The organism is Pararhizobium qamdonense (genome assembly GCF_029277445.1).
GTDB classification, from domain to species: Bacteria; Pseudomonadota; Alphaproteobacteria; order Rhizobiales; family Rhizobiaceae; genus Pararhizobium; species Pararhizobium qamdonense.
Genome location: NZ_CP119566.1, coordinates 166,120 through 221,833, shown reverse-complemented (window position 1 = coordinate 221,833; position 55,714 = coordinate 166,120). Strand labels below are relative to the sequence as shown.

Genomic DNA, 55,714 nt, shown 5'->3' with positions numbered 1-55,714 from the left:
ACGCTGGCATATCCTTGTCTTCCTGTTGCCGGCCTTCATCGTCTATTCGGCCGTGATGATCCTGCCGCTGATCGAAACGCTGCGCCTGTCGCTGTTCAATACCGTCGATGGGCAATCGACCTTCGTCGGACTTGCCAATTTCCAGGTCCTGTTCGGCGAAGAGCGCTGGGCGGCTGATTTCTGGCGGGCGCTGAAGAACAATTTCATCTTCTTTGCCATCCACATGCTGGTGCAGAACCCGCTCGGCATCGCGCTGGCCGCCATGCTGTCGATCCCCAAGCTCAGGCTTGCAACGTTCTACCGGACGGCGATTTTCATGCCGACCATCCTGTCCTTCGTCATTGTCGGTTTTATCTGGAAGCTCATCCTGTCGCCGATCTGGGGCATTACCCCTTTCTTCATGGATCTCGTGGGGCTGAAGGCTTTCTTCGGCCCCTGGCTTGGCAAGCCGGGTTCGGCACTGATCACGGTCTCGCTGATCTCCGTCTGGCAGAATGTCGGTATTCCGATGATGCTGATCTATGCGGCACTTCTCAATATTCCCGATGAAGTGATCGAAGCTGCCGAATGCGATGGCATTACCGGCTGGAGCCAGTTCTGGAAGATCAAGCTGCCGTTGATCCTGCCTGCGATCGGCATGGTGTCGATCCTGACCTTCGTCGGCAATTTCAACGCGTTCGACCTGATCTACACCGTGCAGGGCGCGCTTGCCGGACCGGATGGAGCGACCGACATCCTCGGAACGCTGCTCTACCGCACCTTCTTCGGTTTCCAGCTGCAGCTCGGCGACCGCTCGATGGGCGCGACCATTGCCACCGTGATGTTCCTGATCATCCTCGCCGGCGTTTCGCTCTATCTCTTCGGCATTCAGCGGCGTGTTCGCCGCTACCAGTTCTAAGGGGACGGATCCATGTCAAAAGCACGCATCTCGCCGCTGCGCTCCGGCTTCGTTCACCTGGCACTGGCCGGCTACACCGTCATCGCGCTGTTTCCGGTCGTCCTGACGATCCTCAATTCCCTGAAGGACAAGAACGCGATCTTCCGCACGCCCCTGGCATTGCCGACGCCGGAAACGTTCAGCCTGATCGGCTATACGACGGTGCTGAAACAGGGCGATTTTATCGGTTATTTCCAAAACAGCCTGATCGTCACGGTCGTCTCGATCTTCTTTGCGCTGCTGTTCGGCGCCATGGCTGCCTTCGCGCTGTCGGAATACCGCTTTCGCGGCAATACGCTGCTCGGTCTTTATCTTGCCATCGGCATCATGATCCCGATCCGCCTCGGCACAGTCGCCATCCTGCAGGGTATGGTCGCCGCTGGCCTCGTCAATACGCTGACGGCGCTGATTCTGGTCTACACCGCTCAGGGCCTGCCGCTTGCCATCTTCATCCTGTCGGAATTCATGCGTACGGTTTCCGATGACCTGAAGAATGCCGGCCGGATCGATGGCCTGTCGGAATATGCGATCTTCTTCCGCCTTGTCCTGCCGCTGGTGCGGCCCGCCATGGCAACGGTGGCGGTGTTCACGATGATCCCGATCTGGAACGACCTCTGGTTCCCGCTGATTCTGGCACCCGGCGAAGCCACCAAGACCGTCACGCTCGGCTCCCAGGTGTTCATCGGCCAGTTCGTTACCAATTGGAACGCGGTTCTTGCCGCCCTGTCGCTGGCAATCTTCCCGGTCCTTATCCTCTATGTCATCTTCTCGCGGCAGCTGATCCGCGGCATTACCGCAGGAGCAGTCAAGTAATGAGCAAACCCGTTCGCGTCCTCGTCGCCGGTCTCGGCAATATGGGCCGCAGCCATGCGCTGGCCTATCACAACAATCCCGGCTTCGAGATCGCCGGCCTCGTCAACCGCTCCAAGCCCGTGCTGTCGCCGGAGCTTGCCGGCTATACGATCCACCCGGATTTTGCCACGGCCCTGAACGAGTTGAAGCCCGATCTCTGCTCGATCTGCACCTATTCCGACAGCCATGCCGACTATGCCGTCATGGCGTTCGAGGCGGGCTGCGATGTCTTCATCGAAAAGCCGCTGGCAACGACCGTGGCCGATGCCGAGCGTGTCGTGGCAGCCGCCAGAAAGGCCGGCAAGAAGCTGGTGGTCGGCTATATCCTGCGCCATCACCCCTCCTGGATCCGGTTGATCGCCGAGGCCCGCAAGCTCGGCGGCCCCTATGTTTTCCGTATGAACCTCAATCAGCAGTCCAGCGGCCCGACCTGGATGACGCATAAGTCGTTGATGGAAACCACGCCGCCGATCGTCGATTGCGGCGTGCATTATGTCGATGTCATGTGCCAGATCACCGATGCCAAGGCCGTGGAAGTGCGCGGCATGGGCCTTCGCCTGTCGAATGAAATAGCGCCGTCTATGTATAACTATGGCCATCTGCAGGTTCTCTACGAGGATGGTTCGCTCGGCTGGTACGAAGCCGCCTGGGGACCGATGATCTCCGAGACCGCCTTCTTCGTGAAGGACGTGATGTCGCCCAACGGTTCGGTTTCGATTGTCATGGATCCGAATGCCAAGTCCGACGACATCGACACGCACACGAAGACGGCCGTTATTCGCGTTCACAAGGCCGAAACCGGCGCAGACGGCAAATTCGTCCACAAGGACGAAGACCTGAAGATGGACGGCGAGCCGGGACACCAGGAACTCTGCGATCTCGAGCAGGCCTATGTGCTGAAAGCCATCAGTGAAAATATCGATCTTGAACGGCATATGGACGATGCCGTCCAGTCGCTGCGCATCTGCCTTGCGGCCGATGAGAGCGTACGGACCGGCCAGCCGGTCAAACTCTAACACAGCCTGTCCCGTGCCGCTGCCGGTCAGCGGGACGAAAGGCATATGCGACAACAAAAAGGGCGCCTCACGTGGGATCACTTCAACTGAAATCCATCCGCAAGGCCTTCGGCAATCACGAAGTCTTGAAGGGCATCGACCTCGACGTTAAGGATGGCGAATTCGTCATCTTTGTCGGCCCGTCCGGCTGCGGCAAATCCACCCTTCTGCGCGTCATTGCCGGTCTTGAGGATGCGACGTCCGGCAGCGTCCAGATCGATGGCCAGGAAGTGATCAACACGCCGCCGGCCAAGCGCGGCATCGCCATGGTGTTCCAGTCCTACGCGCTCTACCCGCATCTGACGGTGAAAGATAATATGGGTCTTGGCCTCAAGCAGATGGGCGCGCCAAAAGCGGAAGTGGACGCCAAGGTTGCCAAGGCATCCGGCATGCTGTCGCTGGAACCTTACCTTGCCCGCCGCCCGGCCGAACTGTCCGGCGGCCAGCGCCAGCGCGTCGCCATCGGCCGCGCTATCGTGCGCGAACCCAAGCTCTTCCTGTTCGATGAGCCATTGTCCAATCTCGATGCGGCCCTGCGCGTCAACACCCGTCTTGAGATCGCGAGGCTGCATCGCAGCCTGAAGGCGACGATGATCTATGTGACGCATGACCAGGTCGAGGCGATGACGCTGGCCGACAAGATTGTCGTGCTCAATGCCGGCCAGATCGAGCAGATCGGCTCGCCGATGGAACTCTACAACAAGCCGGCCAACACGTTTGTGGCCGGTTTCATCGGTTCGCCGCAGATGAACTTCATCGAGGCGGGCAGGCTTGGTGATGAGCAAGCAAAGACCGTCGGCATCCGTCCGGAGCATATCACGCTCGCGCGCGACAGCGGCGACTGGAAGGCCAAGGTCATCCATGTCGAGCATCTGGGCGCCGATACCATCCTTTATCTGGAAACCGAAGTGACCGGTCTTTTGACGGTCCGCCTGTTCGGCGAGCATCAATATGATGTCGATGACATCGTCTATGCGACGCCGGACAAGACGGCGATGCACCGTTTCGGTGCCGACGACCGGGTTCTGCGCGGATAGACGAGCGCAATTGTATCCGAATGTTGATGAGACCAGTCATTCGGTATCGTTTTATTGTGCGGCGCATCAATGGCTTGCGCTGCCTTTGATTTTAACATACGTATCTGTTTGTATAATTGATGCGTGGGTAGATCTATCCCGGATATTCTCCGTATCACATTGATTTTCATGAAACTCCAGCTGCAGCTGACGTCTTTTAAGAAAGACCGCCGGCCGTGCGGCTGGTCTTTGCGTATGGAACCAAAGATGCGGATGAACCGACCGATATTGGCTGCAACAGTGGCTGGCCTGATGATGATTGCGGGCTGCCAGAAAGACGACGGCGAGAAGCAGGCGGCTCCGTCCTATCCGCCGCCGCAGGTCTCGGTGATCACGACGAAGACCGAATCGCTGCCGATCACCAACGATCTGCCGGGGCGCATCGCCGCCACCCGCATTTCGGAAGTCCGTCCGCGCGCCACCGGCATCGTCATCGAGCGCGTGTTCGAGCAGGGTTCGCATGTGAATGCAGGCGATGTGCTCTACCGGATCGATCCGGCCTCGTTCAAGGTGCAGGTCGAAAGTGCCGAAGGCACGTTGCGCCGCGCCAAGGCTGTGCAGCTGCAGGCCAAGCAGGCCGCCGATCGCCAGGAGCAGCTGAAAAAATCCGGCGTCGCCACGGGCCAGAATTATGACGATGCGATTGCGCAGCTGGCGCAGGCCGACGCCGATGTGGCAATTGCCGAGGCAGGCCTCGCGACCGCCCAGCTCAATCTGCAATATACCAATGTGACGGCCCCGATCAGCGGCCGCATTGGCCGTGCGCTGATTACCGAAGGTGCGCTTGTCAGCGCCAACGGCTCGGAAAATCTCGCAACGATCCAGCAGCTCGATCCGGTCTATGCGGACTTCACCCAGTCCGCGACCGATCTCATCCGCCTGCGCAAGGCGCTGCAGGACGGTGCGCTGGCCGGCGACAAGAATGAAGCCAAGGTCAATCTCCTGATGGATGACGGCAGTGCCTATCCGCATGCCGGAAAGCTATTGTTTTCGGAAGCAGCCGTCGATGAGACGACCGGCCAGGTGACCCTGCGTGGCGAATTCCCCAATCCGGATGGCGACCTTCTGCCCGGAATGTATGTCCGCGTCATCGTCGAGCAGGGCATCGAAAGAAATGCCATCGCCGTACCCAGCCAGGCCGTGCAGCGCGATACCTCCGGTAATGCCCAGGTCTACATCGTCAAGGAAGACAAGACGGCTGAACTGCGCACGGTATCTGCCGGCCAGGTTCTCGGCGACCAGTGGATCATCCGCGATGGCCTGAAGCCTGGCGAAAAGGTGATCGTTGAAGGCTTCCAGAAGGTTCGCCCCGGCGCGCCTGTCGAACCGGCGGACTGGAAGCCGGCCGATGCCAAGCCCGCAGCCGGGGCTCAGCCTGCCGCTGAAAAACCGGCGGACGCGCAGCCTGCCGCAGAAAAGACGGGCACGGATGGTGCCGCCGAAAAGCCGGCTGAAGACGCCAAGCCCGCCGAACAGGCGAAGTAAGGATCTGATCGATGCCTAGTTTCTTTATCGACCGGCCTATCTTTGCGTGGGTCGTCGCACTTTTCATCATGATCGCGGGTATCATCGCGCTGCCGCTGCTGCCGATTTCGCAGTATCCGAACGTGGCACCGCCGCAAATCTCCATCAATACCAGCTATCCCGGTGCCTCCTCGGAAGAGACCTACCAGAGCGTGACGCGGCTCATCGAAAATGAGCTGAACGGCATCGAAGGCATGCAGTATTTCTCGTCGACGTCCAGCGCCGCCGGCAGCGTATCGATCAATGTGACCTTCACGCCGGGCACCGATTCCGGCGATGCGTCGATCGACGTGCAGAACCGTGTCCGCCGCGTCGAGGCGCGCCTGCCCGATGCCGTGCGCCAGCAGGGCATCGAGGTTGAAGAGGCCGGTTCCGGCTTCCTGATGATCCTTGCGCTCACATCCACGGACGGGTCCATGGATGCGGTCTCGCTTGGCGATTATCTCAGCCGCAACGTGCTCAACGAAATCCAGCGCGTCGAAGGCGTCGGCCGGGCACAGATGTTTGCCACCGAGCGCGCCATGCGCATCTGGCTCGATCCGGACAAGATGCGCGGCCTCAACCTGACGGCGGGCGATATCAATGCCGCCATCACCGCGCAGAATGCTCAAGTAGCCTCCGGCAGCATCGGCGCCCAGCCAAACCCGATCACGCAGCAGATCAGTGCGCCCGTCCTCATCAAGGGCCAGCTCACCTCGGCTGAAGAGTTCGGGGCGATCATCCTGCGAGCCAATCTCAACGGCTCTGCCGTGCGCCTGCGCGATGTCGCCCGTATCGAGATCGGTGGTCAGGACTACAGCTTCTCGACGCGCCTCAACGGCAAGCCGTCCGCCGCTATCGGCGTCCAGCTAACGCCAACCGGCAACGCGCTCGCCACCTCCACGGCGATCAAGGCACGGATGGACGAACTGGCGACCTTCTTCCCGCAAGGTGTCGAATATTCCGTTCCCTACGATACGTCGCCCTTCGTGGCGATCTCGATCGAAAAGGTTCTGCATACGCTGCTGGAAGCCGTGGCGCTGGTGTTCCTGGTGATGTTCCTGTTCCTGCAGAACATCCGCTACACCATCATCCCGACGCTTGTCGTTCCCGTCGCCTTGCTGGGCACCTGTGCTGCCATGCTCGCCATGGGCTTCTCGATCAACGTTCTGACGATGTTCGGCATGGTGCTTGCCATCGGTATTCTCGTCGATGATGCGATCATCGTCGTCGAAAATGTTGAACGCATCATGTCCGAGGAAGGCCTGACGCCAAAGGAAGCAACCCGCAAGGCGATGAAGCAGATTACCGGCGCCGTGATCGGCATCACGCTGGTTCTGTCGGCCGTGTTCATTCCCATGGCCTTCTTCCCCGGCGCCGTCGGCGTCATCTATCAGCAGTTCTCGCTGACCATGGTGGTCTCCATCCTGTTCTCGGCCCTGCTCGCCCTGACATTGACGCCGGCGCTCTGCGCCAGCTTCCTCAAGCAGGTTCCTAAGGGCCATCACCACACCAAACGTGGCTTCTTCGGCCTGTTCAACCGCGGCTTCGACAAGGCCTCGCACGGCTATAGCGGCTGGGTTGCAAGTATGGTGACGCGCACATGGCGCTTCATGCTGATCTATGTCGTGCTGCTCGGCGGTCTCGCCTATCTGTTCATGCAGCTGCCGTCCTCCTTCCTTCCGGATGAGGACCAGGGCTTCGTCATCGTCAGCATGCAGCTGCCGTCGGAAGCGACCGGCAACCGCACGACCGAAGTTATCGAGCAGACCGAAGCGATCTTCAGCAAGGAACCGGCCGTCGAACGGATCATCGCCATCAGCGGCTTCTCGTTCTCCGGTACCGGCCAGAATGCCGGCCTCGCCTTCGTGACGCTGAAGGACTGGTCGGAGCGCGGACCCAACGATGTCGCCTCGGTCATCGCCGGCCGGGCATCCGGCGCCATGTCCCAGATCAAGGATGCGATCAGCTTTGCGCTGTCGCCGCCGCCGATCCAGGGTCTTGGCACCTCCAACGGCTTCGAGTTCCGCCTGCAGGATCGCGGCGGACAGGGCTCTGCGGCATTGGCCGCCGCGCGTGACCAGCTTCTCGGTCTTGCGGCACAAAGCCAGGTCATTTCGGGCGTTCGCGTCGATGGCCTGCCGGATGCGGCCCAGGTCAATCTTCTGATCGACCGTGAAAAGGCCAATACGTTCGGCGTTGCCTTTGCTGACATCAACTCGACGATCTCGACCAATCTCGGTTCGTCCTATGTCAATGACTTCCCGAATGCCGGACGTCTGCAGCGTGTGACGGTGCAGGCCGACGAGAACAGGCGCATGCAGACCGCCGACCTCCTGAAGCTCAATGTCCGCAATTCGAATGGCGGCATGGTTCCGTTGTCGGCTTTTGCCAGCATCGAATGGACAAGCGGCCCGACCCAGACGGTCGGCTATAACGGCTACCCGTCGGTTCCGATCAGCGGCCAGGCCAATGCCGGTTATTCCTCCGGCGAGGCGATTGCCGAGATGGAACGTCTGTTTGCACAGCTGCCACCGGGCTTCGGCTACGAATGGACGGGGCAGTCGCGTGAGGAAATCGCATCAGGCACCCAGGCGCCGCTTCTCGTGGCCCTGTCCTGCCTGCTGATCTTCCTGTGCCTTGCCGCCCTCTATGAAAGCTGGAGCATTCCGGTTGCGGTGATGATGGTGGTGCCGCTTGGCGTTATCGGCGCGGTTCTCGCCGTCACCCTGCGCGACATGCCCAACGATGTGTACTTCAAGGTCGGCCTGATCGCGATCATCGGCCTCTCGGCGAAAAACGCGATCCTGATCATCGAGTTCGCCAAGGAGCAGATGGAGGCTGGCAAACCCTTGCTGGATGCCACCATCGAGGCAGCGCATCTGCGCTTCCGCCCGATCCTGATGACCTCGCTGGCCTTTACCCTCGGCGTGTTGCCGCTGGCGATTGCCACCGGCGCAAGCTCGGGCAGCCAGCGCGCCATCGGTACCGGCGTCATGGGCGGCATGATCTCGGCCACGGTGCTGGCGATCTTCTTCGTGCCCGTCTTCTTCGTGTTCGTCATGAAGCTGTTCCGCAGAACGACGTTGAAGCCGATCGGTTCTGACACGACGGTCACACCGGCAGAATAAGGGAAGTGGCCCGCCGGGAAAGGCGGGCCTTTCCAAGGCGAGGAGGCGTCATGCGCAGAACCAAGGCCGAAGCGGAAGAAACCCGCCTCAGCATTCTGAGCGCAGCAGAGCGGGTTTTCTTCGAAAAGGGCGTATCCACCGCCTCGCTCGACGATGTCGCCAAGGCGGCCGGCGTCACGCGCGGCGCCATCTACTGGCATTTTGCCAACAAGACCGATCTTTTCCTCGAACTCTACAATACCGTAAACCTGCCGATCGAAGACATGATTGCCCGCGATGTCGAACAGCCGGCCGCCGAGGTGCTCTGCTATATCGAGAAGTCGGCAGGCGACTGGTTGACCGAACTGGCAGCGGACGAGCATCGCCAGCGCATCTTCACCATCCTGCTTCGCTGCCCCTATGGCGACGACCTGCTGCCGGTTCTGGAAAAGCAGCAGGAGGTCGATGACCGCCACACCGTCATGCTCGACAGCGCGTTTGACCGTGCCCGCAGCGCGGGTTTTCTCAACGGAAACTGGACGCCTCAGTCCGCCACCAAGGCGCTACGTTGGATGATGGAAGGCCTGTGCAGCGAATGGCTGCTGTTCGGCCGCCGCTTCGATCTGGCGACGGAAGGCAAGGAAGGGCTGAAACGCCTGTTCGACAGCTTCCGCCAGGTGCCGGTAACGGCCGAGGCGCTTGTCGTATCCTGAACATTCTTAGCGCAATCAACCGTAGCACAAGCCCTTACGGGCTGCTTCTTGCCGTCAGTGTGCCTCATCCCAGTTATGCGCAGCCCGCGCATCGACCTTCAATGGAACCCTCATGTCGAGCGCCGGCATTGCCGCATTTTCCATGACTGAAACGACCAGCGGGATGGTCCGCTCGACATCGGCATCCTCGACTTCGAAGATCAATTCGTCATGCACCTGCAGCAGCATGCGGGCGCGCTGCGAAAGGCCGGCTTGTTCCAGTGCCGGCTCCATCTTCACCATCGCGCGCCGGATGATATCGGCGGCGGAGCCCTGGATCGGCGCGTTGATCGCGGCGCGTTCGTTGAAGGCGCGGTGCGAGGGGTTAGACGAGCGGATGTCCGGATAATGTGCGCGGCGGCCGAAGATGGTTTCGACATAGCCGTTTTCGCGGGCAAATGCCTTGGTGCTTTCCATATAGTCGCGAATGCCGGGGAAGCGCTCGAAATATTTCTTGATATATTCGCCGGCTTCCGAGCGTTCGATCGACAGCTGGTTGGCAAGGCCGAAAGCGGAAATGCCGTAGATGATGCCGAAATTGATCGCCTTGGCGCGGCGGCGGATTTCGCTTGGCATGCCTTCGACCGGGACGCCGAACATTTCCGATGCCGTCATCGCATGAATGTCGATACCGTCGGAAAAGGCCTGCTTCAGCTGCGGGATTTCGGCGACATGGGCAAGCACGCGTAGCTCGATCTGGCTATAGTCGGCCGAGACCAGCTTGTGTCCCGGCGTCGAGATGAAGGCGGTGCGGATCTTGCGCCCTTCGGCGGTGCGCACCGGGATATTCTGCAGGTTCGGCTCGGAGGAGGAGAGGCGTCCCGTCGTTGTGGCCGCCAGCGCATAGGATGTGTGAACGCGTTTCGTTTCCGGGTGCACAAAGCCTGGAAGGGCGTCGGTATAGGTGGATTTGAGCTTGGTCAGCTGGCGCCAGTCGACGATCTTGCGCGGCAGTTCATGGCCTTCCAGCGCAAGCTCTTCAAGCACCTGCGCGGAGGTCGACCATTGTCCCGTCTTTGTCTTGGCGCCGCCCGGCAGGCCGAGACGGCCAAACAGGATATCGCCAAGCTGTTTCGGCGAGCCGATATTGAAGCTTTCGCCGACAAGCCCGTAGATTTCATGCTCGAGGCCAGCAGCGCCCTGCGCCAGTTCGCCCGACAGCCGCGACAGGATCTGACGGTCGATGGTGATGCCGCGTTCTTCCATGCGGGCAAGCACCGGCACCAGCGGACGCTCCAGCCGTTCATAGACGGCATTGAGGTTCTTGGCGGCCAGGCGCGGTTTCAAAACCTGCCAAAGCCTCAGCGTCACATCGGCATCCTCGGCTGCATAAGCGGTCGCCTTGTCGATATCGACATAATCGAAGCTGACGGAAGATTTGCCGGTGCCGGCCACATCCTTGTAGGGAATGGGCTGATGGCCAAGCCATTTCTCGGATAGCGAATCCATGCCATGCGTGCCAGCGCCGGCATCGGCCACATAGGACATCAGCATCGTATCGTCGAAACTGACGATGCTGACGCCATGGCGCTTCATCACCAGGTAGTCATATTTCAGATTCTGCGCGATCTTGAGAACCGACGGGTCTTCCAGAAGATCCTTCAGACGCTCCAGCGCGGCCGCGGCCGGAATCTGGTCTGGTGCCAGCTTGACGCCATCGCTGAAGAGATCGTTGCCGCCGGTCTTGTGGATGAGCGGCACATAGGCGGCGCGGATATCGGTGCCCGAGGGGTTTTTGCTGTTGTCGGCGATGGCGAGCGAAAAGCCGACAAGTTCCGCCTGCATCGCATCGAGCGAGGTGGTTTCGGTATCGAAGGCCACGATGCCGGTTTCGCGTGCGCTGGCGATCCAGGCATCGAGCGTTGCGAGATCGCGGATCGCCACATAGGCGCTGCGGTCGATCTTGGCTGTTGCAAAAAGTTCTGCGCGTGTCTGCGCCAAAGCCTGCGGTGTCGCAGCCAGCGGGCCGCTGTCCGTCACGCTGGCCAGGGACGCTGCCGCATCCGCAGCACTTCCAGCTGCCGGTGATTTCGACGTGGACAGGGCGGACGGCGAAGACGGGGAGGCAAGATCGCCCTTGTCGAGATCAGGTCCATGCGCCTGCGCGCCCCATTCGACCGGGACTTTGGCCGGCTCGACGGCATCCGCATCCGTCTCGGTTGCCGCCGCAACGCGGCGGGTCAGCGTGGTGAATTCCATGGTCTTCAGGAAAGCGACGAGCTTGGGTCCGTCCTGCGCATGCAGCTCGAAATCCTCAAGCGGCACGTCGATCGGTGTGTCGGTCTTCAGCGTCACCAGTTGCCGCGAGAGGCGGGCCAGCTCAGTGTTGGCGATGATGTTTTCGCGGCGCTTCTGCTGCTTGATTTCACCGGCGCGGGCAAGCAATGTTTCCAGGTCGCCGAATTCCTCGAGCAGCTGCGCTGCCGTCTTCGGGCCGATGCCGGGAATGCCGGGCACGTTGTCGGTGCTGTCCCCGGTCATCGCCTGCAGGTCGATCATCTTTTCCGGCGGAACACCCCATTTCTCGATCACTTCCGGGATCGAGATCTGCTTGTCCTTCATGCTGTCATACATCGACACATTGGCCGTCACCAGCTGCATCAGATCCTTGTCGGACGATACGATGGTGACGTCGGCGCCGGTTGCTTCCGCCATCCGCGCATAGGTAGCGATCAGGTCGTCGGCCTCGTAGCCTTCCTTTTCGATGCAGGGCAGGTTGAAGGCGCGCGTCGCATGGCGGATCAGCCCGAATTGCGGGATCAGGTCCTCCGGCGGTGCGGTGCGGTTCGCCTTGTACTGATCGTAGAGCTCGTTGCGGAAGGTCTTCGAGGAATAGTCGAAGATGACGGCGAAATGGGTTGGTGTCACCCCGACGGATGTATCGCGCGCATCGGTCAAAAGCTTCCACAGCATGTTGCAGAAGCCCGAGACTGCGTTGACCGGCAAACCATCGGATTTGCGGTTCAGCGGCGGGATGGCGTGGAACGCCCGGAAAATGAAACCGGAGCCGTCGATGAGGAAGAGATGATCACCTTTTTTCATGGCGACAAGGGATAGCGCGGGCCGCGATGGCCGTCCATATTTCATTCCGGCAAGCCGCTATTTTTGTCTGCAGCCAAAAACGGAGGGCCCTCACAGGAACGTTACCAATTTGTAATGCGCAGAGGGCTGGGTGCTCCCTTGAAAAGCCACATTTGGCACCACAAATGATAGTCAACGGCACCTGAACACGCCGTCATCTGGTCAAAGGCCTGTCCCCCGCCGAAGCCAGATGTAAGGACAAAGGCCTATCCCCCCTCTCCGGGCCTTTGTCCAATTTACAACAAAGACCGCCGTGGCCCCGCCTCCGCCATGGCGGTTTTTGTTTGTGATCAAATCAGCGTGAAACGTTCCTGCGTGCCGGTCCATCGCCCGCAATGTAACTTGTGTTCCAGCTTGGGGAGAGGTACCCATAGACATGGCCTTCGACCGTATGGATTCAGCAACATACCTGTCCAGCCTTTTGGCGAAAAGTTTCTCCCGTGCCCTGCAGGAGAGAGGCCAGAAACTCGGCTTTGCCCCCGGCCAATTTCCGGTTCTGTTGGAACTGTGGAGCGAAGAGGGCCTGACCCAGAAACAATTGCTCGACCGTCTCGACATCGAGCAGGCGACGATGGCCAATACGCTCGCCCGGATGGAGCGGGACGGACTGGTCCTGCGCAAGAAACACCCGACCGACAAACGTGCCCAGCAGATTTTCCTGACCGTCAAGGCCAGGGAAATGGAGGAAGAGGCAAAAGAGGCCGCGCTTGCCGCCGATCAATCCCTGTTGTCGGGCTTTCGGACGTTTGAACGGGAACTGATGCTGGAATATATGCGCATGGCGATCGCCAAGGGCGCGCAGAACTGACCCTCCAGCTTTTGGGACACTGATCATTCATCCATCGAAACAGTGTGCTGAAGCGGCACTCATCTTTGTCTGCTGCGCTGCGCGTGATGCGTGAGGCGCAAGGGCCGCTGCAGCACTTTGACCTCCTTCATCATTGCTGAATTCGATTCCGGTTCGAGGAATTATGCAGTAGGTTCCGGCCCGACAACGAAGGATTCGGACATGACAGACACGGCCAGCATTCTCACCCGGGCAGACGATAATCTTCCACAGAGCCTTGAGCGGCTTTTCGATCTGGTGCGCATCCAGTCGATCTCCACCGATCCGGCCTTCAAGGCGGAATGCCGCAAGGCAGCGGAATGGCTGGTGAGCGAGTTGACGACACTGGGGTTTGAAGCCTCCGTACGTGACACGCCCGGCCATCCGATGGTCGTGGCGCATCACGCAGCCGGCAAACCCGGCGCGCCGCATGTGCTCTTCTATGGTCATTACGACGTTCAGCCGGTCGATCCGCTCAATCTGTGGGACACGGCGCCGTTCGAGCCCTCGATCAAGGAGCTGGACGGTGGCCGCAAGGTCATCACCGGGCGGGGAACGGCTGACGACAAGGGCCAGCTTCTGACCTTCGTCGAGGCCTGCCGCGCCTTCAAGGAGGTCAACGGCGCGCTGCCCTGCGAAGTCACCATCCTGTTCGAAGGCGAGGAAGAATCGGGATCGCCGTCGCTCAAGCCGTTCCTGGAAGCGAACGCTGCCGAGCTGAAGGCTGACTATGCCCTGGTCTGCGACACCAATATGTGGGACCGCGATACGCCTGCGATCTCCGCTGGCCTGCGGGGCCTCGTCGGCGAAGAAATCGTCATCACCGCCGCCGACCGCGATCTGCATTCCGGCTATTTCGGAGGTGCCGCTGCCAATCCCATCCATGTCCTGTCACAGATCCTGGCCGGCCTGCATGACGAGACCGGCCGCGTCACGCTGGAGGGTTTCTACGACGGCGTCGAGGAGACCCCGACGCAGATCAAGGCCGCCTGGGAAACGCTGGGGATGACCACGGAGAAATTCCTCGGCGAAATCGGCCTGTCGATCCCGTCGGGCGAAAAGGGCCGTTCGGTGATGGAACTGACATGGGCGCGGCCGACCGCTGAGGTGAACGGCATCTGGGGCGGCTATACCGGCGAAGGCTTCAAGACCGTGATTGCCGCGCAGGCATCCGCCAAGGTTTCCTTCCGCCTTGTTGGCGCGCAGAACCCTGAAAAGGTCCGGGATGCGTTCCGCGTCTATGTCACCTCGAAAATCCCCGCCGATTGCTCGGTCGAATTCCACAAGCATGGTGGCTCGCCGGCAATCCAGCTTCCCTATGATTCGGCCCTGCTGAACACGGCAAAATCGGCGCTCTCGGACGAATGGCCGAAACCCGCCGTGTTGATCGGCATGGGCGGCTCGATCCCCATCGTCGGCGATTTCCAGAAAATGCTCGGCATGGAATCGCTTCTGGTGGGCTTTGGCCTGTCGGATGACCGGATTCATTCACCAAACGAGAAGTACGAGCTGCAATCCTATCACAAGGGCATCCGCTCCTGGATCCGGATTCTCCACGCGCTTGCGGCTTAAGCAGCGCGGCTGTTAACGGTTAGCACCCTTGACCCGGCCGGTCGGGGGTGGTCTTTTCGTTCAGATGACATTTTGCCAGCTACAGATTTCAAGAATACTTGCCTCATGAAAACGGTACGCAAACTTGCCTGGCCGGTGATTGGGCTCGCCGCGATCGTGTTTTCGCTTTATGGCCTCTATCATGAGCTCCATGGCCTTTCGGCCGCCGATTTCATGGATAGCCTGAAAGCCGTATCGCTGAAGAGCTGGTTCTTGGCCGCCGCCGCCACGCTTGCCGCCTACGCGGCGCTTGCGGCCTATGATCATCTGGCGCTCGAGCATCTCGGCCACAGGATCTCGCTCTGGTTCATTACCGTATGCTCCTTCACCGCCTATGCGCTGTCGCATACGGTGGGGGCCTCGGTCTTTTCCGGTGCTGTCGTGCGCTACCGCGCCTATGGCTCGAAGGGCCTGACGGCGGGCGAGACCGGAATTCTGGTTGCGTTCTGCTCGTTCACGTTCGCGCTCGGTACGCTGATGCTGGCGGCCATCGTCCTTTTGATCGAACCGGAAATCACCGCCCGTTTCGCAACGTTCCTGCCGATCGGGGCATCGATCTCGACTGGATTGATCATTCTGGCGCTGATCGCGCTGTATGTGATCGGCAGTCTGGTCGGGTTCCGGCCGTTGCACACCCGCTGGTTCCGGCTGGAATATCCCAAACCCTCGCTGGCGCTGCGCCAGCTGGTGATTGCACCGGTCGAGCTGATTGCCGCTGCCGCCATCATCTATTTCGCCCTGCCGGAGGCCGGAAATCCCGGTTATATGGTCATCCTCGGCGTGTTTCTCGCCTCGTTTTCGGCAGCGCTTCTCTCGCATGCGCCGGGCGGGCTGGGCGTTCTGGAGCTGGTGTTTATCGCAGCCCTTCCGGAAATGGATCCGGCCGGCGTCCTGGCGGGGCTTGCCATTTTCCGTCTCTTCTACCTGATCATCCCGTTCCTGATCGCACTCACCGTCGTCGTGATTTTCGAGCGCGGTCAATTCGTCGCCGGCCGCAAGGCCGAGGCGGGTAAGGAAAACGGCACCTAAACCGACGCCCGTTCTATGAGGGCGAATGGCAGACTTTCGGCAAAGCCTTTTCGAACGGCCCTTCGACCTTCTCAAGCTCCGCACTTTCAATATGCAGCGGCGAGAAGGGCGGCTCCTGAATGCCGGGATTGACAATACGGGTGACGTAGCAGCCTGCAAAAATCTTTTCCTTACCGCCTTTTTCCGTCGATTTGATCGCAACCGGTACCGGCGCATAGATACTGCCGGCCGCTCCCTCCTGTGTCGCCGGACCGATCAGTACTTGAACATCCACGGTCTTTGCATAGCCCTCTACAAACGCTTCGTAGCTATCGGCGGGCTGGGCGAAATAGCTGTAGGCGCGCGCATATTCATGGCGATTGATGGCGTTGTAGAGCGAGCGGATAAGCGCCGGGCCATCCGAGCGGTCGTCCACATAGGCCGTTTGGTCCTGGGCGCCTGCAGAAACAAGGGAAGTTGCCAGAACCGCAGCTGCCGAAAGAGAAATGAGAAAGGCCTTCATGTACACTGCTCCTGTTGTTCGCAGTGAGTGTCAACGCGGATGAGGCGATTTGAAGGTACAGCCGGAAAAATCGGAAGGCCGGGAGCGGAAGCTTGAAAAGCATGATCCCTGAAAAAACAAAAAGGCCGGGAAAACCCGACCTTTCACAACACGCTTCGACACTCCTGCCAGTACATCCGTGGTCAACCGCGGAAGCGCATTTCTCCGGCGCGGATAATCGCGCCAGATTTGGTATTAGGCCGCCTGCAGGTTGTCTGCAGACATCTTGCCGGACTTGCGGTCCTTGACGAGCTCGAAGCTGATCTTCTGGCCGTCGTTGAGGCCACGCATACCAGCGCGCTCAACAGCCGAGATGTGGACGAAAACGTCCTGGCTGCCGTCGTCCGGCTGAATGAAGCCGAAGCCCTTTGTGGAATTAAACCATTTTACTGTGCCAGTGGCCATAACGATCCCTTTCTCTAGCAAATTATGTTGAACCATCCCGTAAACGTTACGGAAAAGCTTTTGTTCGAATCTGAAGGAAAGTTCGTCCGATTGCGCACAATGTCGCAAAAACCAAAGTCATCTAACAAATATCGACCAAAGCTCAGATAGGTTGCCGGGGTCAGCTAGTCAAGTTTTATTATTCTGCTTTTCTCGGAGCCATTGATTTCGCTCGGTTTTATAAGGGCGATCGCCGCCGTTTCACCGTTTTATTCTCGCGCCAAAACCAGCGGTTTTGGCGCCATGAACCGGAGCAGTCCGGGTAGACAAGATTTTGCGGCTGAGCGGAATTGATTTTTCCATTGCCTGCGTCATGTTTCCTTCATGAGCAAATATGGTTGCTCAATGGGAGACTTACGATGACGAAATTGGTGGTTGTTGCAATCTGCGCGTCCCTGCTTGCGCTGTCTGGATGCGGAAATACCGCAAGGGGTTTGAAGAGGGACGGCGTTCAGTCCAGCAATGCTTTGGACAACGCCACACATCGTATAGCCCGCGCGAACGCGAACTGACGCTGGCGGACGCCATCCCGGCGCATGAGTTATGGCGTAGCTGATTTTTTAACGGCTATGGCTGTTCGCGTGTGCCGGGGGCGCTCTCGCGCTGGTCTGCGTCCTCAAGATCGGACTTTACCAAAAATGTGTCGGCATGCTCGCGGACTGCCTCGCGCATCACGTCCGGTTTGATGTCCTCAGCGCTGTCTTCCATGTCCAGGCTGTCAATTTCCCGTTCGGCCTGCGACCAGTGATCGTCCTGCTTGCCCTCTGGTGAGCCTTCGTCAAGCCAAAGTTCATAGGCGCGATGGCGGATTTTCGTCTCTCTGTCAGTGTCCATGATGACCCTCACGCATTTTAGCGAATGTTCTCAATTGGGCTGGCTGCGAAAGGCAGCGGGTGTAAAGAGGCCGGCAATTGCCTTGAACACCTATGGGCGGCGCGGTGTTTCCTGCGCCTCATGCGTAATTTTAGGCATGGATTGCCGGCGAGCGGAAAGATCGAACGCTCTCTCAGCTTCCGACAGGAGCTCGTCATGCTCTACGTTGAAATGATAGACCTGGCCCATGAAAATCCCCTGTTCTGATCGTCAGCATCGTTCTTCGCATAACCGGTTTTCAGGCGGAAAGTTCCATGTCCTGTCATGAAAAAGGCCCCCGAAAGGAGGCCTTCATTCATCGCTGTCTGTGCTCTGGTTTTTACCAGTAACGGCGGCGTACCGGCTCCGGCTCGCGGGAAGCGGCGCCTAGAAGAAAGCCGATCGCACCGCCCAGCAGAATGGCTAGGGTCAGGGCGCTTCCGGCAGCGGCCGGATGTTCACGGGCGGTCTGCGCGATGGCATTGCCTTCCGAGCGGGCGACACTGGCGGCCTTTTTGGCGAGCGGTGCGGCTGCGTCCATGACATTGGACGCCCGGTCGCGAACGTCGCTATAGGCCTGGGCGCTCTGGGCGCTGACGATTTTGGAAAGGCGCGCCACTTCAGCGCGCAAGGATTCAAGATCAGTATTGGTTGTTTCGGCCATGATGGGTTCTCCTGTTGCCGCCTGCCAAACGAATCGGCCGGCGGAATGGTTCCCAACAATCGAACGCCGCGTTGGCGGCACGGCACTGCAATGTGCCGCACCCGTCGTCTGGCGTTAAACGCTCACGCGCCGTGCATGCTTGTCGGCAGCCTTTTTATCGCCAGCTGCCTCATCGAGGATAGTCCGGGCATCTTCCACCGATATCCGGTGCTTCTTTGCAAACGAGATCGGTTCATAGGGCTTGTCTGATATGGCTGGCATGGGTGGTCTCCTGACATGTTGGGTAAAGCGGCCGGAACCGTGTCAAAACTGGCCTTCCCGCAGGTGAGGCGGTTGAGCTGGTCGCAACGGGCTGGATCAGAGAGTGAGGGACGCGCTTGTCGCTTGTTCCAAAAATCTGGCGAGCGGATGTGCATTGGCCGCGCTGAAGCGATGTCATTGCTTCATGCACCGCAAGTGGTGCTGGATCATTACATGGCCATTATTGCCGCGTTGCGCAAGTGCACCTGAGCAACGCAGTAACTGACAGTCCTCAACCACTTGAATTTAACGCCCCCTTAAATCGCCGCATTTACACTTCATCGCACGATACGAAATCGTGCGTTGCGGCCCTTGTGGCACCGGCGCTCCCCCAATGCCCAGCTGGAGCAGACCCACCCCGACATGGCAGGAAATCGGACATCAGGGCACAGGATAGAGCCTTCCTTTGAGGGCGGACGCGGCCGTGATGACGGCGAGCTGCGCATGAATGCCGGCGAGCGCGTCAGCGGCGGCGGCGGAAAATCCGGCGGCTCGAAACCTTCTCCTAAAAAGTCCAGCGCGCGACATCCCCGCAGGCGTGGCGGCTCGTCCGGAGGGCGGGGCTTTACCGGTCTGATCCGGTCGCTGGTCTATTGGTGCGTTGTGCTGGGCATCTGGGGCGCCATCGGCGTCGGCGGTCTCGTGCTCTATTACGGGTCGCGCATGCCGAGCGCCACGACCTGGGTCATTCCGGACCGGCCGCCGAACGTCAAGATCCTGGCCGTCAACGGTGATATCATCGCCAATCGCGGCACGACCGGCGGCGAGGCGCTGTCGCTCGAAAACATGTCGCCCTATATTCCCCAAGCCGTCATTGCCATCGAGGATCGCCGCTTCTATTCGCATTTCGGGGTCGATCCGCTCGGGCTGGCGCGGGCAATGCTCACCAATGTCACCACCGGACGCATGGTGCAGGGCGGCTCGACGATTACCCAGCAGCTCGCCAAGAACCTGTTTCTCTCGCCGGAGCGCACGCTGGAGCGCAAGGTGCAGGAAGTGCTGCTCTCCGTATGGCTGGAGCAGAAATACACCAAGGACCAGATTCTGGCGATGTATCTGAACCGGGTGTTCTTCGGTTCCAACGCCTATGGCGTCGAAGCGGCCTCGCGGCGCTATTTCAACAAATCCGCAAGGGATGTGAACCTCGGCGAGGCGGCGCTGCTTGCCGGTCTCTTGAAGGCGCCGTCGCGCCTGTCGCCGGCGCGCGATCCGAAGGCGGCCGAAGAGCGCGCCCAGGTCGTGCTCGGCGCCATGCGCGAAGAGGGCTTCATCACCGATAGCGAGATCAAGACCGCGATGTCGCAAACGCCGACCAAGGCCAAGAGCTTTTGGTCCGGTGCGCAATATTACGTCGCCGACATGGTCATGGACCAGCTGCCGGGCATGGTCGGCGAGATCAGCCAGGACCTGATCGTCGATACGACGCTCGATCTCAATCTGGAAAAGAAGGCCGAGGAAACGCTGGCCGAAAGCCTCGACGCATCCAGCCAGAAGCTGGATGTCTCTCAAGCCGCGCTGGTCTCGATCGACGGCACCGGTGCCATCCGCGCGCTTGTCGGCGGCCGCGATTACGCCGATAGCCAGTTCGACCGCGCCGTCAAGGCAAGGCGCCAGCCGGGCTCGGCGTTCAAGCCGTTCGTCTACGCCGCCGCAATGGAAATCGGCCGCACGCCGATGTCGATCCGCAACGATGCGCCCGTCCGGATCGGCAACTGGACACCGGAAAACTACGACCAGAAATATCGCGGCGAGGTGACGCTTGCCAATGCGCTAGCCAATTCGCTGAATACCATTGCAGCCCAGTTAGTGATGGAAGTGGGACCGCAAAATGTCATCAAGCTGGCGCGCCGGCTCGGCATCGAATCCGAAATGCAGTCCAATGCCTCAATTGCGCTGGGAACATCGGAAGTCAGTCTGGTCGAGCTGACATCGGCCTATGCTCCGTTCATGAACGGCGGCTTCAAGGCGACGCCGCATGTGATCCGGCGGATTTCGACGGCAGATGGCACGGTTCTCTACGAAAACACTTATGACAACCCACCCCGCGTGCTAGATCCCGCCATCGTCAGCCAGATGAACCAGATGATGGTGGGCGTGATCGAACGCGGGACCGGCAAGGCCGCCCGGCTGAAAGGCTGGCAGGCCGCCGGCAAATCGGGAACGACGCAGTCTTTCCGCGATGCTCTGTTCGTCGGCTTCACCAGCAATCTGACCACCGGCGTCTGGTTCGGCAATGATGACGGCAAGTCGATGAAGAAGGTCACCGGCGGCGGTCTGCCGGCCAAGGCCTGGCATGATTTCATGACGGCGGCCCATGAAGGCCTGTCGCCCGCGCCGGTCTTCGGCACGACGGGTGTCCAGCCGACATTCGATACCGATCAGACAGCACCCGAGAGTATCGGCGATGTCCTCTCGCAAGGTCCCATCGACGCGTTTCCGCAGGCCCCGGTCTCCAGCGGCCGGATGACGGCAGACCAAAACACGCAGCAGCCGGCGGACGCCGCCAATTCCGGCCTTGTGCCGCCTGCCGATGTCGGCGAGACGACAGGTGCGACCCGCCGCACCACCCTGTTCGACATCCTGACCGGCGGTTGACCTGTAGCCGCCGTTTGGTGCTCCTGACGATGGGTTCGTTTTCAATTCTATGACCGAACCGGTTTGAACAGCCGCTATCCCCAGGCGATAACAACATTTTCCGGCTCGATCGGGTAATCGATCCAGACGCGAATCCGCGTTTTCGTGGATGGTACTTTTGCACTGGCGAATTCGGGCTCAATAGCATCAAACAAAATAAGTTCATTATTGGGGGTGTTCAAAATTCCGTTGAAATCGGGGTCTCTCATTTCTGTAATTTCTAAAATTGGCCCGAATGTCACTGAGGTGTCTCCGTCGTTCCAATAGAGCGCAGGGACTTTGATGCAGTCAGGCGAGGAAAATATTCCCGGCCTGTCCATATGAAGAGGAATCGTAACGTTGCGACGACCTGCAACATAGAAGCTAAGGTATTCGGGCGTAATTGTAATTTTCTTGACTGACATCAAGTATTACCTTCCTTGATATATCAGCCAGCCTTGTGACTAACTGTACGGCCGATAGTGCGTTATCGAATAGCACCCATTCGACGCGCGTCTCTGTTTACCCCCAGGCTATCACGACGGTTGAAGGCTCGATGGGATGATCCATCCAGACCCGAATTCGAGTTTTCGCGGATGGCACGCGTGAAATAGCGAATTGAGGGTTATTGGCATCAAATAAAATAATCTCGTTGTTGGGGGTGTTCAGAATGCCGTCGAAATCTGGATTTCTTGTCTCCGTAATCTCGGAGGCTGGTCCGAACGTAACGTCCGTGTCTCCGTCGCTCCAATAATGGGCTGGAATGAGAATGCAATCATTTGAAGAGAGCACTCCCCTTCGATCCATATGCGTTGGAATCCTGACATTCCGACGGCCCGCAACATAAAAGCTTACATATTCCGGGGCGATGGACATCCGCTGTACGGTCATAGTGTCAAAACCTCCTATTCGATAAAAGTCCGCCTTGCGATTGACTGAAGGTACAACGTGAATGTCCAGAAAGCTGAATCTCGCTGTCCCTAACCCCAAGCGATAACAACATTTTCCGGCTCTATCGGGTGATCGATCCAGACACGAATCCGCGTTTTCGTGGATGGTACTTTTGCACTGGCGAATTCGGGCTCAATAGCATCAAACAAAATAAGTTCGTTATTGGGGGTGTTCAAAATTCCGTCGAAATCAGGGTCTCTTGACTCTGTAATTTCTAAAATTGGCCCGAAGGTCACATTGGTATCGCCGTCGCTCCAATAATAAGCTGGAACGTTGATACAATCAGGAGAGGAAAATATTCCGACCTTGTCCATATGAAGAGGAATCTTGACGTTGCGACGACCTGCAACATAGATGCTGAGATATTCGGGCGTGATTGTAATTTTCTTGACTGACATCAAGTAATCCCTTCCTGAAGACGTCAGATCGCTCCCGGGGTTTGCCGCGCTCAACTTCGACTATTCACCCCAAGCGATAGTCACCTGATCGGGACTCGTGGGATGGTTCATCCAAATCCGGATGCGTGTTTTAACGGAAGGCACCTGTGCAATAGCAAATTGAGGATAAAGTGCGTCAAAAAGGATAATCTCTTTGTTGACGGTATTCAAAATACCATCGAAATCGGGCTGACCTGCCTCAATTATCTCGGAGGCTGGTCCAAATGTAACGTGCGTATCTCCATCGTTCCAATATAGCGCTGGAATGTTGATACAGTCGGGAGAAGAAAATATTCCTTGTCTGTCCATATGCAGAGGAATGACAACCTTTCTATGGCCTGCAACGTATATACTTAGATATTCAGGTGTGATTGTGAGTTTTTCAACAGGCACAGATTTAATACCTTCCGTTAGAGATTAATCCACCTTGAGATTTACTGCACCACAAACAATGCGGATAAATTCTGCTTGGTCTGCCAAGCGACTTTGGCACTTGATGGTCCCCGACAAAATGTCCCGTTGGCGTTCCCGGTGTCTTTATACCACACCAATGGCAACCATAGGTACGTCCGATGCGATCAATTTGCGCCTGTTCCCTCCGGTTCAGCCGCCTGTTGGTTGCTGGCGCCGCAATCCACTCCTGTGCATAGGGTCCAATGCCGGTCCGCAGCAGCGTTAACTGCAGTGCGCGGAGTGTCGCCTCACGTGTGACAAATTCATTGGCGCGGATCATCCCCTCGACCGTCTCGTAGGCTTGCGGGGTCGGCCGCCAGTTCGGGTCACGTCTTTGAACTGCGCGCAGCGCCTCCCGCATCCGGCCGATACTGATCGCCAGCCGCACTTCCTGCATGGGCGTCACCGGCTGCCGTCGTCCAAGGATAAGGACCTGTCCCCCGTCGCGCGGCGCGCGGCGGTTGACGAGGATTGGCTGGTTTTCTGAGCCGTCTCCAACCCACTGCCCGCCGTCGGGATTGCCCGCCGGGACACGTGGCTGCTTGGGGCGAAAACCGGCCTTCCATTCCAACCATAAGGTCAGCGTCCGAATTTCGACGGCCATCGCCGCCTGCCGGTAGTTTAGTTGTGGCAGGCTCAGGGCTGCCGGGTCTGTCGAAATCATTGGCCACGCCATCCGCTTTCAATTCAGTCGGACAATTGTGCGTGGTGCTGAGGCGGCGGGGATAAATTCAGGCTGGAAAAAAACCGGCGAGACACCTATCTTCCGGTCAACCCAATGAACATGCGGTGCTTTTTCTACGGCAGACGATCACGCCGGCACCGCCCTGTCTGCTGGACGTCCCCGCTGTTCCGGAGCGAGGACCGTAATCGCCTGGATAAGTAGGGTTGCTGATTTCGGTAACGACGCGTGATGCTCGTCATAATAGTCGTTGATTTCCTCGGCTTCGTGGCGTTCAGATGCCTTGCAGTCCGAAACACTGCTCCTTATATACGCCCCATCACCGTGGCTATTCGCCGCGATATTCCACAGACCATCCCGTTAGGGGCTGTCGCATGAATGCCTGACCGGGTTCTGACAGTCCGCTGCAAGGAGAGAACGACATGGCTAAAGTAATCGGTATCGACTTGGGAACGACCAACTCCTGCGTCTCCGTCATGGACGGCAAGGACGCGAAGGTCATTGAGAATGCGGAAGGTGCACGCACCACGCCGTCGATCATCGCATTCAACGATGACGGCGAGCGTCTGGCGGGCCAGCCGGCCAAGCGTCAGGCCGTCACCAATCCGGAAAACACGCTGTTTGCCGTCAAGCGCCTGATCGGCCGCCGGTACGACGACAAGCTCGTTGAAAAGGACAAGGCCCTCGTCCCTTACAAGATCGTCAAGGGCGACAATGGCGACGCATGGGTCGAAGCGCAGGGCAAGGGTTATTCCCCCTCGCAGATCTCCGCCATGATCCTTCAGAAGATGAAGGAAACCGCAGAATCCTATCTCGGTGAAAAGGTCACGCAGGCCGTCATCACCGTTCCCGCTTACTTCAATGACGCGCAACGCCAGGCAACCAAGGATGCCGGCCGCATTGCCGGTCTCGAAGTTCTGCGCATCATCAACGAGCCGACCGCAGCAGCGCTCGCCTATGGCCTCGACAAGAAGGACGGCAAGACCATCGCCGTTTACGACTTGGGTGGTGGTACGTTCGATATTTCGGTTCTGGAAATCGGCGACGGCGTCTTCGAAGTGAAGTCGACCAACGGCGACACCTTCCTCGGCGGTGAAGACTTCGACATGCGTCTCGTCGAATATCTCGCAGCCGAGTTCAAGAAGGACCAGGGCATCGACCTGAAGAACGACAAGCTTGCTCTGCAGCGCCTCAAGGAAGCTGCCGAAAAGGCGAAGATCGAACTGTCGTCCTCGCAGCAGACCGAAATCAACCTGCCGTTCATCACAGCGGATGCGACCGGTCCGAAGCACCTGACCATGAAGCTGTCGCGCGCCAAGTTCGAAAGCCTGGTGGACGAGCTTGTTCAGCGCACCGTTGCTCCGTGCAAGGCAGCCTTGAAGGATGCGGGCGTTACCGCAGCCGAGATCGACGAAGTCGTTCTGGTCGGCGGCATGAGCCGCATGCCGAAGGTCCAGGAAGTCGTCAAGCAGCTGTTCGGCAAGGAGCCGCACAAGGGCGTCAACCCGGATGAAGTGGTTGCCATGGGCGCCGCCATCCAGGCCGGCGTGCTGCAGGGCGACGTCAAGGACGTTCTCCTCCTCGACGTGACGCCGCTGTCGCTGGGCATCGAAACGCTGGGTGGCGTGTTCACCCGTCTGATCGAGCGTAACACGACGATCCCGACAAAGAAGTCGCAGACCTTCTCGACGGCCGAAGACAGCCAGAATGCCGTGACCATCCGCGTTTCGCAGGGCGAACGTGAAATGGCCCAGGACAACAAGCTGCTGGGCCAGTTCGACCTGGTCGGCATCCCGCCGGCACCGCGTGGCGTTCCGCAGATCGAAGTCACCTTCGATATCGACGCGAACGGCATCGTTCAGGTTTCGGCCAAGGACAAGGGCACTGGCAAGGAACATCAGATCCGGATCCAGGCATCGGGCGGTCTGTCCGACGCGGATATCGAGAAGATGGTCAAGGATGCCGAGGCCAATGCCGAAAACGACAAGAAGCGCCGTGAAGGTGTCGAAGCGAAGAACCAGGCCGAAAGCCTGATCCATTCGTCGGAAAAGTCGCTGAAGGAATTCGGTGACAAGGTCACGGAAGCCGAGCGCACCGCGATCTCCGACGCAATCGCTTCGCTGAAGACCGCTGTCGAAGCGTCCGAGCCGGATGCTGAAGACATCAAGACCAAGACCCAGACGCTTCTCGAAGCCTCGATGAAGCTTGGCCAGGCGATGTACGAATCGCAGCAGACCGAAGCGGCCAATGCCGACGCGCAGGCCGATGCCGCCCGCGACAGCGATAGCGACATCGTCGATGCCGATTATGAAGAAGTCAAAGACGAGGACGACCGCAAGAAGTCCGCATAAGTCTTCTTCGAAGTGCCCATCATCAACCCGGAGCCGCAAGGTTCCGGGTTTTTTGTTGCCAGCGTCTATCGGCCGCAACAGTGACGGCAGACCATGCGATCGGAAGCTTCATGCCGTGATCGGCCTTATGCGGTGTTGCTGCGCGGCAAAAGCCCAAGGTAAAGCACCCTGATTCTGTGCTTTTCCGACAAAAAACGGCCGGGATGGTGTATTGCCTATGGTATCGCGCTTGAAGGTTTACTAAATCCTGTTGCAAGGAAATTTGGCGACCGCCGGGCAGCCGGTTTTGACGCGCCTATTCAACAGGACAATCTGCAAGTATGAAACGTGATCTCTACGAAACGCTCGGCGTTGCGAAAACAGCAGACGAGAAAGAGCTCAAGAGCGCTTTCCGCAAACTCGCAATGAAGTATCACCCGGACAAGAACCCTGGTGATGCGGAAGCTGAAAAGACGTTCAAGGAGATCAGCCTCGCCTATGAAGTGCTGAAAGACCCACAGAAGCGTGCAGCCTATGACCGGTATGGCCATGCGGCATTCGAGCAGGGCGGCATGGGCGGCGGCGGCGGTATGGGCGGTGGTGCCGGCGGCTTCTCCGATATTTTCGAAGATATCTTTGGCGAGATGATGGGCGGCGGCCGCCAGCGGCGTTCGTCCGGTGGCCGAGAGCGCGGTGCCGATCTGCGCTACAATATGGAAATCTCGCTGGAAGAGGCCTATGCCGGAAAGACGGCACAGATCCGCGTACCGACCTCCATTACCTGTGACGTCTGCACCGGCTCCGGCGCCAAACCCGGCACCAAGCCGACCACCTGCGCCACCTGCCAGGGCTCCGGCCGCGTCCGCGCCGCTCAAGGGTTTTTCTCGATCGAGCGCACCTGCCCCACCTGTCAGGGCCGCGGCCAGACCATCGCCGATCCCTGCGGCAAGTGCCACGGCCAGGGCCGCATCACCGAAGAGCGTTCGCTCTCGGTCAATATCCCGGCCGGCATTGAAGACGGCACGCGCATCCGCCTGTCCGGCGAGGGCGAAGCCGGTCTGCGCGGCGGGCCAGCAGGCGATCTCTATATTTTCCTGTCGGTCAAGCCGCATGAATTCTATCAGCGCGATGGCGCCGATCTCTATTGCAGCGTGCCGATCTCGATGACGACGGCAGCACTCGGCGGCAAGTTCGATGTGGCGACGCTCGACAGCACCAAGTCGCGCGTCTCGGTGCCGGAAGGTACGCAAGCCGGCAAGCAGTTCCGCTTGAAGGGCAAGGGCATGCCGGTGCTGCGCTCGAGCCAGATCGGCGATCTCTACATCCAGATCCAGATCGAGACACCGCAGAACCTGACCAAGCGCCAGCGCGAGCTTCTGCGCGAGTTCGATGAGCTGTCCTCGAAGGAAAACAATCCGGAATCGGCGGGCTTCTTCTCCCGCATGAAGGATTTCTTCGATATCGAGTAATCGTCGAACCGGCAGCTGGCCGAACGGACGATCTGCAATATATCCAAGCCGGAGGCAGCGATGCGTCCGGCCTTTTCCGTTGGCCTGAAGCATAAAACAGCAATTCGCTTTCAGGAGGAACGCCAATGACCTACGAGCTCTATTACTGGGACGGCATCCCCGGCCGGGGTGAATTCGTCCGTCTGGCGCTGGAACAGGCTGGTGCCGATTATGTCGATGTCGCCCGCACTGACGGCGGCATGGCGCGCATGATGGCGATGATGAAGACCAAGACGGCGGGCTTCACGCCGTTTGCCCCGCCTTTTTTGAAAGATGGCGGCCTCGTCATCTCGCACGCCGCCAATATCCTGCTGTATCTGGGAAGCCGGCTCGGCCTTGCGCCGGACGATGAAGCGGGGCGGATAACCGCCAACGGGCTACAGCTTGGCATCACCGATTTTGTCGCCGAAGTCCACGACGTCCATCATCCGATCGGCGTGTCGCTCTACTATGAGGACCAGAAGGACGAAGCGCTGCGGCGCGCGGAGGATTTTCGCGGCGAACGGCTGCCGAAATTTCTAAGCTATTTCGAAAAACAGCTGGCGAAGAACAGGGAGGGACAGGTCCACGCTCTGGGTCATGCGCTTAGCTATGTCGATCTGTCGCTGTTTCATCTCGTCGAGGGGCTGCGTTACGCCTTCCCAAACACGATGGCTGCGGCAGAGCCGGAATATCCGTTTCTCGTTGCGCTCAATGCTCAGGTTCGCGACCTGCCACGGATCAAGGCCTATCTCGCCTCGGAACGCCGCCTTGCGTTCAACGAGCAGGGGATTTTCCGCTACTATCCTGAACTTGACGCATCGTAAGCCCGGACTATTCCATGACGGCGCTATGGTCGATTGCCGGCGGAGCCTTTGGCTTGCGCAGCAAGAGGACCAGCGGCATCACCGCCAAAGACATGATCATCAGCAGCTTGAAGTCATCCATATAGGCGATGATCGTCGCCTGCAGCGTGATGATGCTGTCGAGCGAGGCACGCCCCACCGCCGTCATCGGATCGAGCCCTGCGGCAGCCGGTGCCTGGAAGGCATGGTTGAACGGTGTCACATAAGCTGCGATCGAGGCATGGTTGATTTGGGTGTTTTCGATCAGCAAGGCCGAGACGACGGCGATGCCGACGCTGGAGCCAATATTGCGCGAGAGATTGTAAAGCCCGGTGCCGTCGCCGCGCATTTCGGCAGGCAGCGTCGCAAAGGCAATCGTCGTCAGCGGCACGAACAGAAAGCCAAGACCGGCGCCCTGGATGAAGCCGACGGAGATGATCGTCCACTGCGACACATCCGGCGTCCAGCCGATCATGTCATACATCGCCCAGGCGGTGATCGCGAGCCCGATGAACAAGAGGATGCGGGTATCGACCTTGCCGATCAGGCGGCCAACCACGAACATGCAGACCATCGTGCCCAGACCGCGCGGCCCCATGACGATTCCGGCGGTTACGACGGGATAGCCCATCAACGACTGCAGATAAGGCGTCATCAGCGCCAGCGAGGCCAGATAGGTGACGCCGACGACGAAGATGAACAACATGCTCACGGCAAAATTCTGATCGAGGAACAGGCGCGGATTGATGAAGGATTTTTTCGTCGTCAGCGTGTGGATGACCAGAAGATAGAAGGCGCTGGCGCAGACGATGGCCTCGATCAGGATTTCGCCGGAGGAAAACCAGTCGAGCTGGCCGCCACGGTCGAGGAACAGCTGCAGCGAGGCAATACCCAGGCTGAGCATGCCGAAGCCGAACCAGTCGAGCTTTGCCTGCGTGTCCAGCTTCGTTTCCTTGACGAAGACGCTGATGCCGGCAAAAGCGAGCGCGCCGATCGGTACGTTGATGTAGAACACCCAGCGCCAGCTGATATTTTCCGTCAGCCAGCCGCCGATGACGGGGCCCAGCACCGGCCCGACCATCACCGAAACCCCGAACAGGGCCATGGCCGATCCGCGCTCTTCGGTCGAATAGATGTCGAGCAGGATGCCCTGTGACAGGGGAACGAGCGCTGCGCCAAACAGGCCCTGCAGCAGCCGGAAGCCGACGATCTGCGGCAGCGATTGCGCAAGACCGCATAAAACCGAGGCTGCTACGAAGCCGACGATCGCCACCAAAAGAACGCGCTTGCGGCCGAACTTCGCCGCCAGAAACCCTGATGGCGGCGTCATGATCGCGGCGGCGACGATATAGGAGGTCAACACCCAGTTGATCTGGTCGGCGCTTGCCGCAACACTCCCTTGAATATAGGGCAGCGCCACATTGGCAATGGTCGTGTCGAGCGCCTGCATGATCACCGCAAGGATGATGCAGGCGGTGATGGCGCCACGATTGGCAACGGGCGTCGTGGCGGCAGAGGCGATGCTGCTCATGGCCGTTACTCTTGGGCGTGCGCGGTCGAATGGCCGAGAAGTTTCTGGATCATGTCTGGCAGGCCGCGTGCGTGGCCGGTATCGACGGCAACCAGCGTGCTCATTCCGACGCGTAGCGGCGGCTTGCCTGCGGTCTCGTCGATCGTGACGCGCATTGGAATACGCTGCACCACTTTCACCCAGTTGCCCGACGTGTTCTGTGCCGGAAGCAGCGCGAAGCTGGCGCCGGAGGCCGGGCTGACGCTTGCCACCTTGCCCTTCCATTCGACACCCGGATAGGTATCGACGGTAATGGTCACCGGCTGCCCCGGCTTCACATAGGTAAGCTCGGTTTCCTTCGGATTGGCCGCGATCCACATGTTCTGGGTGGAGACCAGCGAGAAGGCCTGCTGCGCCGCCTCCAGATAGCTGCCGGGCTGCAGGGCGTTGACATTGGTGACGACACCATCGAAAGGCGCGCGCACCGTCGTATCCTCCAGCTGGCGCTGCGCGTCATCGACGGCGGATTTGGCCTCCAGATAAAGCGGGTTCTGCTCGATCGGCTGGCTGGTATCGCCACCCAGCTGCGCCAGCGTCGTTTCGGCCTGGGCCTTGGCGACCGCGACCTTCTGCTTGGCGGCGTCCAGATCGTGCTTGGCCTGGTCATAGGTCGCGTGCGAGGCGGCGGCATTGGTGATCAGGGTCTGCTGCCGGTCGAACGCAGTCTGGTAATAGGGAATATCGGCTTGGACCTGGGCAATCTGCGCCAATGTCTGGGCATAACTCGCCTTGAGGTTCAACAGTTCGTTGCGGGACGCGGCAAGCTTCGCCTGCGCCCCTTCCAACGCGATGCGGAACGAATCCGGCTTCAGCTGGAACAGCACCTGTCCGGCCTTGACCTCCTCATTCTCGTGCACATTGACGGTGGCAACCGTGCCTGCGACGTCGGTGGAGACGCCGGCCATATCCGCCTGCAGATAGGCGTTGTCGGTTTCCATAATCTGGCCGCCGGTCACGTAGAAATAACCGCCGGCAACAAGGGCGACCGGCAGCAGCGCAAACAGGATCGGCCGCTTCAGGCTGCGGCGGCGGCGAGCGGTGCCTTCAGCGGGCAGGGGCTCGGCCAGCGCCGGAGGAGCGGTGTCGATCTTTGCTTCGGCCGTCGCGGGGCCGGAGGGTTCAAGGGCGGTGACATTGGCATTGGCGGGTATGCGGAGGGAGTCAGCCATGGTGCGTTTCTTTGTCGGCCGGCGCGCGGCAGGCCTGCAGGAGGTTGGATTTCATCAGGTCGAGAATGGCGACGAGTTTTTCACGATCCTCGTCGGGAATGCCTTCAAGCGCTTCAAAGCGCGTCGCGTCGCCGATAGCGCGCATATCGGACAACAGCCCGCGCGCCCGTTCGGTCGTGTAGAGAAGCTGGATGCGCCGGTCCGTCTCGTGGCGCCGGCGCTCGATAAAGCCGCGCTCGGCAAGCTTGTCGAGCACGCGCATCAGGGTGATCGGCTCGATTTCCAAGAGTTCGGCAAGGCCGCTTTGATGGATGCCTTCGTTGCGCGCCAGGTAGGCGATCGTCTGCCATTGCGAGCGCGTCAGGCCCATATGTTTCGCACGCTGCTCGAAGCGCTTGCGCAGCAGCCGGGCAACATCGTGAAGCAGAAAGCCGAGGGTCGGGGTGAGGTTCATTTCGTGAATGCCATATCATTAGCATACATAAGATAAGCTATCTTATGTGAGGTTTCGCATCTGCGCAATAAGACATATGTGCGCCGCGGCATTTCTCCTGTCACATCTCGGTGATCTGCGGGCGCGTGGCCGCGTGCGTGACGTTTACCGATGTTCCACCTTGCCATCGGCGCCTTCCCGGCTTAGCTCTCACCCCAAAGCAACCGGATTCTCCATGCCGCACAAGGTTTCACTGTCCCGCCTGAAGCTGAGCGATTTCCGCAACTATGCGGGACTGTCGCTCGATCTCGACACACGCCATGTGGTGCTGACCGGCGAGAATGGTGCGGGCAAGACCAACTTGATGGAGGCTGTGTCCTTCCTCTCGCCGGGGCGTGGCCTGCGCCGTGCTGCCTATGCCGATGTAGCGCGGGTCGGTGCTGAAACCGGCTTTTCGGTCTTTGCCGAACTGGAGGGCATGGATGGCGACGTCGAGATCGGCACGGGCACGGCCGGCACCGACGAAGGCCAGACGCGCCGCCTGCGGCTGAACGGTACACCGGCAAAGACGGTGGATGAACTGCTCGATCATCTGCGCGTACTCTGGCTGACCCCGGCCATGGACGGGCTGTTTACCGGCGGTTCAGGCGATCGCCGCCGCTTTCTCGACCGGCTCGTCCTGTCGCTCGACCCCGAACACGGCCGCCGTGCCACCGACTATGAACGCGCCATGCGCAGCCGCAACAAGCTCTTGTCGGAGGGGCGGCCCGATCCGGTCTGGCTGACCGGGCTGGAACGGCAAATGGCCGAGCTGGGCATTGCGATGGCGCTCGCCCGGCAGGAAATGCTTGGGCTTTTGGCCGGGCTGGTGGACCGCAACCACGAAGGCGGCGTTTTTCCTGCGGCCGATCTGGCACTCTCAGGCTTCCTCGACGGCGAATGGCATCGCCCGGCCTTCGATCTGGAAGAGCAATATCTGGAGATGATGAAGGCAGGCCGCTACCGCGACGCCGCCGCCGGCCGCACGCTGGATGGCCCGCATCGCAGCGATCTTTTGATCCGTCACCGCGCCAAGAACATGGAGGCCGCGCGCTGCTCGACCGGCGAGCAGAAGGCGCTTCTCGTCGGCCTGATCCTGGCCCATGCCCGCCTGGTCGGCAATATGACCGGTCATGCGCCGGTGCTGCTGCTGGATGAGATCGCCGCGCATCTTGATGAGGGCAGGCGCGCGGCGCTGTTCGATCTGGTCGATGACCTCGGCGGCCAGGCTTTCATGACCGGCACGGACCAGTCAATGTTTTCAGCCCTTGGCGACCGGGCGCGTTATCTCACCGTTGCCAATGGCACCGTTTCCGGGTGAGAATTCGATATCATGAGCAAACAGCCTTTGAATTCCGAAGAAATCCAGCGCTATGCCCGCCATATCATCCTGCCGGAGATCGGCGGGGCCGGGCAGCAGGCGCTAAAGGCGGCACGCGTGCTGGTCATCGGCGCCGGCGGTCTTGGCGCGCCGGTGCTGCACTATCTCGCTGCCGCCGGCGTTGGCACGCTGGGGATCGTCGATGACGATACGGTGTCGCTGTCGAACCTGCAGCGCCAGGTCATCCACGGCACGCCGGATATCGGCCGGGCCAAAGCCGATAGCGCCATGGACGCGCTGCAGCGGATCAATCCCCATGTTGACGTGGTCCGGCATGTGGAGCGCCTTGAGGCGGCCAATGCGGAGGCGCTGTTGTCCGGCTATGACATCGCCGTCGATGGCTCCGACAATTTTACCACCCGCTATCTCGCCGCCGATACGGCGGAGCGCCTGCAGATCACCCTGGTGACAGCAGCCGTCGGCCGCTTCGATGGGTCGCTGACGGTCTTGCAGCCTTGGAAGACAGCGGCCGATGGCCGGCAAAATCCCGGCTATCGCGATCTCTTTCCAGAGCCGCCGCCGCCGGGCGTGGTGCCCTCCTGCGCAGAGGCTGGCATCGTCGGCGCGCTGACCGGCGTTCTCGGTACATTGCAGGCTATGGAAGTCATCAAGATCATCACCGGCGCCGGAGAGCCGCTGGTCGGCCGCCTCCTGATGTATGACAGCCTGGCAGCCCGGTTCGAGACGATCAAATACAGCCGGAAAGCGCGGTGAAGATCGCGCCGATCGATGACGCATTCGGTGACTGGGAGGCTCTCCTGGCGCTCATCCTTGACTCTTTTGCCTATATGCAACCCCGCATCGATCCGCCGTCTTCCGCCCTGCTTCTGACGCTTGCAGGGCTGAAGCAGAAGGCAAGGGTGGAAAAGGCCTATGCTGCCGTCGAGAACGGCATAGTGCTGGGCTGTATCTTCTGCAAGCCGGAACCGCCCGATTGCCTTTACATCGGCAAGCTGGCTGTTGCCCCGGATGCGCAAGGCCGGGGTGCCGGTCAGATGTTGTTGCAGGCGGCCGAGGCCTATGCTGCCGAATGCAAGCAAACTTGCCTGCGGCTGGAAACGCGGATCGAGCTTGTCGAAAACCACCGGATTTTTGCCAAATGGGGCTTTGTCCGCACGGCGGAAGGCTGCCATCCCGGGTTCACCCGTCCGACCTTTATCGAAATGCGCAAAACGCTCTGAGCCCTAGCCCCGGCCGGGCAGGACGCGATCCGGCGGGCGGTGTCCGTCGAAGAAGGTGCGGATGTTGATCACCACCTTGTCGCCCATGTCGATACGGCCTTCAAGCGTCGCCGAGCTCATATGCGGCAAAAGCACCACCTTGCCTTCGCTGGCAAGCTTGATCAGCTTGGGATTGATCGCCGGTTCGTTTTCGAACACGTCAAGACCGGCGCCGGCGATCTTGCCTTCCCGCAGGCATTTGATCAGCGCAACCTCATCGACGATGCCGCCGCGCGCCGTGTTGACGATATAGCTCGTTGGCTGCATCAGCGCCAGGCGCCGCGCGGAGAGCAGGTGGTAGGTCGCAGGTGTCGATGGACAATTGACCGAGACGATATCGACGCGGGCAAGCATCTGGTCGAGGCTGTCCCAATAGGTCGCCTCCAGCTTTTCCTCGGTCTCGGTGCTGACGCGGTGGCGGTTGTGATAGTGGATCGACAGGCCAAAGGCTTTCGCGCGGCGGGCAACGGCGGTGCCGATCCGGCCCATGCCGACAATGCCGATGCGCTTGCCGGAGATCCGGCGTCCAAGCATCCAGGTCGGCGACCATCCCGCCCATTCCTCTTTCCGGTCGGTGAGGATCCGCGAGCCTTCGGTGAGGCGGCGCGGCACGGCGAGAATGAGCGCCAGCGTCATATCGGCCGTATCTTCGGTCAGGACGTTTGGCGTGTTGGTCACGGTAATGCCCTGGCGGGCGGCGGCATCGACATCGATATGATCGACGCCATTGGAAAAGCTGGCGATCAGCTTCAGCTGTGGTCCCGCCTGCTCGATCAGTGCCGCATCGATCCGGTCGGTCAGCGTCGGAACCAGCACGTCCGCCCGCTTCACCGCCGCCACGAGTTCGGGCTGCGTGCGCGGCGTGTCGTCGATGTTGAGTTCGGCGTCAAACAGTTCGCGCATGCGTGTCTCGACGACATCGGGCAGTTTGCGGGTGATGTAGACCTTGGGTTTTTTCTTCGCGGTCATTGCTGCCTGCTTCGCCTTGTTGACGGGTTTTTAACCAAGATGAGTGATCGTTCTCCCTGCAGTTCCATTTTCTACCAGACCCGGTGGGGAAGACAAACAAAACTCGAGATGTTCCCAGACGATTTGCGTGTCTTCGGCGGGGTTGGTCAGAGATTTAACTGCAAGCTTCTGAATCTTTTTGGAAAATGGATTTTGTCATGCGTCAGTTCCTTTCCAGGCTCGCTTTCGCCACCGCAGTCACCCTGTCCCTCGTTGCCATCGAGGCAGCACCGGCCTTTGCCCAGGCGGCCAAGGGTGCGAGCGGCCTGCCGCTGCCGCGCTTCGTCAGCCTGAAATCCAAGAGCGTCAATCTGCGTGTCGGCCCCAGCGTCGATTATGCCGTCGCCTGGCGCTACTTGAGATCAGGCGTGCCGGTCGAAGTGACCCAGGAATACGACAATTGGCGCAAGATCCGCGATGCCGATGGCACCGAAGGCTGGGTCAACCAGGCGCTGCTCTCGGGCGACCGGACGGCCGTTGCTGCCCCGTGGATGCGCGGCAAGGGCGAGGGTGTCTTCGTCAACATGCGGCGTGATCCGCAGTCGGGCGGCGCCATCGTCGCGCGGATCGAACCGGGCGTCGTCGTGCATGTCGGCGAATGCAACGGCGAATGGTGCCGCGCCGAAGCGCAGGGCGCGGAAGGCTGGATTTCACAGGGTGAAATCTGGGGCGCCTATCCGGGCGAAGCGTTCAAATAAGGTTTAGCGTGAGAGAGCCGGTCAGAGCAGACCGGCATCCTTCGCCGCTGCAGACAGCGAGATCATCGGTCGAGGGCCGATCTGCTCGATGACGATACCGGCCGCAAGGCTGCCGAGCTTGCCGCAATCGGCCAATGTCCGTCCCGTCGTGTAGCCATGCAGGAACCCTGCGGCATAAAGGTCGCCGGCACCTGTTGTGTCAACAACGCTTTGAACCGTCGTTGCCTCGACCTTGACCCGCTCGTCGCCCCTGACGACGATTGAACCTTCCTCGCTCAGCGTCACTGCGGCCAGCTTGCAATCCTGCGAAATCATCGACAGCGCCTGCTCGAAATCCTCTGTTTCATAGAGGGCCAGCGCCTCGGCTCGGTTGGCAAAGACGATATCGACGGTGCCCGATCGCATCAGGTCGAGGAATTCCGCGCGGTAGCGATGGACGCAGAAGCTGTCGGACAAGGTCATGGCCACTTCGCGGCCGTTCTCATGGGCAATGCGGGCGCATTCGCGAATGGCATCCTTGGCCAATGGCGGATCCCACAGATAGCCCTCGAAATAGGTTACAGCGGCTTCGGCAACGACGGATGGCTCGACGTCTTCCGGGCCAAGCTCGACGCAGGCACCCAGATAGGTGTTCATCGAGCGCTCGCCATCCTCGGTGACGAAGATCATCGAGCGCGCGGTCGGAGGAAGATCTTCCAGTGGCTTCGTCTCGAAATGCACGCCCTGGGCGCGGATGTCATGGGTAAAGATTTCGCCCAACTGGTCATTGGCAACCTTGCCGAAATAGGCCGCCCGGCCGCCCAGGCTGGCAATGCCGGCCGCCGTATTCCCCGCACTGCCGCCGGAGGCTTCGAGCGCCGGTCCCATGCGCGAATAGAGCAGTTCAGCCCGATCCGCATCAATCAGGTTCATCGCGCTCTTGATGATGCCGTTATGGACAAGGAATGCGTCGTCGCAGCGCGCAATAATATCCACAATCGCATTGCCGATCGTGAGCACGTCGAATTTTGTCATCCGGAAACCGCCTGGAATGTGTGTCAGTCGGTGTCCGGTAATAGCGGATTTGTGGAAGTTTGGAAGCGGAAAGCGAAAAAGAGCCGTCAAACGTAGATTTTACTTGATATAGGAAATAATCATTTCCTATATAGCGCTCATGGAAACCACAACCGAAACACCTGAAGTCCGGCGCCAGCGCGGCCGTCCGAGGGCGTTCGATACCGACGCAGCGCTGGAGCGCGCCATCGATATCTTCTCGACGCGCGGCTATCACGGCACCTCGATCAGCGATCTCACCGATGCCATGCAATTGACACCGGGCAGCATCTACAAGGCGTTCAAGGACAAGCGTGGCATTCTGCTGGCGGCTTTCGACCGGTATCGTGTTTTGCGCAGCACGAAACTTGCGGCGGCGATTGCGCCCTTTCCGCTTGGGCGCGACAAGATCAGGGCCTCCTTGCAATTCTACGCCGATGCCGCCCATGGCGAACTTGGCCAGCGCGGCTGCCTCGTCATTGCGACCGCTGCGGAACTGGCCGCCTCCGATCCGGTTGCCGCAGAGCGCGTCGATGTCGCGCACGCAACCAATGAAGCCGTCATGAAGGACTGCATTCTGCTCGGCCAGTCGGATGGATCGGTGGCTTCGAGCATCGATGCGGCCGATACCGCCCGCGCACTGCTCTGCCTTTTGCAGGGCATGCGCATCGTCGGGAAAACCGGCCGTAGCCGCGCTGACATGATGGCGGTCACGGATGTGGCGATGAAACTGCTTGGCTGAACATTTTGATGTCTTGAGACGTCGATCTTGGGACCTGGATTTGGAGACGACTGTGACCAGCATTGCAAGCCGGGCTGATACTGCCCCGCAATCCCCTATCGAACCCAATGCCATCGCGCCCGAGGCCATCGAACCAACGGCCATTGAACCGAAAGCCATGTCATCGTCGATGATGTTCCTTCTGGCTGCCGCTTGCGGCCTGATCGCCGCCAATCTCTATTACGCACAGCCGCTGATCGGCCCGATCAGCGCGTCACTCGGCCTGTCGCCGGGCGCTGCCGGATTGATCGTGACGCTGACGCAGATCGGCTATGGCATCGGTCTTCTATTGATCGTGCCGCTGGGTGATCTCTTTGAAAATCGCAAGCTCATCCTTTCGGTGATGGCGCTGGGAACCGTGGCCGTGGTCGGAGCGGGGCTTGCCTCGACGCCACTGCCGTTTCTGGCCTCGGCATTCTTCATTGGTCTGGGCTCGGTCGCCATCCAGATCATCGTGCCCTATGCGGCGCATATGACGCCCGAGGCGCATCGTGGACAGGCCGTCGGCAATGTCATGAGCGGCCTGATGGTTGGCATCATGCTGGCGCGGCCGGCCTCCAGCTTCATCGCCGAGTTCCTGCCTTGGCATATGGTCTTCTTCATTTCGGCTGCCGTTCTGGTGGTGCTGGCTTTGGTCCTTGCCCGCGCCCTGCCGCCGCGCGTTCCGCAGACGGGATTGAGCTATGGCGCGCTCTTGGCGTCGATGGGCCGGCTGGTCGCCACAACCCCGATCCTGCGCCGCCGGTCGCTCTATCACGCTTTCATGTTCGCCGCCTTCAGCCTGTTCTGGACGACGACGCCGCTGCTTCTGTCGGGGCCGGAATTCGGCCTGTCGCAGGGGCAGATCGCCCTGTTCGCCTTGGCCGGTGCCGCCGGCGCCATCGCCGCGCCGATCAGCGGGCGGCTTGCCGACAAGGGCTGGAGCTATCTTGCCACGCGCCTGTCGATGCTGTCGGTGGCCGTAGCCTTCCTCATCACCCATATCGCGCCGTCCGGCTCGGTACTGGGGCTGGGTCTTCTCACCTTCGCCGCCATCCTGCTGGATTTTGGCGTCACCACCAATCTGGTGCTCGGCCAGCGCGCCATCTTCGTGCTTGGCTCCGAATATCGCAGCCGCCTGAACGGGCTCTATATGGCGACCTTCTTTGCCGGTGGCGCCATCGGCTCGGCGCTCGGCGGCTGGCTTTATGCGCAGGGCGGCTGGTGGGCGGCCTCGATGATGGGTCTTGCCCTGCCGGTGCTGGCGCTTCTTTATTCGCTTGGCGAACGCAAGCCCGGCTGATCAGGCCGGAAGCACTGAAGTCTCGTATTGTCCCGCAAATTCCGCCGTCGGCGGGATGGGTTTGATCACGTCGATCAAAACGCCGTTCGGATCGGCGGTGATGAAATGCCGCTGGCCGAAATCCTCGTCGCAAATCGCCTTCAGGATCGGCAGGCCGGAGGCCTGGAACTGCGCATAGAGCGCATCCGGATCCTCGACCTCGAAATTCAAAAGCAGCCCGCCAACGGCTCCGCGCCCGCTCTCAGGGATCGTCGCGTGTGTGCCGTCGAGAATGGCCAGTGTCACATGCGCATTCTCTATCGATTGCAGATGCATGTACCAATCCGCAGTGAACAGCGCCTCGAAGCCGAAATTCCGGATATAAAAATCGGCCGTCCCCTGAACATCACGCGTCATGATGACGGGATAATAACTGGTGATTTTCATCTCTTTTCCTCCGCGTGAAATTATCATACAGTCTGTATGTTTTTGTAATTAACATACATACAGATTGTATGTAAAGGTGGAAAATGCGCCGCACCAACAAGGAACGAACCGAAAGCATGCGGCTGATGCTGATGGCGGCGGCGCGGGCGCTGTTCGTCGCGAAAGGCTATGCCGAGACCGCAACCCCTGAGATCGCCAGCGCTGCCGGCGTCACGCGCGGCGCGCTCTATCATCACTTCGAGGATAAGAAGGCGCTGTTTGCAGCCGTCGTCGCAGAGGAGGCGCGGCAGGTCGGTGCGGGGATCGAGGCCGGATCACAAAACGCGTCCAACGCGCGAGACGCTTTGCTTGACGGCGCGCGCGGCTATTTCGATGCCATGGCAGTGCCCGGCCGTACGCGGCTTCTCCTGCTCGATGGCCCCGCCATCCTTGGACTTCGCAGCCTGCAGGATATCGATCAGGAACATGCTGAGGGGAGTTTGAAGGCGGGCCTGTCAGATCTTTTTGCTGCAAGCGGAAAAGACATGGCGTTGCTGGATGTCTTCGCCCAGCTCCTGTCCGCCGCCTTCGACCGTGCCGCTCTGGCCATCGAAGCGGGTGCGCAGCGCAAGGACTACGAAAGCGCTATCGCTGCCCTCATTGACGGGATCGCGGTCAAATGATCTGGGCCGGCAGTTCGACCAGCGGTGCCGGTATCTCGCTGGTCTTTTCGGCCGCCTTGCAGATGTCGGCAATCACGCAACGCTGGCATTCCGGTCTGCGGGCCTTGCAGCAATAGCGCCCGTGCAGGATCAGCCAATGATGCGCGTGATAGAGATAATGATCGGGAATGATCTGCATCAGCTTGTGTTCGACTTCGTCCGGGGTCTTGCCCGGTGCCAGACAGAGCCGGTTGGCGATGCGGAAAATATGCGTATCGACCGCCATGGTCGACTGCCCGAAGGCCATCGATAGCACCACATTGGCGGTCTTGCGGCCAACGCCGGGCAGGGTAGTCAGTTCGTCTCGAGTGCGCGGGACTTCGCCGCCGTATTCGGCGATCAGCTTTTCGCTGAGCGCAATGACATTCTTCGCCTTGTTGCGGTAAAGCCCGATCGTCCGGATATAGTCGCGAACCTGGTCTTCTCCGAGCGCCACCATTTTTTCCGGCGTGTCGGCAATGGCAAAAAGCGCCCGCGTCGCCTTGTTGACGCCCGCGTCCGTCGCCTGTGCCGATAGCGCCACCGCAACGACCAGCGTGAACGGATTGACATGTTCCAGCTCGCCCTTCGGCTCGGGCCGCTGGATCGAGAAGCGGCGGAAAATCTCCTCGATTTCCGCCTGGCTATAGGCTGTCTTCGGCTTTGACCTGGCGCGGCCGGTTGTCGCGGGTTTCGCTTTCGCAGGTTTGAGCGCGGATTTTGGCTTCACGTTTTTCATGATGCATCTATAGTCATTCGCCATGAACGATGGCAACGCCGAGATATCGAACGAGGACCAGCCGGTTTTTGCAGCCGAGCTGACGCCCTATCGTTCGCTGGGGATCAAGGGCTTCAAGGTTTTCCTGCTGATCGCAGCGCTGATGAGCCTGGTCCATATTTTCGTGTTCGTCGTGATCGGCGCCTGGCCGATCGTTTTCTTCTTCGGGCTGGATTTCCTGCTGCTGTTTGGCGCTTTCTGGCTGAATTATCGCTCCGCCCGTGCCCGCGAAGAAATCCGCGTGTCCCGCACTGATGTCTGCGTGCGCAAATTCAACCCGGCCGGCCGCATGATCGAACACCGGTTCAACCCCTTCTGGACACGGTTCAACATTGCCCGCCACCAGGAGATCGGCATCGTCTCCATGCAGCTCAGCGACCGGCAGCGCAGCACCGATATCGGCTCCTTCCTCAACCGCGACGACCGCGAAACGTTCGCCACCGCCTTTTCCGGCGCCTTGGCTACCGTGAAACGGCGTTAGAGCGCTTCATCTTTAAACGGAAGCATTCTGCCGGAAGGAATTTCGGCCAGGACCAAGGCGGCTGGCGAAGAGCGCAGCAGAAGCTGCGGTCGAGACGGCCGCCGCCGGTAATGGCCGAAATTCATCCGGCCCTCCGGGTTGGCTGAAAACGGCCGTCCACTGTGTCGGATGGCTGGCCCGATGGATCGGCATCGCTCTGCGCCATCCTTCGTGTGGAACGGCCGTTTTGAGCCAACAGAATTGCTTCCGTTTAAAGATGAAGCGCTCTCGGACAAGAATCGGGTGGCGATACCCTGTTGGGAATGATTATCTCTGGCACCAAGGAGATAGAACCATGGATATCAAAACCTCGAAGCCCACCGATATCACGCCGCAAGGCAGCGATTATGAGATCGTCAGCCGCGTCGTCGAACTGCTGACCGAGAATTATCGCGATCAGCCGTCTCTCGACGCCATTGCCAGCGATCTCGGCCAGTCGCCGACGCAGCTGCAAAAGACGTTTACCCGCTGGGCCGGGCTCTCTCCCAAGGCGTTCCTGCAGGCCGTAACCCTCGATCATGCCAAGCGCCTGCTGCGCCAGGAGGAATTGCCGCTTCTGGAAACCAGCTTCGAGCTTGGCCTCTCCGGCCCAAGCCGCCTGCATGATCTCTTTGTCACCCACGAGGCGATGTCGCCGGGCGAATGGAAGTTGCGCGGTGGCGGCTTGACCATTCGCTACGGGTTTCACCCATGCCCGTTCGGCGTGGCGCTGGTGATGGTCACCGATCGCGGATTGGCGGGCCTTGCCTTCAACGATGCCGGCGACGAGAAGGCGAGTTTCGAGGATATGGCGAGCCGCTGGCCGAATGCCAGGTTCATCGAGGATAGCGCAGCGACCGCAGGCTATGCCGCCCGTATTTTCGACGCGAAGGAATGGAGCGCCGAAGAGCCTTTGCGTGTCGTCCTGATCGGCTCCGATTTTCAGATCCGCGTCTGGGAATCGCTCTTGAAAATTCCCATGGGCAAGGCCGTCACCTATTCCGACATCGCCTGCGATATCGGACAGCCCACAGCCTCACGCGCCGTCGGCGCTGCCGTCGGCCGCAATCCGATCTCGTTCGTCGTCCCCTGTCACCGGGCGCTCGGCAAGAGCGGCGCCTTGACCGGCTACCACTGGGGCCTCACCCGCAAGCGGGCGATGCTCGGCTGGGAAGCGGGCAAGCTCTGACAAAAAAAGGGCGGTTTGCGCCGCCCTTTGGAAGCAATCAATTCCGGCGCTCAATGTGCGCCGGACATGTCGCCCAGGACTTCCTTGGAAGCGACGGTGGAATCGGCCTTCAGCTTGTAGACCATCGGCACGCCGGTCGCGAGGTTGACCGAGAGGATCTGTTCGCGGTCGAGCCGGTCGAGAACCATCAGCAGCGAGCGCAACGAATTGCCGTGGGCGGCAACGAGCACCTTTTCGCCCGCCAGCACGCGCGGCAGGATGTCGGTCATGTAATAGGGCCAGACGCGGGCGCCGGTGTCCTTCAGGCTTTCGCCGCCCGGCGGCGGTACGTCATAGGAACGGCGCCAGATATGCACCTGTTCTTCGCCCCACTTGGCGCGGGCATCGTCCTTGTTGAGGCCGGAGAGATCGCCGTAGTCGCGCTCGTTCAGGGCCTGGTCCTTGATGGTTTTAAGATCGGGCTGGCCGAGATTGTCGAGGATGAGCTTCAACGTATGCTGCGCGCGCGTCAGAACCGAGGTGAAGGCGACATCGAACTTGATGCCGTAATCGGCCAGCGCCTTGCCACCGGCATTGGCTTCCTCGATGCCGAGCGGCGTCAGGTCAGGGTCCTTCCAGCCGGTAAACAGGTTCTTCAGGTTCCAGTCACTTTGGCCGTGACGCACAAGGACGAGGGTGCCGCTCATGGAAATTCCTCCGGGGAGTTTTAGGGATCAGGACAGCCCGAGCACGTCGAGCATGGAATAGAAGCCGGGTTTCTGGTCGCGTGCCCAGAGTGCGGCGGTAACCGCGCCACGGGCAAAGATCGCCCGGTCGGTGGCGGAATGGGACAGCGTCACCTGCTCGCCTTCGCCGGCGAGGATGACGGAATGTTCGCCGATGACCGAGCCGCCGCGCAATGTGGCAAAGCCGATGGTCCCGGCAACACGCGCCCCGGTATGGCCGTCGCGCACCCGAACGGAATGGTCGGCTAGGCCAATCTGGCGCCCCTTGGCAGCCGCTTCGCCCAGCAGCAAGGCCGTTCCCGAGGGTGCATCCACCTTGTGCTTGTGGTGCATTTCGAGGATCTCGATATCCCAGTTTTCCGGCGCAAGCGCGCGTGCCGCCTGCTCCGTCAAGACGCCGAGCAGGTTGACGCCGAGGCTCATATTGCCGGATTTGACGATCCTTGCATGCCGCCCGGCCGCCTTGAATTTTTCCTCGTCATCCGCAGAGCAGCCGGTTGTGCCGATCACGTGGACGATGCGCGCCTGCGCGGCAAGCCCGGCAAAATCCACCGAGGATGCCGGCGCGGTAAAGTCGAGCACGCCTTCTGCCTCGACAAACGCCTCGAGCGGCTCGCCGGTGATAACGACGCCGGTCGGTCCAAGGCCTGCGATTTCGCCGGCGTCCCGGCCGATGAAGGCGGAGCCCGGCCGTTCGACGGCGGCAAACAGGGTGGCACCCGGCATGGCGTGGATGGTGCGGATCAGGGTCTGGCCCATCCGTCCTGCGGCTCCGACCACCACCAGCTTCATGTCTGTCCCGCTCATGCCCGTCTCATTCCTCAGATCAGTGTTTCGGCGTCCGCCACCGGTTGCGCAGTCGATGTGCCCTGCAAGTTGTGCAGGCGAGCGTAAAGGCCGTCGCTGCGCTGCGCAAGCGCCTCATGCGTGCCTTCTTCCGCCACGATCCCATCCTTCATGACGATGATCTTGTCCGCATTGACGACGGTCGAGAGGCGGTGTGCGATGACAACCACGGTGCGCCCGCTCATGGCGTGGTCGAGCGCCTTCTGCACGGCGGCTTCTGATTCGGTATCGAGCGCCGATGTGGCCTCGTCAAGAAGCAGGATCGGCGCATTGCGCACCAGCGCGCGGGCGATCGAAAGCCGCTGGCGCTGGCCGCCGGACAGGGTCACGCCGTTCTCGCCCACGGGCGTATCGTATCCGCGCGGCTGCGTGCGGATGAAGTCATGCGCATAGGCGAGTTTCGCGGCTTCCTCGACTTCCGCATCCGTGGCCGTGGGGCGGCCATAGCGGATATTGTCGCGGATCGAGCCTTCAAACAGATAAGGCTGCTGCGAAACATAGGCGAGCCCATTGCGCAGCGATTGCTTGGTGACATGGGCGATATCCTGCCCGTCGATCAGGATATCGCCGCCGGAAGGATCGTAAAAACGCGGAATGAGGCTGATGACGGTGGATTTCCCGGCGCCGGATGGCCCGACCAGCGCCGTTGTCTTGCCGCCTTCGGCAATGAAGCTGACACCCTTGAGGATGTCGTCGCCCTCATTATAGGAGAAACGCACGTTCCGGAACTCGATCTTGGCGGCTGTGATCTGCAAGGGCAGAGCATCCGGCAGGTCCCGCTGATGCGGCACCATATCGAGGATTTCGTAGATCATCCGGGCGTTGACGACGGCGCGCTCCAGCGAAACCTGCAGCCGCGCCAGGCGCCTGGCCGGGTCATAGGCCATTAACAGCGCAGTCACGAAGGCAAAGAAGGCACCCGGCTGGATGCCATCATAGATCGACCGGAAGGCGGCATAGGCCAAAACGCTGGCGATCGCAAAACCCGCAAAGGTTTCCGTCATCGGCGCGGTACGCTCGCTGAGGCGGGCAATGCGGTTGGCGCGGTTTTCCGCCCGGTCGATGATCGTCTCGACCTTGGTCCGCAGCTGCTCTTCCATCGTGAACGCCTTGACGATGGTGATGCCCTGGATGGTTTCCTGCATGGCGCCAAGCACATGGCTGTTGATCTCGACGGATTCGCGGGTTGCCAGCCGCAGCCGCCGCGAAATGTAGCGAAGTCCGATCAGGAGTGGCGGGGCGACGACGAAAACGATCAGCGTCAGCAGCCAGTCCTTGCTGATCATCACGCCGATCAACGCCACCAATGTCAGGAAGTCGCGCGCAAGCGACGTCACCGTCATGTTCAGCACGTCGCGGATACCAGACACGTTCTGGCTGATCTGAGCGGAAATCCGCGCCGAGCGGGTATCGCTGAAATAGCCGACGCTGAGCGCCATCAGGTGCGAATAGAGGCGGCGCTGGTAGCTGGCGACGATATTGTTGCCGATCTTCGAGAGCGCCACGGCCTGGCCATAGGTGGCAAAGCCGCGCAGGACGAAGGCGAGAAAGATGGCTCCGCAGATGTAAAGAACGATGTCGGCACGCTTGTTGGCAAAGGCTTCGTTGACGACCGATTCCATGATCCAGGCGGTAAAGGCGGTGGTTCCCGCAACAAGGACGAGGCAGGCGACGGCAATGGTGTAGCCACGCAGATGCGCACGCCCGTTTTCGGCGATCACGCGCTTGAGAACGCTGGTAATGGTCTCGCGATCGACTGCAGGGAGCTTTGTCTTGGCTTGCTTCAAGCTGGTTTCCTTAAAACCCGGCGCGCTCTGAGGCGCCTTATTTCACCGGGCTCTATAGTACCTTGATCCCTGTTTGGCGAGTCTGAGCCGCTGTCGCGGCTTCAAGTTCTCCAGCGCCGTCCCTCCGTTGCAACACCAAAGCGCGATGGCGTGCGCGCATAGGCGGCAAGGCCGGAAAGTGCTGCGGTCGGATGGGTGACCACGAAAGTCGGAATGGTCTTGAGCAGCGCCGAATGCGGCGCCTTGTCTTCAAAGGCCTGCCGGAACTCCGGTTTCTTCAGCGCAGGCAGGATCTTTTGCGAAATGCCGCCGGCCAGAAAAACGCCGCCGCGCGCCATGAAGATCATCGCCATATCGCCGGCAACGCGGCCGAGATAGGTGGAAAACAAGGAAACTGTCTCGACAGCCAGTCCGTCAGTGCCGGCCAGTGCATGGGTGGTCACATCAGCCGGATCGGCAAGCGCCGGGTCGCGGCCCTCTGATTCGCAGACGGCGCGGTAGATGTTCATGATGCCACGGCCGCACAGCAGCTGCTCAGCGGAAATCCGTCCTTCGATCGGCTCGAGAAAGGGCCAGATCTGGTAATCGCGCTCGCTGCGCGGACCGACATCCACATGGCCGCCTTCGCCGGGAACCGGAAACCAGGTGTGCTGCGCATGCACAAGTCCCGCAACGCCAAGGCCGGTCCCAGGGCCCAGCACGGCGCAGGAGGCGGAGTCGAGGATGGAGCCGGGGCCGATCTGTTCGCGGCCCTCCTCGCCGATCGCGGCGATCGCCAGCGCTTGCGCCTCGAAATCGTTGATGATGATGACATCTTCCAGCGACAAGGCCGTCAGCATGTCCCTCGGCTTGATTACCCAGCCGGCATTGGTCAGCGGAATATCGTCGCCCTTGACCGGGCCTGCCACCGCGATGATCGCCGATCGCGGCTGCACGGATGTCCTGTCGAGAATGCTGGTCTGCAGCGCTTCCTCGATGCTGGCATAGCTGGTCGTCGGAATGATTGGAAACAGCTTCGGCTCGGCAAAGGCGTCGATCAGCAGCGCAAACCGGGCATTGGTTCCGCCGATATCGCCGATCAGGATTGGAAAGGTGAGGCCGCTATCGGTATCTGGGAGCGTGGGCATGAAGGGTTCCGTTATGATCGTGCGGACTGAAGGTCGATGAGAGCTGTATCAGGGATGGTTGAAGTCGATCAACTGTTCTGCGGTCGCCCGGTTCAGCGCCATCGGAATATCGTAGACGGTGGCAAGCCGCATCAGCGCCTTCACATCGACATCGTGCGGCATGGCCGTCAGCGGATCGACGAAGAAGATCAGCATCTGCACATCGCCGGTGGCGATCATCGCGCCGATCTGCTGGTCGCCGCCCAGCGGACCACTCTTCAGCCGGATCACGTTGAGGCTGGGGCAGGCCTCCTGCACCCGGCCTCCGGTGGTGCCGGTGGCAACGATTTTCCAGGCGGCGAAAACCGCCTCATTGGCCTGCGCGAACGCCGCCATGTCGTCCTTCTTCTGATCGTGCGCAATCAGCGCCACGCATTTCTGGCTGGCCATCACAGATCTCCCGGCATCAAGCCGACCGCAGAAAGTCTCGACTTAAATCGATTTGATTTTCTGTACAGCACAGTTTGCCGCTTGAAAAGCGCCGAACGTGGCGGCGCCCAAGCTCTCTGGAGGCCAGAACTTACTGCAGTGCAGGACGGGCCAGCGGAATTGGAACGCCCGTATCCGGAAGCTCGTTGCTGCCTGCATGGATAGCCTGCCGGATTGCGGCTTCGCTGGACGCCGGCTGCGGCGCCACATAGGCGTTCCCAAACGTGGCCGACTGTTCGGAGGCCGCAGGTGCTGAAAGCAGCGCCGTGCAGGCTTTCGGCAAATCCGAAAGGGTGGTGAAGCGCGGCTTTACCGGCTTTGCGTTCGGATCTTTCTTCGGCGTGGCCCAGGGCTCCTTGGTAAACCACCAGGCGAGCGACTTGTCGCAGCCGTCGCCGCTGGCAACCGGCGCCTGCGCCTTGCAGTTCGGCGTGCTCGGCGGGCAGAACATGCGGATGTGGAAATGCTCGTCATGGCCATAGACCGGGCGCACCTTGCCAAGCAGGTCGCGGTCGCCGGTCCAGGTCTCGCAGAGTTTCTTCTTGATCGCCGGATTGACGAAAACGCGCTCCACCTGCGGATAGCTCGCCGCCTGCATCACCAATCTCGCATGGGTCGGCGTCCAGCGGGCAGCGTTCACGGTCAGGAACTTGCTCTTGTCGAGCATCGACGTAAACGGCATGTCTTCGCGCGCCTGGGTGGACAGAGGCTGCGCGGGTTTGGGCGTAAACCAGATGTCGGCATCGAGCCCGATCTGGTGGGAGGCGTGCCCGGTGATCATTGGCCCGCCGCGCGGCTGCGAAATGTCGCCGATCAGGATGCCGGATCCCCATCCAAGTTGCACCGCATCCTGGGAAAACCGTTCCAGAAGCTGGATCATCGCCGGATTGCCCCAGCGGCGGTTTCGCGACAGGCGCATCGCCTGCCATGTCGGCCCGTCGGTCGGGATCGCCACGGCGCCGGCCATGCAGCCCTTGGCATAAAAGCCGATCGGGTTCGGTGCGGCCTCGCTCGGAAGCTGCACCTTGCCAAAGATCTGCTTGGCAGGTGTATCGTCAGCCGAAGCGGCCGTGTCCGCGACGAGGCTGAGGCCCGTCAACGCCATCAGCGTGATCGATGCCATCCGCCGGAAATAAGCCGTCTTCGTCGCTGCCATCTGCCGCCCGTTTCCCAATCAATCCATGGTGTTCCGCGTCCGGACGTGCCCATCCGCGATTCGCCCGGCCAATACTGACACGCCGTCTTTGTGTCAGACTTACGCACACACGCAACCGTGACCCAAAAAAAAGGCCCGATTTGAGGCAGCTTCTGTCAATTGCCCGGATTTTGCCTATTCTGTCGTCCAGGTAGCGGAAAAATGAAAAACGGAAGAGGCGAATTGGCATGAATTTCAGACGCGCACTGGCTTTGGCGGCAACCCTATTCCTGGCAACCGGACCAGTGATGGCGCAGGAACCGGTCTGGCACGGCGGCGTCACCACGATCGGCGAGTTGAAATACAAGGACGGCTTTACCCGCTTCGATTACGTCAATCCGGATGCGCCGAAGGGCGGCGAACTGAAACTCTCCGCAATCGGAACCTATGACACATTCAACCCGATCCTTTCCAAGGGCGAGGCGCCGGCAGGTGTCGCTTCACTGGTTTTCGATACACTGTTGAAGTCTGCCGAAGACGAAGTCACCGCCTCCTATGGGCTTCTCGCGGAAAGCGTCTCCTACCCCGACGACTTTTCCTCCGCCACCTTTAGGCTGCGCCCCGAAGCAAAATGGGCGGACGGGCAGCCGGTAACGCCCGAAGACGTCATCTTCTCCTTCGATATGTCGAAAGAGCATAACCCGCTCCTCTCCAACTATTACCGCCATGTGGTCTCGGCTGAAAAAACCGGCGAGCGCGACATCACCTTCCGCTTCGACGAAAAGAACAACCGCGAGCTTCCCAACATTCTCGGCCAGTTTCCGATCGTGCCGAAGCATTGGTGGGAAGGCCAGGATGCCAAGGGCAACAAGCGCGATATCAGCCGTACCACGCTGGAACCGGTCATGGGTTCGGGACCCTACAAGATCGCTTCCTTCCAGGCGGGAGGCTCGATCCGCTTCGAATTGCGTGACGACTACTGGGGTAAGAACGTCAACGTCAATGTTGGCCAGAACAATTTCGGCACGATTACCTACACTTTCTTTGGTGACAGAACGATCGAGTTCGAGGGTGTGCGTGCCGGCGATGTCGATTATTACCAGGATAATAGCGCCAGCCATTGGGCAACGTTCTATGACTTCCCTGCCGCCAAAGATGGCCGTGTGATTCGCGCGGAGATCGAGAACCCGCTGCGTGCCACCGGCATCATGCAGGCTTTCGTGCCGAACCTGCGCCGGGACAAATTCAAGGATCAAAAGGTGCGCGAAGCGTTGAACTACGCCTTCGATTTCCAGGACTTGAACCGCACGCTTGCCTATAGTGCTTTCCAGCGCATCGACAGTTACTTCTGGAATACCGAGCTTGCCTCTTCCGGGCTTCCCGAGGGGCGCGAAAAGGAAATCCTGGAAGCGCTGAAGGACAAGATTCCCGCCGACGTCTTCACCACGCCCTACACGAACCCCGTCAACGGCGATCCGCAAAAGGTGCGCGGAAACCTGCGCACCGCACTCGCGCTGTTCAAGGAGGCCGGTTACGAGCTGAAGGGAAGCCAACTGGTCAACACGAAGACCGGTGAGCCGTTCCGGTTCGAGATTCTTCTGTCCAATCCATCCTTCGAGCGAACGGTTTCGCCCTTCGTCAACAGCGTGAAGAAAATCGGCATTGATGCGCGCATGCGCACCGTGGACGCTTCGCAATATACCAACCGCGTCCGCAGCTTCGATTATGACATGATCTACGGCATCTGGGGGCAATCGCTGGTGCCGGGCAACGAGCAGAGTGACTATTGGGGCTCGGCCTCGGTCAATCAGCAGGGTTCGCGGAACTATGCAGGCATTGCCGATCCGGCAATCGACGAGCTCATCCGCAAGATCATCTTCGCGCCCAACCGGGAGGAACTGGTGGCGACCACGAGAGCGCTCGACCGCGTCCTCCTTTCCCATCATTATGTCGTACCGCTGTTCTATTCCAAGGCGCAACGCATCGCCTATTGGAACCACCTGAGCCATCCGGCGGAATTGCCCTATTACGGCTTGGGCTTTCCCGATGTCTGGTGGTCGAAAAACGCTGAGAAATGAGCTGGGGGTTGCGCCGGAAGGCCGGCTGGGTTCCATATAGCCATGACGAATCACCCCCGCCGCATGCCGGCGGGGCATGCCGGTCCGCAAGCGATGCGCGGCGGCAAAACGGGAAGGGTTGGGCTTGACCGACTGGAGATCCACGCGGCGTGCGAGAGCGCTTCCAGCAACAGGGCGGAGCGGTTTTGCATCCGCATGTGCACCGGTATCAAAAGCCCGGCGGCACGCCCCGGCGGGTAGCTGCTGATGGGTGCCTATATCCTGCGGCGTCTTTTCCTGATGATTCCGACGATCGTCGGGATCATGGCGATTTCCTTTGCCGTCATTCAGTTTGCGCCTGGCGGACCTGTCGAGCAGGTGATTTCCGATCTGACCGGCCAGAACCAGGGCGACCGGCTGTCGGGAAGCAGCGGCGATCTCGGCGGCCAGTCGATGGGCGACGATTCCTCCGGGCGCTACCGTGGCGCGCAAGGGCTCGATCCGGAATTCATCAAGAAGCTGGAAAAGCAGTTCGGCTTCGACAAGCCGCCGCTGCAGCGATTCGGCGAGATGATGTGGAACTATATCCGCTTCGATTTCGGTGAGAGCTTCTTCCGCAACACCTCGGTGATCGACCTGATCCTCGAGAAGATGCCGGTATCGATCTCGCTCGGCCTTTGGATCCTGTTGTTTTCCTACGCAATTTCTATTCCGCTTGGCATCAAGAAAGCCATGTCCGACGGGTCCACATTCGATGTCTGGACATCCGGCATCATCATTGTCGGCTATGCGGTTCCAGGCTTCCTGTTCGGGATCCTTTTGATCGTGCTGTTTGCCGGCGGCTCATTCTTTGATTGGTTCCCGCTGCGCGGCATCGTCTCGGATAATTTCGCGCAGCTGAACTGGTGGCAGAAGATCCTCGACTACTTCTGGCATATGACGCTGCCGCTGATCACGCTGCTGATGTCGGCCTTCGCCACGACGACGCTGCTGACCAAGAATTCCTTCATCGACGAAATCAAGAAGCAATACGTTACGACTGCGCGGGCCAAGGGGCTGACCGAGCGCCAGGTGCTTTACGGCCACGTCTTCCGCAATGCCATGCTGATCATCATCGCCGGTTTCCCCGGCGCGTTCATCACCGCCTTTTTCACCGGCTCGCTGCTGACGGAATATATCTTCTCGCTCGATGGGCTCGGGCGTCTGGGCTATGACGCCATCGTCAAGCGCGATTATCCGATCGTCTTTGCAACACTGTACATCTTCTCGCTGATGGGCCTGTTCGTCAGCCTGCTGTCGGATCTCGTCTATACCTGGGTCGATCCGCGCATCGATTTCGACAGGAGGGATGTGTGATGGCTGCCGATATCGTCTCTTCCGATCCAACGCTTATAACCGGCCGCACCGGCCGCCTGTCGCCGGTCAATCGCCGCCGCTGGGACAATTTCAAGGCCAACCGCCGCGGCTTCTGGTCGTTCTGGATCTTTCTTGTCCTGTTCGGCCTCAGCCTCGGTGCCGAATTCATCGCCAATGACCGCCCGGTGCTGGTGTCCTACAAGGGTGAATTGCTGGTCCCGGCTTTGGTGCAATATCCGGAGGAAAAATTCCTCGGCGACATGGGGTTCCTGGCGATCACCGACTATGGCGCGCCGGAAATCTCCGACGAGATCAAGGCAAACGGCTGGATGATCTGGCCGCCGATCCGCTATTCCTACCAGACGGCCAATTCCTATATTCCGCATTCGGCGCCCACCCGGCCCTTTTGGCTGATGGACAAGGCCGAGCGCTGCTCCGGCTATCCGCAGGGCGAGAACGATCCCGGCTGCACGCTCGGCAATCTCAATTGGCTGGGCACAGATGACCAGGCGCGTGACGTTGCCGCGCGGATGATCTACGGCTTCCGCATTTCAGTCCTCTTCGGCCTGTGCCTGACCATCGCCTCCGCTGTCGTTGGCGTTACGGCCGGAGCTGTTCAAGGCTATTTCGGCGGCTGGACCGATCTTCTTTTGCAGCGCTTCATCGAGATCTGGTCGTCGATGCCCGTGCTTTACATCCTCTTGATCATCGCGGCGATCCTGCCGCCCGGCTTCTTCATCCTGCTCGGCATCATGCTGCTGTTCTCCTGGGTCGGCTTTGTCGGCATCGTCCGGGCCGAGTTCCTGCGCGCCCGGAATTTCGAATATGTGCGCGCCGCCCGCGCACTCGGCGTCAACAACCGGACGATCATGTTCCGCCACCTTCTGCCCAATGCCATGGTGGCAACGCTGACCTTCCTGCCGTTCATTCTTTCCGGCTCGATCACGACGCTCACATCGCTCGATTTCCTCGGCTTCGGCATGCCGCCGGGCTCGGCCTCGCTCGGCGAACTGATCAGTCAGGGCAAGTCCAACCTGCAGGCCCCCTGGCTCGGCCTCACCGCCTTCGTCGTGATGTCGGTGATGCTGTCGCTGCTGATCTTCATCGGCGAAGCCGCCCGCGATGCCTTTGACCCGAGGAAGACGTTCCGGTGAACATCTCGCAACTTGCCACCATTCAAGCTATCGTGAGTTTCACCGTATCATGGGGATGGCGCGCATGAACAAGCTGATGTTTGAACATTATCCCGCATCGAAACTTCCTGCTGATCTTCGGGAAGGGCTGGACAAGGGCGCAACGGTCCGCATCGTGATTGAAGAAGAACCAAAGCAAGCTCAGACACAGAAGGCGGGCAGTTTTCCTGGGTTCCAGAAGCTTCCGTCCATCGTGCGGCAACCCTTGAGCATTGAAGATACGCTTGCTGCTATCAAACGCATAAAGGCGCAAGACAGACCATCGGTCAGTTCCGAAGAAGCCGTGGCCCGCGTTCGGGTTTTGCGAGATGAGTGGGACGATTGATGCATGATATCAGCAGAATTTATCTCGATACGAATATCTTTATCGTGGCTTTCGAGCGTCGGGATGAACTCAGTGATCGTTTGGCTCAACTGTTCTCCACGCGTCAGTCTTCGCAGACAAGGTTTGTTACGAGCGAGCTTACACTTTCCGAGCTTTTGGTCGTCCCGTATCGGGATAATGACGACAGTTTGATCGATACATATGAAAGCTTGATCCTGACCAACAGCTGGCTCGAAGTCGTCCCCGTTGCACAACCGACACTTCGTTATGCGGCAGTCTTGCGATCGCAATATCGAAGCCTGAAATTGCCCGATGCCATTCATCTCAGTACAGCCATTGGCACAAACTGCTCGCATATATTGACCGAAGATCGCGGAATAAACGGGGAATATAGGCTGCAGCATCCGCGATATGGAATTGTGACCGACGCCCCCTCGCTCCAAACCATCCGGCTGGACGACGCGACCCTAACCTCTCTCCTGAAAAGCCTGACCTGATGACAGACACACTCCTTTCCGTGCGCAATCTCTCGGTCGCCTTTCACCAGGGCGGCAAGACATCGACGGCGGTGGACGGCGTTTCCTTTGATATCAAGCGTGGCGAAGTGGTGGCGCTGGTGGGCGAATCCGGCTCGGGAAAATCTGTCTCGGCCAATTCGATCCTGAAACTTCTGCCCTATCCGGCTGCGAGCCATCCGAGCGGCGAAATCCTGTTCAACGGCAAGGACCTGATGACGGCGTCTGATGCGGAACTGCGCCAGGTGCGCGGCAACGACATCACAATGATCTTCCAGGAGCCGATGACCTCGCTCAATCCGCTGCATTCGATCGAGCGGCAGATTGCCGAAATTCTCGATCTGCACCAGGGCATCACCGGTGCCGCCGCGCGTGCCCGCGTGCTCGAACTGCTCAATCAGGTGGGTATCCGCGAGCCGGAAAAGCGTCTTGCCGCCTATCCGCATGAATTGTCCGGCGGCCAGCGCCAGCGGGTGATGATCGCCATGGCGCTCGCCAACCGGCCGGAACTCCTGATCGCCGACGAACCGACGACGGCGCTCGACGTGACCGTACAGGCGCAGATTCTCGAGCTGTTGAAGACGCTCAAGGACGATCATGGCATGTCGATGCTGTTCATCACCCATGACCTCGGCATTGTGAGAAAGATCGCCGACCGGGTCTGCGTCATGACCAAGGGCAAGATCGTCGAAACCGGCCCGACAGCCGAAATTTTCGCCAATCCGCAGCACGCCTATACCCGTCACCTTCTGGCCTCCGAGCCCAAGGGCGTGCCGCCGGTTTCCGATACGTCGAAGCCGGTGGTGATGCAGGCGGAAGATATGAAAGTGTGGTTTCCGATCAAGGCAGGCTTCCTGCGCAAGGTCGTCGATCATGTGAAGGCAGTCGATGGCATCGACCTGACCCTGCGCGCCGGACAGACGCTGGGCGTCGTGGGCGAATCCGGTTCCGGCAAGACGACGCTTGGACTGGCGCTGACGCGGCTCATTTCGTCCAAAGGCCGCATTTCCTTCATTGGCAATGAGATAGCCGGCTATTCGTTCACGCAGATGCGCCCGTTGCGCAATCGCATGCAGATCGTTTTCCAGGATCCCTTCGGCTCTCTCAGCCCGCGCATGGCCGTCAGCGATATCATCGCCGAGGGTCTCAAAGTGCATGAGCCGGGCCTGTCGGAAAAGCAGCGCGATGCGCGCGTGGCCGGCGCGCTCGAAGAAGTCGGCCTCGATGCCTCGACCCGCTGGCGCTATCCGCACGAATTCTCGGGTGGCCAGCGCCAGCGCATCGCCATCGCCCGCGCCATGGTGCTGAAGCCGCAATTCGTCATGCTCGACGAGCCGACCTCGGCTCTGGACATGAGCGTGCAGGCGCAGGTGGTCGATCTCCTGCGCGATCTGCAGGCGAAGCATTCGCTCGCCTATCTCTTCATCAGCCATGACCTGAAAGTCGTACGCGCCCTTGCCAATGACATGATCGTCATGCGGCTGGGCAAGGTCGTCGAGCAGGGACCGTCCGAACGCATCTTCACGGCGCCGCAGGAAGATTATACCAAGGCGCTGATGGCCGC

55 protein-coding genes (2 of these 55 running past the window's edge) are annotated in these 55,714 nt (G+C 60.0%); 30 read left to right on the top strand and 25 right to left on the bottom strand.

What is annotated here, in order from left to right; genetic code table 11:
- From PYR65_RS01165 to PYR65_RS01135, 7 genes are all read left to right on the top strand, one after another.
- A protein-coding gene (locus PYR65_RS01165; protein ID WP_060637821.1) for a carbohydrate ABC transporter permease crosses the window boundary here: on the top strand, positions 1-898 show its 3' portion. 53 nt of this gene lie to the left of the window's left edge; 898 of the gene's 951 nt are visible here — the last part of the coding sequence; its start codon lies off the left edge, out of view; it ends in the stop codon at positions 896-898.
- A 12-nt stretch (positions 899-910) separates the two neighbouring features.
- Positions 911-1,750: a carbohydrate ABC transporter permease gene (locus tag PYR65_RS01160; protein WP_060637822.1), complete on the top strand. Its 840-nt coding sequence runs from the start codon at positions 911-913 to the stop codon at positions 1,748-1,750.
- Positions 1,750-2,805, top strand: a complete 1,056-nt coding sequence (locus tag PYR65_RS01155) for a Gfo/Idh/MocA family protein (RefSeq protein WP_276119575.1) — start codon at positions 1,750-1,752, stop codon at positions 2,803-2,805. Before PYR65_RS01160 ends, PYR65_RS01155 begins: the two co-directional genes overlap by 1 nt.
- Positions 2,806-2,876: 71 nt before the next feature.
- On the top strand, positions 2,877-3,881 hold the full coding sequence (locus PYR65_RS01150) for an ABC transporter ATP-binding protein (RefSeq protein ID WP_276119574.1): 1,005 nt from the start codon (positions 2,877-2,879) through the stop codon (positions 3,879-3,881).
- Positions 3,882-4,115: 234 nt separating this feature from the next.
- Entirely contained in the window at positions 4,116-5,405 is a 1,290-nt protein-coding gene (locus PYR65_RS01145) for an efflux RND transporter periplasmic adaptor subunit (RefSeq protein ID WP_276119573.1), read from the top strand.
- An 11-nt stretch (positions 5,406-5,416) separates the two neighbouring features.
- Complete coding sequence (locus PYR65_RS01140) at positions 5,417-8,554, top strand: efflux RND transporter permease subunit (RefSeq protein WP_060637825.1); 3,138 nt, start codon at positions 5,417-5,419, stop codon at positions 8,552-8,554.
- Between the two features lie 50 nt (positions 8,555-8,604).
- Positions 8,605-9,246 carry a TetR family transcriptional regulator gene (locus PYR65_RS01135; protein ID WP_276119572.1) on the top strand — a complete coding sequence of 214 codons (642 nt, stop codon included), beginning with the start codon at positions 8,605-8,607 and terminating at the stop codon, positions 9,244-9,246.
- A 54-nt stretch (positions 9,247-9,300) separates the two neighbouring features.
- Here PYR65_RS01135 and polA read toward each other — a convergent pair whose 3' ends face one another.
- Positions 9,301-12,327, bottom strand: a complete 3,027-nt coding sequence (gene polA, locus PYR65_RS01130; RefSeq protein ID WP_276119571.1) for a DNA polymerase I — start codon at positions 12,325-12,327, stop codon at positions 9,301-9,303.
- A gap of 415 nt (positions 12,328-12,742) precedes the next feature.
- Between polA and PYR65_RS01125 the strand changes: the two genes are divergently transcribed.
- The 3 genes from PYR65_RS01125 (at position 12,743) to PYR65_RS01115 (ending at position 15,832) form a co-directional block, all read left to right on the top strand.
- The gene (locus PYR65_RS01125; protein ID WP_276119570.1) at positions 12,743-13,174 is read left to right on the top strand and encodes a MarR family winged helix-turn-helix transcriptional regulator; all 432 of its coding nucleotides are present in this window, start codon (positions 12,743-12,745) and stop codon (positions 13,172-13,174) included.
- Between the two features lie 201 nt (positions 13,175-13,375).
- Positions 13,376-14,764, top strand: a complete 1,389-nt coding sequence (locus tag PYR65_RS01120) for a dipeptidase (protein ID WP_276119569.1) — start codon at positions 13,376-13,378, stop codon at positions 14,762-14,764.
- Positions 14,765-14,869: 105 nt separating this feature from the next.
- Positions 14,870-15,832 carry a lysylphosphatidylglycerol synthase domain-containing protein gene (locus tag PYR65_RS01115; protein WP_276119568.1) on the top strand — a complete coding sequence of 321 codons (963 nt, stop codon included), beginning with the start codon at positions 14,870-14,872 and terminating at the stop codon, positions 15,830-15,832.
- 13 nt (positions 15,833-15,845) lie between these two features.
- Here the strand turns inward: PYR65_RS01115 and PYR65_RS01110 are convergent, their stop codons facing one another.
- Positions 15,846-16,334 carry a hypothetical protein gene (locus PYR65_RS01110; protein WP_276119567.1) on the bottom strand — a complete coding sequence of 163 codons (489 nt, stop codon included), beginning with the start codon at positions 16,332-16,334 and terminating at the stop codon, positions 15,846-15,848.
- A gap of 234 nt (positions 16,335-16,568) precedes the next feature.
- Positions 16,569-16,778: a cold-shock protein gene (locus PYR65_RS01105; RefSeq protein ID WP_037103743.1), complete on the bottom strand. Its 210-nt coding sequence runs from the start codon at positions 16,776-16,778 to the stop codon at positions 16,569-16,571.
- A 398-nt stretch (positions 16,779-17,176) separates the two neighbouring features.
- On the opposite strand from PYR65_RS01105, the gene PYR65_RS01100 reads away from it, so the two are divergent.
- A complete protein-coding gene (locus PYR65_RS01100; RefSeq protein ID WP_082546719.1) occupies positions 17,177-17,329 on the top strand; it encodes an entericidin in 153 nt (50 codons plus the stop codon).
- 55 nt (positions 17,330-17,384) lie between these two features.
- On the opposite strand, the gene PYR65_RS01095 is transcribed toward PYR65_RS01100, so the two are convergent.
- From PYR65_RS01095 to PYR65_RS01080, 4 genes are all read right to left on the bottom strand, one after another.
- Positions 17,385-17,651, bottom strand: coding sequence for a DUF2934 domain-containing protein (locus tag PYR65_RS01095; RefSeq protein WP_060637831.1), 267 nt, complete (start codon positions 17,649-17,651; stop codon positions 17,385-17,387).
- A 90-nt stretch (positions 17,652-17,741) separates the two neighbouring features.
- A complete protein-coding gene (locus PYR65_RS01090) occupies positions 17,742-17,879 on the bottom strand; it encodes a hypothetical protein (RefSeq protein WP_276119566.1) in 138 nt (45 codons plus the stop codon).
- A 130-nt stretch (positions 17,880-18,009) separates the two neighbouring features.
- Positions 18,010-18,333, bottom strand: a complete 324-nt coding sequence (locus PYR65_RS01085) for a hypothetical protein (protein WP_060637833.1) — start codon at positions 18,331-18,333, stop codon at positions 18,010-18,012.
- Between the two features lie 114 nt (positions 18,334-18,447).
- Positions 18,448-18,594, bottom strand: coding sequence for a hypothetical protein (locus PYR65_RS01080; RefSeq protein ID WP_200953590.1), 147 nt, complete (start codon positions 18,592-18,594; stop codon positions 18,448-18,450).
- 402 nt (positions 18,595-18,996) lie between these two features.
- Between PYR65_RS01080 and PYR65_RS01075 the strand changes: the two genes are divergently transcribed.
- Positions 18,997-21,228 (top strand): transglycosylase domain-containing protein, encoded by a 2,232-nt coding sequence (locus PYR65_RS01075; RefSeq protein WP_276119565.1) that lies wholly within the window; start codon positions 18,997-18,999, stop codon positions 21,226-21,228.
- A 74-nt stretch (positions 21,229-21,302) separates the two neighbouring features.
- On the opposite strand, the gene PYR65_RS01070 is transcribed toward PYR65_RS01075, so the two are convergent.
- The 5 genes from PYR65_RS01070 to PYR65_RS01050 form a co-directional block, all read right to left on the bottom strand.
- Complete coding sequence (locus PYR65_RS01070; RefSeq protein WP_276119564.1) at positions 21,303-21,674, bottom strand: hypothetical protein; 372 nt, start codon at positions 21,672-21,674, stop codon at positions 21,303-21,305.
- 94 nt (positions 21,675-21,768) lie between these two features.
- Positions 21,769-22,137, bottom strand: coding sequence for a hypothetical protein (locus PYR65_RS01065; RefSeq protein WP_156383130.1), 369 nt, complete (start codon positions 22,135-22,137; stop codon positions 21,769-21,771).
- A gap of 89 nt (positions 22,138-22,226) precedes the next feature.
- The gene (locus PYR65_RS01060) at positions 22,227-22,595 is read right to left on the bottom strand and encodes a hypothetical protein (protein WP_276119563.1); all 369 of its coding nucleotides are present in this window, start codon (positions 22,593-22,595) and stop codon (positions 22,227-22,229) included.
- A 60-nt stretch (positions 22,596-22,655) separates the two neighbouring features.
- Entirely contained in the window at positions 22,656-23,027 is a 372-nt protein-coding gene (locus PYR65_RS01055) for a hypothetical protein (RefSeq protein WP_276119562.1), read from the bottom strand.
- A 4-nt stretch (positions 23,028-23,031) separates the two neighbouring features.
- On the bottom strand, positions 23,032-23,751 hold the full coding sequence (locus tag PYR65_RS01050; protein WP_276119561.1) for a hypothetical protein: 720 nt from the start codon (positions 23,749-23,751) through the stop codon (positions 23,032-23,034).
- A 440-nt stretch (positions 23,752-24,191) separates the two neighbouring features.
- Here PYR65_RS01050 and dnaK point away from each other — a divergent pair, with 440 nt between their 5' ends.
- From dnaK to PYR65_RS01035, 3 genes are all read left to right on the top strand, one after another.
- Entirely contained in the window at positions 24,192-26,120 is a 1,929-nt protein-coding gene (gene dnaK, locus PYR65_RS01045; protein ID WP_060637836.1) for a molecular chaperone DnaK, read from the top strand.
- 320 nt (positions 26,121-26,440) lie between these two features.
- Positions 26,441-27,568: a molecular chaperone DnaJ gene (dnaJ, locus tag PYR65_RS01040; RefSeq protein ID WP_060637837.1), complete on the top strand. Its 1,128-nt coding sequence runs from the start codon at positions 26,441-26,443 to the stop codon at positions 27,566-27,568.
- A gap of 125 nt (positions 27,569-27,693) precedes the next feature.
- Positions 27,694-28,413, top strand: a complete 720-nt coding sequence (locus PYR65_RS01035; RefSeq protein WP_276119560.1) for a glutathione S-transferase — start codon at positions 27,694-27,696, stop codon at positions 28,411-28,413.
- Between the two features lie 7 nt (positions 28,414-28,420).
- On the opposite strand, the gene PYR65_RS01030 is transcribed toward PYR65_RS01035, so the two are convergent.
- Genes PYR65_RS01030 through PYR65_RS01020 form a run of 3 tightly spaced genes read right to left on the bottom strand, consistent with a single transcriptional unit; the run spans position 28,421 to position 31,624 of the window.
- The gene (locus PYR65_RS01030; RefSeq protein WP_060637839.1) at positions 28,421-29,962 is read right to left on the bottom strand and encodes a DHA2 family efflux MFS transporter permease subunit; all 1,542 of its coding nucleotides are present in this window, start codon (positions 29,960-29,962) and stop codon (positions 28,421-28,423) included.
- A gap of 5 nt (positions 29,963-29,967) precedes the next feature.
- Positions 29,968-31,170, bottom strand: coding sequence for an HlyD family secretion protein (locus PYR65_RS01025; RefSeq protein WP_276119559.1), 1,203 nt, complete (start codon positions 31,168-31,170; stop codon positions 29,968-29,970).
- Positions 31,163-31,624: a MarR family winged helix-turn-helix transcriptional regulator gene (locus PYR65_RS01020; RefSeq protein WP_060637841.1), complete on the bottom strand. Its 462-nt coding sequence runs from the start codon at positions 31,622-31,624 to the stop codon at positions 31,163-31,165. The genes PYR65_RS01025 and PYR65_RS01020 overlap by 8 nt, the downstream gene beginning before the upstream one ends.
- A gap of 214 nt (positions 31,625-31,838) precedes the next feature.
- Here PYR65_RS01020 and recF point away from each other — a divergent pair, with 214 nt between their 5' ends.
- Genes recF through PYR65_RS01005 form a run of 3 tightly spaced genes read left to right on the top strand, consistent with a single transcriptional unit; the run spans position 31,839 to position 34,204 of the window.
- The gene (gene recF / locus PYR65_RS01015; protein WP_276119558.1) at positions 31,839-32,963 is read left to right on the top strand and encodes a DNA replication/repair protein RecF; all 1,125 of its coding nucleotides are present in this window, start codon (positions 31,839-31,841) and stop codon (positions 32,961-32,963) included.
- Positions 32,964-32,975: 12 nt separating this feature from the next.
- On the top strand, positions 32,976-33,737 hold the full coding sequence (gene moeB, locus PYR65_RS01010; RefSeq protein WP_276119557.1) for a molybdopterin-synthase adenylyltransferase MoeB: 762 nt from the start codon (positions 32,976-32,978) through the stop codon (positions 33,735-33,737).
- Positions 33,734-34,204, top strand: coding sequence for a GNAT family N-acetyltransferase (locus PYR65_RS01005; protein WP_276119556.1), 471 nt, complete (start codon positions 33,734-33,736; stop codon positions 34,202-34,204). Before moeB ends, PYR65_RS01005 begins: the two co-directional genes overlap by 4 nt.
- A gap of 3 nt (positions 34,205-34,207) precedes the next feature.
- Here the strand turns inward: PYR65_RS01005 and PYR65_RS01000 are convergent, their stop codons facing one another.
- Entirely contained in the window at positions 34,208-35,212 is a 1,005-nt protein-coding gene (locus PYR65_RS01000) for a 2-hydroxyacid dehydrogenase (RefSeq protein WP_276119555.1), read from the bottom strand.
- 197 nt (positions 35,213-35,409) lie between these two features.
- Between PYR65_RS01000 and PYR65_RS00995 the strand changes: the two genes are divergently transcribed.
- The gene (locus tag PYR65_RS00995; RefSeq protein ID WP_276119554.1) at positions 35,410-35,949 is read left to right on the top strand and encodes an SH3 domain-containing protein; all 540 of its coding nucleotides are present in this window, start codon (positions 35,410-35,412) and stop codon (positions 35,947-35,949) included.
- A gap of 21 nt (positions 35,950-35,970) precedes the next feature.
- Here PYR65_RS00995 and PYR65_RS00990 read toward each other — a convergent pair whose 3' ends face one another.
- On the bottom strand, positions 35,971-36,963 hold the full coding sequence (locus PYR65_RS00990) for an adenosine kinase (protein WP_276119553.1): 993 nt from the start codon (positions 36,961-36,963) through the stop codon (positions 35,971-35,973).
- A gap of 139 nt (positions 36,964-37,102) precedes the next feature.
- On the opposite strand from PYR65_RS00990, the gene PYR65_RS00985 reads away from it, so the two are divergent.
- A complete protein-coding gene (locus PYR65_RS00985; RefSeq protein WP_276119552.1) occupies positions 37,103-37,723 on the top strand; it encodes a TetR/AcrR family transcriptional regulator in 621 nt (206 codons plus the stop codon).
- A 157-nt stretch (positions 37,724-37,880) separates the two neighbouring features.
- The gene (locus PYR65_RS00980; protein WP_276120928.1) at positions 37,881-39,044 is read left to right on the top strand and encodes an MFS transporter; all 1,164 of its coding nucleotides are present in this window, start codon (positions 37,881-37,883) and stop codon (positions 39,042-39,044) included.
- Here the strand turns inward: PYR65_RS00980 and PYR65_RS00975 are convergent, their stop codons facing one another.
- A complete protein-coding gene (locus PYR65_RS00975) occupies positions 39,045-39,470 on the bottom strand; it encodes a VOC family protein (RefSeq protein WP_276119551.1) in 426 nt (141 codons plus the stop codon). It lies immediately after the preceding gene.
- Between the two features lie 83 nt (positions 39,471-39,553).
- On the opposite strand from PYR65_RS00975, the gene PYR65_RS00970 reads away from it, so the two are divergent.
- Positions 39,554-40,132, top strand: a complete 579-nt coding sequence (locus PYR65_RS00970; RefSeq protein ID WP_276119550.1) for a TetR/AcrR family transcriptional regulator — start codon at positions 39,554-39,556, stop codon at positions 40,130-40,132.
- On the opposite strand, the gene nth is transcribed toward PYR65_RS00970, so the two are convergent.
- Positions 40,125-40,889 carry an endonuclease III gene (gene nth / locus PYR65_RS00965; protein WP_276119549.1) on the bottom strand — a complete coding sequence of 255 codons (765 nt, stop codon included), beginning with the start codon at positions 40,887-40,889 and terminating at the stop codon, positions 40,125-40,127. The two genes, PYR65_RS00970 and nth, sit on opposite strands and share 8 nt — an antisense overlap.
- 22 nt (positions 40,890-40,911) lie before the next feature.
- Between nth and PYR65_RS00960 the strand changes: the two genes are divergently transcribed.
- The gene (locus tag PYR65_RS00960) at positions 40,912-41,409 is read left to right on the top strand and encodes a DUF2244 domain-containing protein (protein ID WP_276119548.1); all 498 of its coding nucleotides are present in this window, start codon (positions 40,912-40,914) and stop codon (positions 41,407-41,409) included.
- A 334-nt stretch (positions 41,410-41,743) separates the two neighbouring features.
- Complete coding sequence (locus PYR65_RS00955) at positions 41,744-42,616, top strand: bifunctional helix-turn-helix domain-containing protein/methylated-DNA--[protein]-cysteine S-methyltransferase (RefSeq protein WP_276119547.1); 873 nt, start codon at positions 41,744-41,746, stop codon at positions 42,614-42,616.
- A 50-nt stretch (positions 42,617-42,666) separates the two neighbouring features.
- On the opposite strand, the gene PYR65_RS00950 is transcribed toward PYR65_RS00955, so the two are convergent.
- From PYR65_RS00950 to mepA, 6 genes are all read right to left on the bottom strand, one after another.
- Complete coding sequence (locus PYR65_RS00950; protein WP_276119546.1) at positions 42,667-43,302, bottom strand: 2,3-bisphosphoglycerate-dependent phosphoglycerate mutase; 636 nt, start codon at positions 43,300-43,302, stop codon at positions 42,667-42,669.
- 27 nt (positions 43,303-43,329) lie between these two features.
- Positions 43,330-44,148 (bottom strand): 4-hydroxy-tetrahydrodipicolinate reductase, encoded by an 819-nt coding sequence (gene dapB, locus PYR65_RS00945; protein ID WP_276119545.1) that lies wholly within the window; start codon positions 44,146-44,148, stop codon positions 43,330-43,332.
- Between the two features lie 14 nt (positions 44,149-44,162).
- The gene (locus PYR65_RS00940; protein WP_276119544.1) at positions 44,163-45,974 is read right to left on the bottom strand and encodes an ABC transporter ATP-binding protein; all 1,812 of its coding nucleotides are present in this window, start codon (positions 45,972-45,974) and stop codon (positions 44,163-44,165) included.
- A 101-nt stretch (positions 45,975-46,075) separates the two neighbouring features.
- Positions 46,076-47,101: a glucokinase gene (locus PYR65_RS00935; protein ID WP_276119543.1), complete on the bottom strand. Its 1,026-nt coding sequence runs from the start codon at positions 47,099-47,101 to the stop codon at positions 46,076-46,078.
- A 48-nt stretch (positions 47,102-47,149) separates the two neighbouring features.
- Positions 47,150-47,530 (bottom strand): methylglyoxal synthase, encoded by a 381-nt coding sequence (locus tag PYR65_RS00930; protein ID WP_276119542.1) that lies wholly within the window; start codon positions 47,528-47,530, stop codon positions 47,150-47,152.
- 130 nt (positions 47,531-47,660) lie between these two features.
- Positions 47,661-48,725, bottom strand: coding sequence for a penicillin-insensitive murein endopeptidase (gene mepA / locus PYR65_RS00925; RefSeq protein WP_276119541.1), 1,065 nt, complete (start codon positions 48,723-48,725; stop codon positions 47,661-47,663).
- A 227-nt stretch (positions 48,726-48,952) separates the two neighbouring features.
- Between mepA and PYR65_RS00920 the strand changes: the two genes are divergently transcribed.
- From PYR65_RS00920 to PYR65_RS00895, 6 genes are all read left to right on the top strand, one after another.
- Positions 48,953-50,782, top strand: a complete 1,830-nt coding sequence (locus PYR65_RS00920) for an extracellular solute-binding protein (protein WP_407951262.1) — start codon at positions 48,953-48,955, stop codon at positions 50,780-50,782.
- Positions 50,783-51,028: 246 nt separating this feature from the next.
- Entirely contained in the window at positions 51,029-52,117 is a 1,089-nt protein-coding gene (locus PYR65_RS00915) for a microcin C ABC transporter permease YejB (protein WP_060637859.1), read from the top strand.
- Positions 52,117-53,271 carry an ABC transporter permease gene (locus PYR65_RS00910; protein ID WP_276119540.1) on the top strand — a complete coding sequence of 385 codons (1,155 nt, stop codon included), beginning with the start codon at positions 52,117-52,119 and terminating at the stop codon, positions 53,269-53,271. The genes PYR65_RS00915 and PYR65_RS00910 overlap by 1 nt, the downstream gene beginning before the upstream one ends.
- Positions 53,272-53,335: 64 nt before the next feature.
- On the top strand, positions 53,336-53,635 hold the full coding sequence (locus PYR65_RS00905) for a hypothetical protein (RefSeq protein WP_276119539.1): 300 nt from the start codon (positions 53,336-53,338) through the stop codon (positions 53,633-53,635).
- Complete coding sequence (locus tag PYR65_RS00900) at positions 53,635-54,132, top strand: type II toxin-antitoxin system VapC family toxin (RefSeq protein WP_276119538.1); 498 nt, start codon at positions 53,635-53,637, stop codon at positions 54,130-54,132. Before PYR65_RS00905 ends, PYR65_RS00900 begins: the two co-directional genes overlap by 1 nt.
- On the top strand, positions 54,132-55,714 hold the 5' portion of the coding sequence (locus tag PYR65_RS00895) for an ABC transporter ATP-binding protein (RefSeq protein ID WP_276119537.1). The gene runs 46 nt beyond the window's last position; only the first 1,583 of its 1,629 coding nucleotides appear in the window; its start codon is at positions 54,132-54,134; its stop codon lies off the right edge, out of view. The genes PYR65_RS00900 and PYR65_RS00895 overlap by 1 nt, the downstream gene beginning before the upstream one ends.

Bases quoted from the DNA above. Each gene is read 5' to 3' on its own strand.
- PYR65_RS01095 (WP_060637831.1), bottom strand. From the start codon at position 17,651: ATGGACACTGACAGAGAGACGAAAATCCGCCATCGCGCCTATGAACTT.
- PYR65_RS01065 (WP_156383130.1), bottom strand. From the start codon at position 22,137: ATGACCGTACAGCGGATGTCCATCGCCCCGGAATATGTAAGCTTTTAT.
- polA (WP_276119571.1), bottom strand. From the start codon at position 12,327: ATGAAAAAAGGTGATCATCTCTTCCTCATCGACGGCTCCGGTTTCATT.
- PYR65_RS00915 (WP_060637859.1), top strand. From the start codon at position 51,029: ATGGGTGCCTATATCCTGCGGCGTCTTTTCCTGATGATTCCGACGATC.
- PYR65_RS01090 (WP_276119566.1), bottom strand. From the start codon at position 17,879: ATGGGCCAGGTCTATCATTTCAACGTAGAGCATGACGAGCTCCTGTCG.
- PYR65_RS00990 (WP_276119553.1), bottom strand. From the start codon at position 36,963: ATGACAAAATTCGACGTGCTCACGATCGGCAATGCGATTGTGGATATT.
- PYR65_RS01060 (WP_276119563.1), bottom strand. From the start codon at position 22,595: ATGTCAGTCAAGAAAATTACAATCACGCCCGAATATCTCAGCATCTAT.
- PYR65_RS01160 (WP_060637822.1), top strand. From the start codon at position 911: ATGTCAAAAGCACGCATCTCGCCGCTGCGCTCCGGCTTCGTTCACCTG.
- PYR65_RS00980 (WP_276120928.1), top strand. From the start codon at position 37,881: ATGTCATCGTCGATGATGTTCCTTCTGGCTGCCGCTTGCGGCCTGATC.
- PYR65_RS01145 (WP_276119573.1), top strand. From the start codon at position 4,116: ATGGAACCAAAGATGCGGATGAACCGACCGATATTGGCTGCAACAGTG.
- dapB (WP_276119545.1), bottom strand. From the start codon at position 44,148: ATGAGCGGGACAGACATGAAGCTGGTGGTGGTCGGAGCCGCAGGACGG.
- PYR65_RS01035 (WP_276119560.1), top strand. From the start codon at position 27,694: ATGACCTACGAGCTCTATTACTGGGACGGCATCCCCGGCCGGGGTGAA.
- PYR65_RS00970 (WP_276119550.1), top strand. From the start codon at position 39,554: ATGCGCCGCACCAACAAGGAACGAACCGAAAGCATGCGGCTGATGCTG.
- PYR65_RS01000 (WP_276119555.1), bottom strand. From the start codon at position 35,212: ATGACCGCGAAGAAAAAACCCAAGGTCTACATCACCCGCAAACTGCCC.
- PYR65_RS01105 (WP_037103743.1), bottom strand. From the start codon at position 16,778: ATGGCCACTGGCACAGTAAAATGGTTTAATTCCACAAAGGGCTTCGGC.
- mepA (WP_276119541.1), bottom strand. From the start codon at position 48,725: ATGGCAGCGACGAAGACGGCTTATTTCCGGCGGATGGCATCGATCACG.
- PYR65_RS01110 (WP_276119567.1), bottom strand. From the start codon at position 16,334: ATGAAGGCCTTTCTCATTTCTCTTTCGGCAGCTGCGGTTCTGGCAACT.
- PYR65_RS00920 (WP_407951262.1), top strand. From the start codon at position 48,953: ATGAATTTCAGACGCGCACTGGCTTTGGCGGCAACCCTATTCCTGGCA.
- PYR65_RS01050 (WP_276119561.1), bottom strand. From the start codon at position 23,751: ATGATTTCGACAGACCCGGCAGCCCTGAGCCTGCCACAACTAAACTAC.
- PYR65_RS01075 (WP_276119565.1), top strand. From the start codon at position 18,997: ATGGCAGGAAATCGGACATCAGGGCACAGGATAGAGCCTTCCTTTGAG.
- PYR65_RS00930 (WP_276119542.1), bottom strand. From the start codon at position 47,530: ATGGCCAGCCAGAAATGCGTGGCGCTGATTGCGCACGATCAGAAGAAG.
- PYR65_RS01135 (WP_276119572.1), top strand. From the start codon at position 8,605: ATGCGCAGAACCAAGGCCGAAGCGGAAGAAACCCGCCTCAGCATTCTG.
- moeB (WP_276119557.1), top strand. From the start codon at position 32,976: ATGAGCAAACAGCCTTTGAATTCCGAAGAAATCCAGCGCTATGCCCGC.
- nth (WP_276119549.1), bottom strand. From the start codon at position 40,889: ATGAAAAACGTGAAGCCAAAATCCGCGCTCAAACCTGCGAAAGCGAAA.
- PYR65_RS01030 (WP_060637839.1), bottom strand. From the start codon at position 29,962: ATGAGCAGCATCGCCTCTGCCGCCACGACGCCCGTTGCCAATCGTGGC.
- PYR65_RS01125 (WP_276119570.1), top strand. From the start codon at position 12,743: ATGGCCTTCGACCGTATGGATTCAGCAACATACCTGTCCAGCCTTTTG.
- PYR65_RS01085 (WP_060637833.1), bottom strand. From the start codon at position 18,333: ATGGCCGAAACAACCAATACTGATCTTGAATCCTTGCGCGCTGAAGTG.
- PYR65_RS00975 (WP_276119551.1), bottom strand. From the start codon at position 39,470: ATGAAAATCACCAGTTATTATCCCGTCATCATGACGCGTGATGTTCAG.
- PYR65_RS00935 (WP_276119543.1), bottom strand. From the start codon at position 47,101: ATGCCCACGCTCCCAGATACCGATAGCGGCCTCACCTTTCCAATCCTG.
- PYR65_RS00910 (WP_276119540.1), top strand. From the start codon at position 52,117: ATGGCTGCCGATATCGTCTCTTCCGATCCAACGCTTATAACCGGCCGC.
- PYR65_RS01100 (WP_082546719.1), top strand. From the start codon at position 17,177: ATGACGAAATTGGTGGTTGTTGCAATCTGCGCGTCCCTGCTTGCGCTG.
- PYR65_RS01140 (WP_060637825.1), top strand. From the start codon at position 5,417: ATGCCTAGTTTCTTTATCGACCGGCCTATCTTTGCGTGGGTCGTCGCA.
- PYR65_RS01020 (WP_060637841.1), bottom strand. From the start codon at position 31,624: ATGAACCTCACCCCGACCCTCGGCTTTCTGCTTCACGATGTTGCCCGG.
- dnaK (WP_060637836.1), top strand. From the start codon at position 24,192: ATGGCTAAAGTAATCGGTATCGACTTGGGAACGACCAACTCCTGCGTC.
- PYR65_RS00960 (WP_276119548.1), top strand. From the start codon at position 40,912: ATGAACGATGGCAACGCCGAGATATCGAACGAGGACCAGCCGGTTTTT.
- PYR65_RS01120 (WP_276119569.1), top strand. From the start codon at position 13,376: ATGACAGACACGGCCAGCATTCTCACCCGGGCAGACGATAATCTTCCA.
- PYR65_RS00995 (WP_276119554.1), top strand. From the start codon at position 35,410: ATGCGTCAGTTCCTTTCCAGGCTCGCTTTCGCCACCGCAGTCACCCTG.
- PYR65_RS00955 (WP_276119547.1), top strand. From the start codon at position 41,744: ATGGATATCAAAACCTCGAAGCCCACCGATATCACGCCGCAAGGCAGC.
- PYR65_RS00905 (WP_276119539.1), top strand. From the start codon at position 53,336: ATGAACAAGCTGATGTTTGAACATTATCCCGCATCGAAACTTCCTGCT.
- PYR65_RS00985 (WP_276119552.1), top strand. From the start codon at position 37,103: ATGGAAACCACAACCGAAACACCTGAAGTCCGGCGCCAGCGCGGCCGT.
- PYR65_RS00900 (WP_276119538.1), top strand. From the start codon at position 53,635: ATGCATGATATCAGCAGAATTTATCTCGATACGAATATCTTTATCGTG.
- PYR65_RS01115 (WP_276119568.1), top strand. From the start codon at position 14,870: ATGAAAACGGTACGCAAACTTGCCTGGCCGGTGATTGGGCTCGCCGCG.
- dnaJ (WP_060637837.1), top strand. From the start codon at position 26,441: ATGAAACGTGATCTCTACGAAACGCTCGGCGTTGCGAAAACAGCAGAC.
- PYR65_RS01025 (WP_276119559.1), bottom strand. From the start codon at position 31,170: ATGGCTGACTCCCTCCGCATACCCGCCAATGCCAATGTCACCGCCCTT.
- PYR65_RS01155 (WP_276119575.1), top strand. From the start codon at position 1,750: ATGAGCAAACCCGTTCGCGTCCTCGTCGCCGGTCTCGGCAATATGGGC.
- recF (WP_276119558.1), top strand. From the start codon at position 31,839: ATGCCGCACAAGGTTTCACTGTCCCGCCTGAAGCTGAGCGATTTCCGC.
- PYR65_RS01080 (WP_200953590.1), bottom strand. From the start codon at position 18,594: ATGCCAGCCATATCAGACAAGCCCTATGAACCGATCTCGTTTGCAAAG.
- PYR65_RS00950 (WP_276119546.1), bottom strand. From the start codon at position 43,302: ATGAGCGGCACCCTCGTCCTTGTGCGTCACGGCCAAAGTGACTGGAAC.